The sequence below is a fragment of the Kitasatospora sp. NRRL B-11411 genome (assembly GCF_000721345.1).
Classification (GTDB): Bacteria; Actinomycetota; Actinomycetes; order Streptomycetales; family Streptomycetaceae; genus Kitasatospora; species Kitasatospora cineracea.
In genome coordinates this window covers 1-54270 of sequence record NZ_JOGH01000054.1, presented here as the reverse complement: position 1 = coordinate 54270, position 54270 = coordinate 1, and the positions used below count along the sequence as shown (strand labels likewise).

56 protein-coding genes and 1 pseudogene (1 of these 57 only partly in view) are annotated in these 54270 nt (G+C 75.3%); 27 read left to right on the top strand and 30 right to left on the bottom strand.

The genetic code is table 11. The annotated features are described in order from the left end of the window. A protein-coding gene (locus IH44_RS0123035; RefSeq protein ID WP_030461591.1) for an MFS transporter crosses the window boundary here: on the bottom strand, positions 1–664 show its 5' end (the start). The gene continues 788 nt to the left of window position 1, outside the view; only the first 664 of its 1452 coding nucleotides appear in the window; the start codon lies at positions 662–664; the stop codon falls past the left edge of the window. A gap of 441 nt (positions 665–1105) precedes the next feature. On the opposite strand from IH44_RS0123035, the gene IH44_RS0123030 reads away from it, so the two are divergent. Beyond that, positions 1106–1684, top strand: coding sequence for a TetR/AcrR family transcriptional regulator (locus IH44_RS0123030; protein ID WP_030461590.1), 579 nt, complete (start codon positions 1106–1108; stop codon positions 1682–1684). 11 nt (positions 1685–1695) lie between these two features. Here IH44_RS0123030 and IH44_RS0123025 read toward each other — a convergent pair whose 3' ends face one another. Both IH44_RS0123025 and IH44_RS0123020 read right to left on the bottom strand, forming a co-directional pair. Continuing rightward, entirely contained in the window at positions 1696–2295 is a 600-nt protein-coding gene (locus IH44_RS0123025) for a TIGR03086 family metal-binding protein (protein WP_030461589.1), read from the bottom strand. A gap of 53 nt (positions 2296–2348) precedes the next feature. Beyond that, entirely contained in the window at positions 2349–2915 is a 567-nt protein-coding gene (locus IH44_RS0123020) for a DJ-1/PfpI family protein (protein WP_030461588.1), read from the bottom strand. Positions 2916–3168: 253 nt separating this feature from the next. Here IH44_RS0123020 and IH44_RS0123015 point away from each other — a divergent pair, with 253 nt between their 5' ends. Further along, a complete protein-coding gene (locus IH44_RS0123015; protein ID WP_030461587.1) occupies positions 3169–3969 on the top strand; it encodes a tyrosine-protein phosphatase in 801 nt (266 codons plus the stop codon). Between the two features lie 7 nt (positions 3970–3976). On the opposite strand, the gene IH44_RS0123010 is transcribed toward IH44_RS0123015, so the two are convergent. Both IH44_RS0123010 and IH44_RS0123005 read right to left on the bottom strand, forming a co-directional pair. Beyond that, entirely contained in the window at positions 3977–4651 is a 675-nt protein-coding gene (locus tag IH44_RS0123010) for a VOC family protein (protein ID WP_030461586.1), read from the bottom strand. A gap of 33 nt (positions 4652–4684) precedes the next feature. Further along, complete coding sequence (locus IH44_RS0123005) at positions 4685–5689, bottom strand: PHP domain-containing protein (RefSeq protein ID WP_030461585.1); 1005 nt, start codon at positions 5687–5689, stop codon at positions 4685–4687. A gap of 144 nt (positions 5690–5833) precedes the next feature. Between IH44_RS0123005 and IH44_RS0123000 the strand changes: the two genes are divergently transcribed. Together IH44_RS0123000 and IH44_RS0122995 are read left to right on the top strand one after the other, a co-directional pair. Continuing rightward, positions 5834–6778 carry a diiron oxygenase gene (locus tag IH44_RS0123000; protein ID WP_081967057.1) on the top strand — a complete coding sequence of 315 codons (945 nt, stop codon included), beginning with the start codon at positions 5834–5836 and terminating at the stop codon, positions 6776–6778. 78 nt (positions 6779–6856) lie between these two features. Next, positions 6857–8344, top strand: a complete 1488-nt coding sequence (locus IH44_RS0122995; protein WP_051817205.1) for an MFS transporter — start codon at positions 6857–6859, stop codon at positions 8342–8344. Positions 8345–8414: 70 nt separating this feature from the next. Here the strand turns inward: IH44_RS0122995 and IH44_RS0122990 are convergent, their stop codons facing one another. Together IH44_RS0122990 and purB are read right to left on the bottom strand one after the other, a co-directional pair. Further along, entirely contained in the window at positions 8415–8708 is a 294-nt protein-coding gene (locus tag IH44_RS0122990) for a hypothetical protein (RefSeq protein WP_030461582.1), read from the bottom strand. A 220-nt stretch (positions 8709–8928) separates the two neighbouring features. Further along, entirely contained in the window at positions 8929–10359 is a 1431-nt protein-coding gene (gene purB, locus IH44_RS0122985) for an adenylosuccinate lyase (RefSeq protein ID WP_030461581.1), read from the bottom strand. 130 nt (positions 10360–10489) lie between these two features. Between purB and IH44_RS0122980 the strand changes: the two genes are divergently transcribed. Together IH44_RS0122980 and IH44_RS0122975 are read left to right on the top strand one after the other, a co-directional pair. Beyond that, positions 10490–12712: an ATP-binding domain-containing protein gene (locus IH44_RS0122980; RefSeq protein WP_051817204.1), complete on the top strand. Its 2223-nt coding sequence runs from the start codon at positions 10490–10492 to the stop codon at positions 12710–12712. Positions 12713–12721: 9 nt separating this feature from the next. After that, entirely contained in the window at positions 12722–13078 is a 357-nt protein-coding gene (locus tag IH44_RS0122975) for a DUF6204 family protein (protein WP_030461579.1), read from the top strand. Positions 13079–13103: 25 nt separating this feature from the next. Here IH44_RS0122975 and IH44_RS0122970 read toward each other — a convergent pair whose 3' ends face one another. From IH44_RS0122970 to IH44_RS0122955, 4 genes are all read right to left on the bottom strand, one after another. After that, positions 13104–14027: a DUF2797 domain-containing protein gene (locus IH44_RS0122970; RefSeq protein WP_051817203.1), complete on the bottom strand. Its 924-nt coding sequence runs from the start codon at positions 14025–14027 to the stop codon at positions 13104–13106. A 29-nt stretch (positions 14028–14056) separates the two neighbouring features. Next, the gene (locus tag IH44_RS0122965) at positions 14057–14527 is read right to left on the bottom strand and encodes a MarR family winged helix-turn-helix transcriptional regulator (RefSeq protein WP_030461577.1); all 471 of its coding nucleotides are present in this window, start codon (positions 14525–14527) and stop codon (positions 14057–14059) included. Positions 14528–14625: 98 nt separating this feature from the next. Beyond that, positions 14626–15015 carry a DUF3037 domain-containing protein gene (locus tag IH44_RS0122960; protein ID WP_030461576.1) on the bottom strand — a complete coding sequence of 130 codons (390 nt, stop codon included), beginning with the start codon at positions 15013–15015 and terminating at the stop codon, positions 14626–14628. Continuing rightward, on the bottom strand, positions 15015–15770 hold the full coding sequence (locus IH44_RS0122955; RefSeq protein ID WP_030461575.1) for a HipA family kinase: 756 nt from the start codon (positions 15768–15770) through the stop codon (positions 15015–15017). The genes IH44_RS0122960 and IH44_RS0122955 overlap by 1 nt, the downstream gene beginning before the upstream one ends. A 153-nt stretch (positions 15771–15923) precedes the next feature. Between IH44_RS0122955 and IH44_RS0122950 the strand changes: the two genes are divergently transcribed. Continuing rightward, complete coding sequence (locus tag IH44_RS0122950) at positions 15924–17282, top strand: NAD(P)/FAD-dependent oxidoreductase (RefSeq protein ID WP_030461574.1); 1359 nt, start codon at positions 15924–15926, stop codon at positions 17280–17282. Positions 17283–17330: 48 nt separating this feature from the next. Here IH44_RS0122950 and IH44_RS0122945 read toward each other — a convergent pair whose 3' ends face one another. Together IH44_RS0122945 and IH44_RS0122940 are read right to left on the bottom strand one after the other, a co-directional pair. Continuing rightward, entirely contained in the window at positions 17331–17681 is a 351-nt protein-coding gene (locus IH44_RS0122945; protein WP_030461573.1) for a hypothetical protein, read from the bottom strand. Positions 17682–17686: 5 nt separating this feature from the next. Then, complete coding sequence (locus tag IH44_RS0122940; protein ID WP_035956114.1) at positions 17687–19006, bottom strand: aminotransferase class I/II-fold pyridoxal phosphate-dependent enzyme; 1320 nt, start codon at positions 19004–19006, stop codon at positions 17687–17689. 34 nt (positions 19007–19040) lie between these two features. On the opposite strand from IH44_RS0122940, the gene IH44_RS0122935 reads away from it, so the two are divergent. The 6 genes and pseudogenes from IH44_RS0122935 to IH44_RS0122915 all read left to right on the top strand — a co-directional run bounded on the left by IH44_RS0122935 (position 19041) and on the right by IH44_RS0122915 (position 24597). Beyond that, complete coding sequence (locus tag IH44_RS0122935) at positions 19041–19706, top strand: pyridoxamine 5'-phosphate oxidase family protein (protein ID WP_030461571.1); 666 nt, start codon at positions 19041–19043, stop codon at positions 19704–19706. Further along, a complete protein-coding gene (locus tag IH44_RS0122930) occupies positions 19700–20347 on the top strand; it encodes an FMN-binding negative transcriptional regulator (protein ID WP_030461570.1) in 648 nt (215 codons plus the stop codon). The genes IH44_RS0122935 and IH44_RS0122930 overlap by 7 nt, the downstream gene beginning before the upstream one ends. Before the next feature lie 111 nt (positions 20348–20458). Continuing rightward, positions 20459–21715 (top strand): annotated as a pseudogene (locus tag IH44_RS47355) (sugar porter family MFS transporter); the annotation flags it as partial. Positions 21716–21907: 192 nt separating this feature from the next. Further along, the gene (locus IH44_RS47350) at positions 21908–22597 is read left to right on the top strand and encodes a dienelactone hydrolase family protein (RefSeq protein ID WP_198545026.1); all 690 of its coding nucleotides are present in this window, start codon (positions 21908–21910) and stop codon (positions 22595–22597) included. Positions 22598–22737: 140 nt separating this feature from the next. Next, complete coding sequence (locus tag IH44_RS0122920) at positions 22738–24000, top strand: MFS transporter (protein WP_030461568.1); 1263 nt, start codon at positions 22738–22740, stop codon at positions 23998–24000. A gap of 78 nt (positions 24001–24078) precedes the next feature. Next, positions 24079–24597, top strand: coding sequence for an HAD domain-containing protein (locus IH44_RS0122915; RefSeq protein WP_030461567.1), 519 nt, complete (start codon positions 24079–24081; stop codon positions 24595–24597). Positions 24598–24611: 14 nt separating this feature from the next. Here IH44_RS0122915 and IH44_RS0122910 read toward each other — a convergent pair whose 3' ends face one another. The 3 genes from IH44_RS0122910 to IH44_RS0122900 all read right to left on the bottom strand — a co-directional run bounded on the left by IH44_RS0122910 (position 24612) and on the right by IH44_RS0122900 (position 27626). Continuing rightward, positions 24612–24881 (bottom strand): hypothetical protein, encoded by a 270-nt coding sequence (locus IH44_RS0122910; protein ID WP_030461566.1) that lies wholly within the window; start codon positions 24879–24881, stop codon positions 24612–24614. Positions 24882–24984: 103 nt separating this feature from the next. Next, positions 24985–25773, bottom strand: a complete 789-nt coding sequence (locus tag IH44_RS0122905) for a CPBP family intramembrane glutamic endopeptidase (protein WP_030461565.1) — start codon at positions 25771–25773, stop codon at positions 24985–24987. A gap of 353 nt (positions 25774–26126) precedes the next feature. Then, positions 26127–27626 (bottom strand): hypothetical protein, encoded by a 1500-nt coding sequence (locus IH44_RS0122900; RefSeq protein ID WP_030461564.1) that lies wholly within the window; start codon positions 27624–27626, stop codon positions 26127–26129. A gap of 366 nt (positions 27627–27992) precedes the next feature. Here IH44_RS0122900 and IH44_RS42995 point away from each other — a divergent pair, with 366 nt between their 5' ends. Together IH44_RS42995 and IH44_RS0122885 are read left to right on the top strand one after the other, a co-directional pair. Further along, positions 27993–28691 carry a hypothetical protein gene (locus IH44_RS42995; protein WP_051817202.1) on the top strand — a complete coding sequence of 233 codons (699 nt, stop codon included), beginning with the start codon at positions 27993–27995 and terminating at the stop codon, positions 28689–28691. Positions 28692–28978: 287 nt separating this feature from the next. Then, positions 28979–29170 (top strand): DUF5999 family protein, encoded by a 192-nt coding sequence (locus tag IH44_RS0122885; protein WP_030461562.1) that lies wholly within the window; start codon positions 28979–28981, stop codon positions 29168–29170. Between the two features lie 81 nt (positions 29171–29251). Here IH44_RS0122885 and IH44_RS0122880 read toward each other — a convergent pair whose 3' ends face one another. The 7 genes from IH44_RS0122880 to IH44_RS47345 all read right to left on the bottom strand — a co-directional run bounded on the left by IH44_RS0122880 (position 29252) and on the right by IH44_RS47345 (position 36603). Next, entirely contained in the window at positions 29252–29959 is a 708-nt protein-coding gene (locus tag IH44_RS0122880; protein ID WP_030461561.1) for a GNAT family N-acetyltransferase, read from the bottom strand. A 103-nt stretch (positions 29960–30062) separates the two neighbouring features. After that, a complete protein-coding gene (locus tag IH44_RS0122875; protein ID WP_030461560.1) occupies positions 30063–31415 on the bottom strand; it encodes a glutamate-cysteine ligase family protein in 1353 nt (450 codons plus the stop codon). Positions 31416–31628: 213 nt separating this feature from the next. After that, the gene (locus IH44_RS0122865) at positions 31629–31952 is read right to left on the bottom strand and encodes a hypothetical protein (protein ID WP_030461559.1); all 324 of its coding nucleotides are present in this window, start codon (positions 31950–31952) and stop codon (positions 31629–31631) included. Beyond that, the gene (locus IH44_RS0122860) at positions 31949–33085 is read right to left on the bottom strand and encodes a tryptophan 7-halogenase (protein ID WP_051817201.1); all 1137 of its coding nucleotides are present in this window, start codon (positions 33083–33085) and stop codon (positions 31949–31951) included. The genes IH44_RS0122865 and IH44_RS0122860 overlap by 4 nt, the downstream gene beginning before the upstream one ends. Then, positions 33082–35085, bottom strand: a complete 2004-nt coding sequence (locus IH44_RS0122855; RefSeq protein ID WP_030461557.1) for a LodA/GoxA family CTQ-dependent oxidase — start codon at positions 35083–35085, stop codon at positions 33082–33084. Before IH44_RS0122855 ends, IH44_RS0122860 begins: the two co-directional genes overlap by 4 nt. Positions 35086–35570: 485 nt before the next feature. Then, positions 35571–36221 (bottom strand): GTP cyclohydrolase I FolE, encoded by a 651-nt coding sequence (folE, locus tag IH44_RS0122850; protein ID WP_081967053.1) that lies wholly within the window; start codon positions 36219–36221, stop codon positions 35571–35573. 1 nt (position 36222) lies between these two features. Beyond that, positions 36223–36603, bottom strand: coding sequence for a DUF2231 domain-containing protein (locus IH44_RS47345; protein ID WP_051817200.1), 381 nt, complete (start codon positions 36601–36603; stop codon positions 36223–36225). Positions 36604–36703: 100 nt separating this feature from the next. On the opposite strand from IH44_RS47345, the gene IH44_RS0122840 reads away from it, so the two are divergent. Continuing rightward, a complete protein-coding gene (locus IH44_RS0122840; protein ID WP_232795051.1) occupies positions 36704–37453 on the top strand; it encodes a metalloregulator ArsR/SmtB family transcription factor in 750 nt (249 codons plus the stop codon). A 129-nt stretch (positions 37454–37582) separates the two neighbouring features. Here IH44_RS0122840 and IH44_RS0122835 read toward each other — a convergent pair whose 3' ends face one another. Continuing rightward, positions 37583–38344 (bottom strand): SDR family oxidoreductase, encoded by a 762-nt coding sequence (locus IH44_RS0122835; RefSeq protein WP_030461553.1) that lies wholly within the window; start codon positions 38342–38344, stop codon positions 37583–37585. A gap of 206 nt (positions 38345–38550) precedes the next feature. Here IH44_RS0122835 and IH44_RS0122830 point away from each other — a divergent pair, with 206 nt between their 5' ends. Beyond that, positions 38551–39402 carry a helix-turn-helix transcriptional regulator gene (locus tag IH44_RS0122830; protein ID WP_030461552.1) on the top strand — a complete coding sequence of 284 codons (852 nt, stop codon included), beginning with the start codon at positions 38551–38553 and terminating at the stop codon, positions 39400–39402. 56 nt (positions 39403–39458) lie between these two features. Here the strand turns inward: IH44_RS0122830 and IH44_RS0122825 are convergent, their stop codons facing one another. Together IH44_RS0122825 and IH44_RS0122820 are read right to left on the bottom strand one after the other, a co-directional pair. Beyond that, a complete protein-coding gene (locus tag IH44_RS0122825; RefSeq protein WP_030461551.1) occupies positions 39459–39812 on the bottom strand; it encodes a beta/gamma crystallin domain-containing protein in 354 nt (117 codons plus the stop codon). 122 nt (positions 39813–39934) lie between these two features. Beyond that, a complete protein-coding gene (locus IH44_RS0122820) occupies positions 39935–40687 on the bottom strand; it encodes an SseB family protein (protein WP_030461550.1) in 753 nt (250 codons plus the stop codon). A 167-nt stretch (positions 40688–40854) separates the two neighbouring features. Here IH44_RS0122820 and IH44_RS0122815 point away from each other — a divergent pair, with 167 nt between their 5' ends. Both IH44_RS0122815 and IH44_RS0122810 read left to right on the top strand, forming a co-directional pair. Next, positions 40855–42075: an amino acid deaminase/aldolase gene (locus IH44_RS0122815; RefSeq protein WP_030461549.1), complete on the top strand. Its 1221-nt coding sequence runs from the start codon at positions 40855–40857 to the stop codon at positions 42073–42075. A gap of 167 nt (positions 42076–42242) precedes the next feature. Next, positions 42243–42560: a hypothetical protein gene (locus tag IH44_RS0122810; protein WP_030461548.1), complete on the top strand. Its 318-nt coding sequence runs from the start codon at positions 42243–42245 to the stop codon at positions 42558–42560. Between the two features lie 40 nt (positions 42561–42600). Here the strand turns inward: IH44_RS0122810 and IH44_RS0122805 are convergent, their stop codons facing one another. Further along, positions 42601–43359, bottom strand: a complete 759-nt coding sequence (locus IH44_RS0122805; RefSeq protein WP_030461547.1) for a class I SAM-dependent methyltransferase — start codon at positions 43357–43359, stop codon at positions 42601–42603. 223 nt (positions 43360–43582) lie between these two features. On the opposite strand from IH44_RS0122805, the gene IH44_RS41300 reads away from it, so the two are divergent. The 3 genes from IH44_RS41300 to IH44_RS0122790 all read left to right on the top strand — a co-directional run bounded on the left by IH44_RS41300 (position 43583) and on the right by IH44_RS0122790 (position 45642). Continuing rightward, positions 43583–43933 (top strand): hypothetical protein, encoded by a 351-nt coding sequence (locus tag IH44_RS41300; protein ID WP_051817199.1) that lies wholly within the window; start codon positions 43583–43585, stop codon positions 43931–43933. A 129-nt stretch (positions 43934–44062) separates the two neighbouring features. Beyond that, a complete protein-coding gene (locus tag IH44_RS0122795; RefSeq protein ID WP_030461545.1) occupies positions 44063–44470 on the top strand; it encodes a YciI family protein in 408 nt (135 codons plus the stop codon). 20 nt (positions 44471–44490) lie between these two features. Further along, a complete protein-coding gene (locus IH44_RS0122790) occupies positions 44491–45642 on the top strand; it encodes an RNA polymerase sigma factor (protein ID WP_030461544.1) in 1152 nt (383 codons plus the stop codon). Positions 45643–45766: 124 nt separating this feature from the next. Here the strand turns inward: IH44_RS0122790 and IH44_RS48290 are convergent, their stop codons facing one another. After that, complete coding sequence (locus IH44_RS48290) at positions 45767–46945, bottom strand: DUF2510 domain-containing protein (RefSeq protein WP_051817198.1); 1179 nt, start codon at positions 46943–46945, stop codon at positions 45767–45769. Positions 46946–47218: 273 nt separating this feature from the next. Here IH44_RS48290 and IH44_RS0122770 point away from each other — a divergent pair, with 273 nt between their 5' ends. From IH44_RS0122770 to IH44_RS0122760, 3 genes are all read left to right on the top strand, one after another. Then, complete coding sequence (locus IH44_RS0122770) at positions 47219–47974, top strand: gamma-glutamyl-gamma-aminobutyrate hydrolase family protein (protein ID WP_030461541.1); 756 nt, start codon at positions 47219–47221, stop codon at positions 47972–47974. Positions 47975–48171: 197 nt separating this feature from the next. Next, positions 48172–49221: a cation diffusion facilitator family transporter gene (locus IH44_RS0122765; protein WP_030461540.1), complete on the top strand. Its 1050-nt coding sequence runs from the start codon at positions 48172–48174 to the stop codon at positions 49219–49221. Positions 49222–49313: 92 nt separating this feature from the next. Next, positions 49314–50219: a 5'-3' exonuclease gene (locus IH44_RS0122760; RefSeq protein ID WP_030461539.1), complete on the top strand. Its 906-nt coding sequence runs from the start codon at positions 49314–49316 to the stop codon at positions 50217–50219. A 113-nt stretch (positions 50220–50332) separates the two neighbouring features. On the opposite strand, the gene IH44_RS0122755 is transcribed toward IH44_RS0122760, so the two are convergent. Together IH44_RS0122755 and IH44_RS0122750 are read right to left on the bottom strand one after the other, a co-directional pair. Further along, positions 50333–51301 (bottom strand): amidohydrolase family protein, encoded by a 969-nt coding sequence (locus IH44_RS0122755; RefSeq protein WP_051817197.1) that lies wholly within the window; start codon positions 51299–51301, stop codon positions 50333–50335. Continuing rightward, entirely contained in the window at positions 51298–51918 is a 621-nt protein-coding gene (locus IH44_RS0122750) for an NAD(P)-dependent oxidoreductase (protein WP_030461537.1), read from the bottom strand. The genes IH44_RS0122755 and IH44_RS0122750 overlap by 4 nt, the downstream gene beginning before the upstream one ends. 179 nt (positions 51919–52097) lie before the next feature. Here IH44_RS0122750 and IH44_RS0122745 point away from each other — a divergent pair, with 179 nt between their 5' ends. Together IH44_RS0122745 and IH44_RS0122740 are read left to right on the top strand one after the other, a co-directional pair. After that, positions 52098–52754 (top strand): TetR/AcrR family transcriptional regulator, encoded by a 657-nt coding sequence (locus IH44_RS0122745; protein ID WP_051817196.1) that lies wholly within the window; start codon positions 52098–52100, stop codon positions 52752–52754. A 227-nt stretch (positions 52755–52981) separates the two neighbouring features. Then, positions 52982–54175 carry an alpha/beta hydrolase gene (locus IH44_RS0122740; protein ID WP_232795050.1) on the top strand — a complete coding sequence of 398 codons (1194 nt, stop codon included), beginning with the start codon at positions 52982–52984 and terminating at the stop codon, positions 54173–54175. The last annotated feature ends 95 nt before the right edge of the window (positions 54176–54270 follow it).

Sequence of the window (54270 nt, the reverse complement as noted above, 5' to 3'; positions counted from 1 at the left end):
AGCCCCAGCCCCACTGGGAGGCCTGGCTGACCGGCAGCAGCAGGGCGACCAGCCAGCCGGAGAGCAGCACGGAGGAGAACCAGTCGACGCTGCCCTCGCTGCGGTGCGGCGACTCGGGGACGTAGCGGTGGGCGAGCGCGATGGTGCCGACCAGCACGATGACGGGCAGCCAGAACAGCCAGCGGTAGTCGAGGGCGCCGACGATCGGCCCGGCCAGGACCATGCCGAGGCCGCTGCCGACGGCGATCACCGCGGACATGTTGCTGATGCCGCCGGAGACCCGTCCGGGCGGGAACTCGTCGCGGATGATGCCGAAGGAGAGCGGGAACAGCGCGCCGGCGATGCCCTGGATCACCCGGGCGACGATCAGCACGGTGATGTTGGGCGCGAGGGCGGCGACCAGGCAGCCGACCAGCAGCGCGACCAGGGCGGCGACCAGGGTGCGCTTCTTGCCGACCAGGTCGCCGACCCGGCCGAGGATCGGGGTGAAGACGGAGGCGGAGAGCAGGTAGGCCGTCATGATCCAGGTGACGGTGGACTGCGTGGTGTGCATCTCCTCCTGGACGATCGGGAGGGCGGGCGTGATCAGCGACTGGAGCAGGGCGTACACGCCGGCGCCGACGGCGAGCACGCCGAAGGTCAGGCGGGGGGATTGGCGGTTCATCGAACCCTCTCGGGACTCGGGGCGGGCACGCGGGGAGCGGGGTGCGTGCCACGGCAGAAGAGCAGGCAGCGGTCGAACGCGGCTCGAACGGCGCGTCGGCGCCGCCGGGCCGGGCGGCCGGGCGTGGACGGGGCGGGCAGGGGGACGGGCGTGGTGCGCGTGCGGTGGCCGGACGGTCGCCCTGCGTCGTGGCGCGGGCGGCGGGTACGGCGAAGCGGCCGGTCCGCCGGTGTGCGGCGGGTCGAAGTTCGGGCCCCGGTGCTAAAGTCGAGGCATGCCTCCAGATTAGCGGAGGCATGCCTCCGGTTCAATCCGGTTCCGCGATTCCCCCCGAACAACCCCCGGGCGCCACCCGAACACCACCCGAACGACCCCCGTTCGTCCGGCCGCCCGCACCCCCACCGCCCCGCCCGTCCGGATGCGCCGAGAACGAGGTCCCCCGTGCCGGATCAGATCGTGGTGAGCGAGTTCCTCGCCGCCCAGCGCCCGCGCCGCGCGGACGCCGCCCGCAACTTCGACGCGCTGCTCGCCGCCGCCCGCGAGGCCTTCGCCGAACACGGCGCCGAGGCCTCCCTGGAGGACATCGCCCGGCGGGCCGGCGTCGGCATCGGCACCCTCTACCGCAACTTCCCCACCCGCCGGCACCTGTTCGAGGCGGTGTACGCCGCCGAGGTCGACGACCTCGTCCGGGTCGCCGAGCAGGTCTCCGACCTGCCGCCGTGGGAGGCGCTGACCACCTGGCTGCGCCGCTTCGTCGACTACGCGACCACCAAGCGCGCGATCCGCGAGGCCATGGCGGGCGAGGAGTCGGACATCTTCCTGGCCTGCCTGCAGTCCATGTACTCCGGCGGCACCCCGCTGCTGGAGCGCGCCCAGCGGGCCGGGGAGGCCCGCACCGACATGAGCATCGAGGACCTGCTGCGGATGGTCTCCGGCATCACCTCGGTGGCCTTCCCGGAGGAGGGCCAGCGCGACCGGGTCCTCGCCATCGCGCTGGACGGGGTGCGCACCCGCCGCTGACCCGGCCCGGCTCAGCCCAGCGGGCGCGCCGGGTCGCGGCCGACCAGGCCCAGCAGCCGGGTCGCGGCGTCCGCGCCGGCCGGTACCGGCACCGGGTCGGCGAACAGCCCGGAGGCGGCCAACGAGTCCGCCTGCGGGGCGAGTTCGGCCAGTGCGAACTCGGCGGCGGCCGGGTCGATCCGGTCGTCGGCGCCGATCCCCCGGGCCAGGTCCCAGCCGTGCACGATCGCGTCCACCGTCATCTCCCGGGCGTACCCGGCGGCCCGCCGCGCGCCGTACGAGAGCTGCACGGTGCGCTTCAGCGCGCCCGGCTCGGCGAACGCGGCCCGGGCCGCCCCGGCGGCGGCCGTCCAGGCGGCGAGCGGGTCGTCGCCGAGCACGTCGCCGTCGTGGCGGTCGCCGATCTCGGCGACGGTGGCCCCGGCCAGCAGGTCGGGCACCCACAGCTGTTCGGCCGTCAGGTGGCCGACCAGCTGCCGCACCGTCCAGTCGGTGCACGGGGTGGGCCCCCGCCAGCCGTCGGCGGGGACGGCGCGGACCAGTGCGCCGAAGTGGTCCAGGGCCCGGCCGTGCAGTGCGAGCAGGTCCGGTCCGTCGAGGTGAGCTGCCATGGGGTCCACGCTTGCCCGCCCCGGGCGGGCGGGCAAGCCGACACCCCGGGCGGCTACTCGACCGGGGCCTTCTCGCGCAGCAGCTCGACGAACGCCCGCATCCAGGTCGGGTGGTCCGGCCAGGCCCGGGCGGAGACCACGGTGCCGTCGACCACCGCGCCGCCGTCCACGAAGTCCGCGCCGCCCGCCGCCACGTCCGGCTCCAGCGCCGGGTACGCGGCGGTGCGGCGCCCGGCCAGCGCGCCGGTCCGCAGCGGGATCAGCGGGCCGTGGCAGATCTGCGCCAGCGGCTTGTCCGCCTCGAAGAACGCGGCGACGATCCGCTGCACCTCCGGGTCGTTGCGCAGGTACTCGGGCGCCCGGCCGCCGGGCAGCACCAGCGCCGCGTACTGCGCCGGGTCGACGTCCGCGAACGCCAGGTCCGCGGGCCAGGTGTAGCCGGGCTTCTCGGTGTACGTGTCGTAGCCCGGGACGAAGTCGTGCACCACGAACTGCAGGGTCTTCCTGGTCGGCGCGGCGATGTCGACCTGGTAGCCCTCCTCCAGCAGCCGCTGGTAGGGGTAGAACACCTCCAGCGACTCCGCCGCGTCACCGGTGATGATCAGGATCCTCGCTGCCATCCGGGGGTTCCGTCCCTTCCTCGCGCCTGCCGCCGTCCGGCCCCGGCGGGGCCGGGCGCTGCCCACACCCTGCCCGCTGACGGCGCGTCAATCAACGGGGCGCGCGCGGCACGGCGCGCCGGTCGTGCGCTCCCCCGGGCGCCGCAGCCGTCCGCCCGGGCGGGGGTACTCCGGGGGCGACCCGCCCGGGGCGCGCCTAGCGTGCTGGCAAGGTCCGCCCGTTTCCCCCGGGACCGTCGGCAGGGAGGCCGTCATGCAGCACTCGCACCTCGTGGACTCCGCCACCGTCGCCAACCTGCGCGACCTCGGCGGCATCGATCTGCCCGGCGGCGCCCGGGTCCGGCCCGGACTGGCGCTGCGCTCGGGCCAGTTGGACCGGCTCGACCCGGCCGCCGACCCGATGTTCGACGCGCTGGGCGTGCGCACCGTCATCGACCTGCGCACCGCCGCCGAACGCGCCGCCTTCCCCGACCGCGTCCCCGGCGGCGCGCACCTGCTGGTCGCGGACGTGCTCGCCGACGGGGCGGGCAGCGGCGCGGCGGCGGCCCTGGCGGCGGCGCTGGCCGACCCGTCCGGCGCGAACCGGATGCTCGGCGGCGGCCGGGCGGCGGACGCGCTGCGCGAGGACTACCGGGCGTTCGTCACCTCGGCCTCCGCCCGGCAGGCGTACAAGCAGCTGATCACCGCGCTGGCCCACCGGGGCGGCGGCCCGGTGCTGTTCCACTGCACCGCGGGCAAGGACCGCACCGGTTGGGGCGCCACCCTGGTCCTGCTGCTGCTCGGCGCGGACGAGGAGACCGTCCGCACCGAGTACCTGTCCGTCGACCCGGCGGTGCGGGCGCACTACGCCCCGCTGGTGGAGCGCTTCCTCGCGGCGGGCGGCGACCCGGAGGTCGCGGACGCCGTGTTCTCCGTCCGGGCCGAGTACCTGGCGGCCGCGCTGGACGCCCTGGCCGAGTACTGGGGCGACGCCGAGAGCTACGCCCGGGCCGGCCTCGGCCTGAAGGACGACACCCTGGCCGGGCTGCGCGAGCGCCTGGTCGAGGCCGCCTGAGCGTCCGTCAGCCGGCCGCGCCCGCGGCCCCGACGCACGCCTCGTTGCCCTCCGGGTCGGCCAGCACCCAGTGGTTCGGCGCGTGCTCGTCGGTCACCAGGCGGCCGCCGGCCGCGATCGCGGCGGCGATCCGGGCCTCGGCGAGGTCGTGCGGCACCCAGACGTCCACGTGCACCCGGTTGCGCTGCGGGCGGGGCCCGTCCATCTGCTGGAAGTAGAACGGCGCGCCGCGGCGGGCCGGGTCGAGCAGGTCCTCCGGGCTGCCGGAGCGGTCCCGGTAGCCGAGCAGCGCCCGCCAGAACGCGACCACGGCGGGCAGCTCCAGCGCGTCGACCGTGACCTGGACGGTCTGCACGGCCGCCGGCTCGGCGACCGCGCCGAGCTCCCGGGCGACGCCGGACACCAGGCGGGCCAGCTCGACGTGGCGTTCCGTCAGGCCGTAGTACTCCTCGCCCGCCTCGATCAGCCGGACCGTCACGCCCTCCGGCCGCAGGTCGACGTCCGCCTCGCCGACGCCCGCGAGGGCCGCCCCGATCGCGCCGACCAGCTGCGCGCCGGCCCCGAACGACCCGGTCCGGAAGAACGCGCACGCCCCCTCCCCCAGCACCCGCCAGTCCCCGGTCCCGCCCGCCGCGTGGAACGCCGCCGGCCTGATCCTCACCGCACCCTGAACGTCAGTCATCCGGGCAGGGTACCGATCGGCGCTGACACCCCCTCAGCGCGCCCCCGCCCAGGCCAGCAGGTGGTCCACCGACCACGCCGTGATCACCCGCTCCGCGTCCAGGCCGAGTTCCGCGGCCCGTTCGCAGCCGTCGATCTGCCGGTCCAGCTGGCCGGGCGCGTGCGCGTCAGTGTCGACGGCGAACAGGCAGCCCAGGTCGGCGGCGAGGGCGAGCAGGTCGTCGGGCGGGTCCTGGCGGTCGGGGCGGCAGTTGATCTCGACCGCGGTGTCGTGCTCGCGGCAGGCGGTGAAGACGGCCTCGGCGTCGAACGCGGACGGCGGGCGGGGCTCGTCGCCGAGCCGCCGGCCGGTGCAGTGGCCCAGGACGTCGACCAGCGGGTTGCGGACGGCGGCGAGCAGGCGGTGGGTCATCGCGTCGGGTTCCATCCGCAGCTCGGAGTGGACCGAGGCGACCACCACGTCGAGGCGGCCGAGCAGGTCCTCGTCCTGGTCGAGCCCGCCGTCGGGGAGGACGTCGCACTCGATGCCGGTGAGCAGCCGGAACGGGGCGAGCCGGCCGTTGAGCTCCTCGACCAGGTCGAGCTGTTCGCGCAGGCGCTCCGCGCTGAGACCGTGGGCGACGGTGAGGCGGGGCGAGTGGTCGGTGAGGACGGCCCAGTGGTGGCCGAGGGAGCGGGCGGTGCGGGCCATCCGTTCGACCGGGACGGTGCCGTCGGACCAGTCGGAGTGCAGGTGGCAGTCGCCCTGGAGCTTCTCGCGCAGCCGGAGCGCGGCGGCGGAGGGGGCCGGTCCGGCGGCGGCGCGGGCCTCGGTCTCCAGCAGGTACTGGGGGGTGCGGCCGGCGGTGGCGTCGGCGATCACCCGGGCGGTGACGGGGCCGACGCCGGGGAGGCGTTCGGCCTGGGCGGCGGAGACCGGTCCGGGGGGCAGCGCGGCGGCGGCCTCGGCGGCGGCGCGGAACGCCTTGGTCCGGTGGGGGGAGGCCAGTTCGCGCTCCAGCAGGAAGGCGATGCGCTCCAGGGCGGTGACCGGGTCCATGCGGCCAGTCTGCGCGGGGCCGGACGGGGTCGCACGCGGACGGGTCCGTCGCCGCTGATCTGCCCCGACCCCTTGTTGACACTCTGTCTCATTGGTTTACTCGTCCCGGAGCCCCCGCCGCACCCCACCCTCCGGAGCCCGCCCGTGTCCGACACCGCCGTCCCGCCGCAGAGCCCCGCCGCCCCCCTGACCCTCGCCCGGCAGCGCAACGCCGACCGCGAGCTCAACGCCGCCCGCCTGCTGCGGGCCTCCGCCAAGCACTCCCACGACCCGCTCACCGAGATCGACTGGTCCGCCCCCGTCGACCCGGACCACTACGCGCTGCCCGCCCACCGCGTCGCGCTCTACGGCACCCCGCTGTGGGAGCGGCTGGACGAGCGGCAGCGGGCGCAGCTGAGCGTGCACCAGTTCGCCTCCACCACGGCCGCCGGGATCTGGTTCGAACTGGTGCTGATGGAGGGCCTGATCCGGCACGTCTACGCGGGCGACCTGACCACCGGGCACGCGCAGTACGCGCTGACCGAGGTCGCCGACGAGTGCCGGCACTCCACCATGTTCGCCCGCTACATCACCGCCACCGGCTACCCGTCGGCCCGGCCGACCCGGCGCGCGGACCGCCTCGGCAAGCTGCACTTCCTGCTCAACGACACCACCATGACCTTCGCCGGGGCGATCTTCGTCGAGGAGTTCACCGACGCGATGCAGCGCGAGATGATCCGCGACGAGTCGCTGCAGCCGCTGGCCCGCTCGGTGGCCCGGATCCACGTGGTCGAGGAGGCCCGGCACATCGGCTACGCCAAGCCGGAGCTGGAGCGGCGCTGGGCGGCGATGACCCCGGCCCGGCGGGCGGTGTTCCGGCGGGCGCTGGCGCTGCTGGCCCGGCAGTCGGTGGCCGAGATCGTGCACCCGCGGGTGTACGCGCTGGCCGGGCTCGACCCGGCCGAGGCCCGCCGGGCCGCCGCGGCCAACCCGCACTGGCGACAGGCCCGGATCGACTGGGCCCGCAAGGCGATGGAGTTCTTCACCGACCTGGGCGTCGTCACCCCGGCCACCGCCCGCCCCTGGCAGCGCGGCGCGCTGCTGCCCTGACCGGGCCGACTGCCCCGGCCGGCCGCCGACTGCGCGCCGCTCCCCCGGCGGCCGCCCCTCCTGCCGGAGACTCGGAGCGTGGACGACAACGGGATCCGCCTCGGCACCGGCCGCGGCCGGTGGGTGGTGGCGGCGACGGCGCTGGGCTCCGGCATGGCGATGCTGGACGGCACGGTGGTGAACGTGGCGCTGCCGCGGATCGGCGAGGACCTGGGCGCGGGCCTGTCGGCGCTGCAGTGGACGGTCAACGCGTACATGCTGACGCTGGCGGCGCTGATCCTGCTCGGCGGGTCGCTGGGCGACCGGTACGGGCGGCGGCGGGTGTTCCTGCTGGGGGTGTGCTGGTTCGCGCTCGCCTCGGCCGGGTGCGCGGCCGCGCCGAACGTCGAACTGCTGGTGCTGGCACGGGCGTTGCAGGGTGTGGGGGGCGCGCTGCTGACGCCCGGTTCGCTGGCGATGCTGCAGGCGGTGTTCGCCGAGGAGGACCGGGCGGGCGCGGTGGGGGCCTGGTCGGGCCTGGGCGGGGTGGCGGCGGCGGTCGGCCCGTTCCTGGGCGGCTGGCTGGTGGACGGCCCCGGCTGGCGGTGGATCTTCCTGCTGAACCTGCCGCTGGCCGCGGTGGTGGTCGCGGTGACGGCCCGGCACGTGCCGGAGAGCCGGGACGCGGACGCCTCGGGGCGCTTCGACGTGCTGGGCGCACTGCTCGCGGCGCTGGCGCTGGCCGGGATCACCTACGCGCTGACCGAGGCCGGTGCGGGGCTGACCCCGGGCGCGCTGGCGGCGGGGCTGGCGGGCCTGGCGCTGGCGGGGGCGTTCGTGCTGGTCGAGCACCGCTCGGCGAACCCGATGCTGCCGCTGTCGCTGTTCCGCTCCCGGCTGTTCACCTCGGTCAACCTGGTCACGCTGTGCGTGTACGGGGCGTTCAGCGCGGTGTTCCTGCTGCTGACGGTGCAGTTGCAGATCGTCGCCGGGTTCACGCCGCTGCTGTCGGGGGTCGCCCTGGTGCCGATCACCGTGCTGATGCTGCTGTTCTCCGGCCGGGCCGGACGGCTGGGCCGGGCAGTGGGGCCGCGGCTGCCGCTGACGGTGGGGCCGCTGGTGGTGGCCGTCGGGGTGCTGCTGATGCTGCGGATCGGGCCGGACGCGAACTACTGGCTGGACGTGCTGCCCGCGGTCACCGTGCAGGGCGCGGGGATGACGCTGCTGGTCGCCCCGCTGACCGCGACCGTGCTGGCGGCCGTGGACGTCCGCCGGGCCGGCATCGCCTCGGGCGTCAACAACGCGGCCGCCCGCGCGGCCGGCCTGTTCGCGGTCGCCGCGATCCCCCCGCTGGCCGGCCTGACCGGCGACGCCTACCGCGTCCCCGCCGAGGTGGACTCCGCCTTCCGCACCGCGATGCTGATCTGCGCCGCCCTGCTGGCCGCCGGCGCCGCGCTGGCCCTCGCCACCGTCCGCTCCGACGCGCTGGCCCCGCCGCACCCGGTCGCCGAACCCGACTGCGACTGGTACTGCGCCCCGACCACGCCCCCGATCCACCCGGACGATCCCGGACGCAGGGCGGGTTAGGCCCTGTCCGGCCGATCTTGCCGGGCGCCCACCGCCGCGCGCTGATCCGGCAAGATCGACCGGACCGGGCCTAGTCGGCGGGCGGGCCGTCCGGGTCGGGGTGGCCGGCGCGGGCGAGCAGGCGGGTGGCGGCGCGGTCGGCCGGTGGGGCGCCGAGCAGGGCGAGGGCGCCGAGGGGGAGGAAGAAGGCCAGGAAGAGCAGCAGCGGGAGGAGGCCGGCGGCGGTGCCGGCCAGGAGTCTGGCCAGGGCGCCGGAGAGCAGCAGGTCGGCCGCCCCGCACAGGCCGACGTAGGCGACGCTGATCCCGGCCCTGGGGGCGGCGGCGCCGGTGGGGGCGCCGGCCGACTGTTTGGTGGCTCGCATGGCTGGCTCTCCGGTTGTGCTGGGCACCATCGCCGTCGGCGTCCTCACCGTCCCCGCGGGGACGGACACTTCCGGTGTACCCCGCCCGGCCGCCGCCCGACCCCGACTTCGGGCCGATTCCCTCCCCCGGGCGGCGCGGCGGCCCCCGCCTCCCGCGGAAACCGGGCGCGGCCCGCCCCGGAGGTGTTCCGGGACGGGCCGCGCAAAGGCTGACGGAGCGTCAGAGGATGTCGCCGGGGGCGTACTTGGCGGCCTCCGGGCGGTCCGCGGCGACCTGCTCGATCCGGCGGACGAGCTCGCCGACCTGGGCGGCGGCGGCGCCGGTGAAGGAGAGGCGGTCGGCCAGCAGGGCGTCGAGGGCGGCGCGGTCCAGCGGGATGCGCTCGTCGGCGGCCAGCGCGGGCACCAGGGTGTTCTCGCGGGCGCCCTCGCGCATGGCGAGCGCGGCGGCCACCGCGTGCTCCTTGATGACCTCGTGCGCGGTCTCCCGGCCGACACCGGCCCGCACCGCGCCCATCAGGACCTTGGTGGTGGCCAGGAACGGCAGGTAGCGGTCCAGTTCGGCCTCGATGACGGCGGGGAACGCGCCGAACTCGTCGAGGACGGTCAGGAAGGTCTCCAGCAGGCCGTCGAAGGCGAAGAAGGCGTCCGGCAGGGCGACCCGGCGCACCACGGAGCAGGAGACGTCGCCCTCGTTCCACTGGTCGCCGCCGAGCTCGGCGGTCATCGAGGCGTAGCCGCGCAGGATGACGGCCAGGCCGTTGACGCGCTCGCAGGAGCGGGTGTTCATCTTGTGCGGCATCGCCGAGGAGCCGACCTGGCCGGCCTTGAAGCCCTCGGTGACCAGCTCGTGGCCGGCCATCAGGCGGATGGTCTTGGCCAGGCTGGACGGGCCGGCGGCGAGCTGGACGAGCGCGGAGACCACGTCGTAGTCGAGCGAGCGCGGGTAGACCTGGCCGACCGAGGTGAACACGTTCTCGAAGCCGAGGTGCCCGGCGACCCGGCGCTCCAGCTCGGCGAGCTTCTCGGCGTCGCCGCCCAGCAGGTCCAGCATGTCCTGGGCGGTGCCGACCGGGCCCTTGATGCCGCGCAGCGGGTAGCGGGCGATCAGCTCTTCCAGGCGGACGTAGGCGACCAGCACCTCGTCGGCGGCGGTGGCGAAGCGCTTGCCGAGGGTGGTGGCCTGGGCGGCGACGTTGTGCGAGCGGCCGGCCATGACGAGTTCGCCGTACTGGGCGGCGAGGCGGCCCAGGCGGACCAGGACGGCCACCGTGCGGTCGCGGACGTGCTCCAGCGACTGGCGGATCTGCAGCTGCTCGACGTTCTCGGTGAGGTCGCGCGAGGTCATGCCCTTGTGGATCTGCTCGTGCCCGGCGAGCTCGGAGAACTCCTCGATCCGGGCCTTCACGTCGTGCCGGGTGACCTTCTCGCGCTCGGCGATGGACGCCAGGTCGACCTGGTCGATCACCCGCTCGTAGTCGGCGATCGCGGTGGGCGGCACCTCGATGCCGAGGTCCTGCTGCGCCTTGAGGACGGCCAGCCACAGGTGGCGCTCCAGGACCACCTTGTGCTCGGGGGACCACAGCTGGGCCAGGGTCGCCGAGGCGTACCGGGAGGCCAGGACATTGGGGATCTTGGGCTTCGCGCTCACGTTTCGCAAGCCTAACAGTCCAGCTCGGGCGAGGACGAAGCGCGTCCGCCGGGCGGACGGGTACCATGACCGGTTGAGTTCGCCTGCAATGCCGCGAATAAAAACTTCTCACCGCAAGGATACCACACTCATGAACGAGATCGCCGCCGACCCACTGCTCACCGCCCAACTCGGCCTCGAACAGCAGCGGTTGACCGAGCTCTACGCCCACCTGGACGCCGCCCGCACCGAGGCCCGCGCCGCACTCGAACGGACCGTCCGCGCCCCCCGCGACGGCACCCGGCAGGCCCGGCTGGAGCGCGAGGTGGCGCACGCCGAGCGGGCCGGCCGGCTCGCCCGGCTGACCGCCGTCGAACGCGGCCTGTGCTTCGGCCGGATCGACGGCGGCGACGGCGGCAGCCGCTACATCGGCCGGACCGGGCTGCTGGACGGGGAGTTCGAGCCGCTGCTGCTGGACTGGCGGGCCCCCGCCGCCCGCCCCTTCTACACGGCGGGCCCGGCCGACCCGCAGGGCCTGGTGCGCCGCCGGCACCTGCGCACCGAGGGCCGCCGGGTGGTCGGCCTGGACGACGAGGCGTTCGACCTGGACGCGCTGGACGCGGCCGGCGCCCGCGCCACCCTGGTCGGCGAGGCCGCCCTGCTGGCCGAACTGCGCCGGGCCGGGACGGGACGGATGCGCGAGGTGGTGGCCACCATCCAGGGCGAGCAGGACCGGGTGATCCGCTCCGGACTGGCCGGTGCGCTGGTGGTGCACGGCGGCCCGGGCACCGGCAAGACCGTCGCCGCGCTGCACCGCGCCGCGTACCTGCTCTACACCCACCGGGAGGTGCTGGAGCGGCGCGGGGTGCTGGTGATCGGCCCGAACCCGGCCTTCCTGCGCCACATCGAACGGGTGCTGCCCTCGCTCGGCGAGACCGGGGTGCTGCTGCGCACCGTCGGCGAACTGTTCCCCGGCGTCCGGGCCACCGCCGCCGACCGGCCGGAGGCCGCCGTGCTGAAGGGCTCGCTGCGGATGGCGGACGTGCTGGCCGGGGCGGTGCGCCTGCACCAGCGCCTGCCCGCCGGGGACGGGCGGATCGCCGCGCTCGACCTGCCGCTGCCCCGGCGGGTGCTGCACGCCGCCCGGGAGCGCGCCCGCGGCCTGCGGCTGCCGCACAACGCCGCCCGGCCCGTCTTCCTGGCGGCCGCCCTGGAGGGCCTGGCCCGCGTCCGGGCCGAGGAGCTCGGCCGCCCCTGGGACGAGGAGGAGGCCCGGTACGCCCCCGGCGAGCTGGGGGCCGAACCGGCCGTCCGGGCCGCGCTGGACGCGCTGTGGCCGCTGCTCACCCCGCACCGGCTGGTCGAGGCCCTGCTCGCCGACCCGGACGCGCTGGCCCCCGGCCTCTCCCCCGCCGAACGGGCCGCGCTGCGCCGCGCCCCGGGCGCGCCGTGGACGGTGGAGGACGTCCCGCTGCTGGACGAGGCCGCCGAACTGCTCGGCTCGGACGGCGCGGCCGAGCGCGCGGCCGAGGCGGCCGGCGAGCGCGCGCGGGCCGCCGCCGAGGCGTACGCGCACGGGGTGCTGGAGGTGACCGGGCAGGCCGGCGAGCTGGACCCGGCGGAGCTGGCCGCCCGGCACGCGGAGGCGGACCCGTACCGGGCGGCGGCCGAGCGGGCGGCGGACGACCGGGAGTGGACGTTCGGGCACGTGGTGGTGGACGAGGCGCAGGAGCTGTCGGAGCTGGCCTGGCGGACGGTGATGCGGCGGATCCCGACCCGTTCGCTGACCGTGGTGGGCGACCTGGCGCAGACCTCCTCGGCGGCGGGCGCCCGCGACTGGCAGCAGGTGCTGGGCCGTTACCTGGGCACCCGCTGGCGCGAGGAGCGGCTGGAGATCGGCTACCGCACCCCGGCGCCGGTGATGGCGGTGGCGGCCGCGGTGCTGGCGGACGTGGACCCGGCGGCGCGCGCCCCGGTGCCGGTGCGCACGGATGGGGAGCCGCCGCGGGCGGTGCGGGTCGCCGACTACGCGGCCGAACTGCCCGCGCTGCTGGCCCCGGACGGCCCCGGCGCGGGCGTGACGGGCCTGGTGGTGCCGGACGCCCGGCTCGCCGAGCTGGCGCACCTGGGCGCGCTGAGCGCGGCGCGGTGCAAGGGCCTGGAGTTCGACGCGGTGGTGGTGGCGGACCCGGCGGCGATCCGGGCGCAGTCCCCGCGCGGCGGCAACGACCTGTACGTGGCGCTGACCCGGGCCACCCGCCGGCTGACGGTGGCCCACCACGGGCCGCTGCCGGAGCCGCTGCGGGCCGCGTTCGAGCAGGTGGCGGGTGGCGGCGGGGAAATCGGGGTGAGCGGCGGGGAGCGGACGGGTTAGGGTCCGGGCATGACCAAGCGCACCTTCCGGATCATGGTCCGCGGCTCCTTCGACGCCCTGACGGACGAGCAGCGGGCCGAGTTGCAGGCCGCGGCCGCCGAACACGACGTACTGCGGGCGGAGTTCACCGAGGAGGGGCACCTGACGTACGACCTGTCGGCGCGCCCGTTCTTCACCTTCCGCTTCCTGGAGTACGGGGAGGCGGAGGAGGACGTGGTGGCGGCGTCGGTGCGGGCCGAGACGGCGGCGGAGCTGTGGCTGACCGACCGCGGGTACGGCTACAAGAACCTGAAGTCGCAGGCGCAGGACATGGCGCTGGCGGCGGTCGGGGCGCGGCAGAAGCAGGAGGCCCGGAAGAAGGGCTGACCTGCGGGGGCGGCGGGCGTCCGGCTCAGAACAGGGCGTCCTGTTCGGCGGCCGGGCGGGCCCTGGGGAGCAGGGCCAGGCCCTCGCAGCCGTCGGCGTCGGGTGCGGCGTGCAGCGTCCAGCCGGTGAGCAGGCGGGTGTCGAGCAGCAGCGGGGGGCCGTCGGGCCGGTCGAGGAAGAGGTGGCCGCCGATCGGGCGGCGCAGCCGGCCGGCCAGCCGGGCGCCGTCGGTGAGGGCCTTGACCTGCTGGTAGTGGTCGGGGGCGCCGTCGCCGAGGCCGTAGAGCTCGACCTGGTCGACCACGGGGTGGTCGGCGAGCAGTTCCAGCCGTTCGGGCCCGCGGCCGGGCTCGGCGAGCAGCCGGTGGACGCGGGTGCGGGCGGCGGTGAGCGCGTCGTGCCGCTGGGCGGGGGCGGGCAGGCTCCACCAGGCCGGGTACTTGGCGGCGGCGGGGATCCGCTCGCGGGCCAGTTTGGCGTGCGCGACGGCGAGTTCGGCCCGGCGGACGGCCGGGAGCGGGCCGCGGGCGACGAACGTCCAGGTGAGGGCGGCCTGTTCGAGCAGGCGGACGGTGCCGCGCTCCTCGGCGGTGAGGCCGACCTTGAGCAGGCCGGGGGCGAACCAGGCGAGGTAGAGGCGGTAGTCGCGGCCGTCGTCGAGGATGCGGTCCCGGGCGAGCTGGAGGCCGCGGTCGGCGTTCTGGCAGCTCGGGCACTGGCTGGTGGTGCCCTCGGGGGCGACCTCGGCGCGGTGCGGGCAGGGCCGGTGGCCGCGCTCGGTGTGCGCGCCGGTGCAGCGGCGGGGGCCGGCGATCCGCCAGGCGACGGCCAGGCCGTCGGTGAGCGGCCGGTCGTGGCGCTCGCGGCCGTCGGTGGCGGTGAGGCGGGGCGCGCCGTCCCGCCAGTGCAGCCCGGTGGCGGTCCATCCGTTGCCCTGGTCCTGGTGCATCCGGTGAGCGTACGGCACGCCACCGACAGTCACTGCGGGGGCGGGGTGCAGGGGCGCAGCAGCAGCGGCAGGACCTGGTCGCAGAGGCCGGCCAGGGCGGTGCGCTGCTCGGGGTCGAGGCTGTCGAAGGCGGCGCGGGCGCGGGTCATGTCGTCGCGGATCCGGCCGAGCACCTCGCGGCCCTGGTCGGTGATGGTGACGATCTTGACCCGGCGGTCGGCGGCGGCGGCCTCGCGGCGGGCGTAGCCGAGCGCTTCGAGGCGGTCGACGATGCCGGTGACGTTGGAGGCGTCGCAGCCGAGGCGGCCGGCCAGGGCGCGCATCGGGACGGGTTCGAGGACCGCCTTGAGCGCCTTGGCCTGCGAGGAGTTGAGGCCGTGGCGGGCCGCGGCGACGGCGTAGTCCTGGAAGTAGGCGGTGCCGACGGCCGCGATCTGTTCCATCAGCTCGGTGGTGGAGGGTGCGGTGCCGGCGGTGCCGGTGCCTGTGGTGCTGCCCATGGCGGTCAGGGTACGCCCATTCGTTTCAGTGACTCCAGTATTGAGTCTGGCAAGTAGTTTGCGGATCCCGTGGACGGCCGGTGGACGCCGCGCCGCCCTCAGAGCACCAGACGGTCGAACAGGTGGTGCAGTTCCGCGGCCGGGTCGGCGGTCAGCCCGGTGTGCACGGGGCCGGGCTGGACGACGGCGCTGCGCGGGGCGGTCAGCCAGCGGAAGCGCTGCCCGGCGGTGTCCCGGGCGGCCGGCCCGGCGGCCTCGCCGCCCGCGCAGACCGCCTCGATGCCGCGCAGCGCCCGCCGCACCCCGGCGACGTCGGCCAGCGCGTCCAGGGCGAGCAGCCGGCCCTGGTCGAGGTGGGTGCGGGCGCCCAGGTACTCGGCGCCCCGGCAGTACAGCAGCACCCCGATGTTGACGCACTCGCCGCGCTCGACCCGGGGCACCGCCCGGATCAGCGCGTACTCGTAGTCGTGGGCGGGCCGGTCCTCCATCAGGACGCCACCTCCGGGAGCCAGTCGCGGGGCCCGGCGAGGCGGGCGGTGAGTTGTTCGGTGTACGCGGCGCGGACGTCCTCGGGGCCGGCGAAGCCGGGTTCGTCGGCCAGCCAGACGTCGGGGACGGCGGCGACCGCGGCGGGCAGCGCCCGCTCGGCGAGCGCGGCGAGTTCGGCGTCGACGGCCGGCAGGTGGGCGGCGGCGTGCCGCAGCGCGTGGTCGGAGGCGTCGTAGGGCTTGCGGCGCCACTTCTCAGCGCCCGGCCAGCTGTGGTGGAAGATCAGGCTGGCGCCGTGGTCGATCAGCCGCAGGCCGCCGGCCGCGACCAGCAGGTTGGGGTTGCGCCAGGAGCGGTCGACGTTGCCGATCAGGGCGTCGAACCAGAGCACCCGGGCGGCGAAGTCGTCCTCGACCTCGAAGCAGAGCGGGTCGAAGTTCAGTGCCCCGGAGACGTAGGCCATGCCGAGGTTGGTGCCGCCGCTGGCCCGCATCTGGTCCTGGATCTGCACCTCGGGCTCGCTGCGGGCGAGCACCGGGTCCAGGTCGACCAGGGCGAGTTCGGGCACCGGCAGGCCGAGCCGGCGGCCGAGTTCGCCGGCCAGCACCTCGGCCACCAGCGCCTTGCGGCCCTGGGCCGCGCCGACCCACTTCAGGACGTACAGGCGGCGGTCGTCGGCCTCGATGAGGCCGGGCATCGAACCGCCTTCGCGCAGCGGCGTCGCGTAGCGGACGGCCGTCACCTCGGAGAGCATCCGGACAGCCTAGCGGCCCCGGCGGGGGCATGGCCGCGCGCCCGCCGGGCAGGCGCCCGGCAGCCGTTGGAGATGCACCCGCCGTTACCCCGTGCGAGTGTGGCCAACAGTCGTCCTTGCCACTCACGGACCTGCACACAGTAGGGGATGAAGATGGAACGACCTCGGATCCTGATCGTCGGCGGCGGCTTCGCCGGACTCGAGTGCGCGCGCCGCCTGGAGCGCAAGCTCGCCCCCTCCGAGGCGGAGATCTCCCTGGTCACGCCGTTCTCGTACCAGCTCTACCTGCCGCTGCTGCCGCACGTCGCGGCCGGGGTGCTGACCCCGCAGTCGGTGGCGATCTCGCTGCGGCGCTCGCTGCGGCGCACCCACATCGTGCCGGGCGGGGCGATCGGCATCGATCCGCGGTCGAAGGTCGCCGTGGTCCGCAAGATCACCGACGAGGTGGTGGCGGAGAAGTACGACTACCTGGTGCTCGCGCCGGGCAGCGTCACCCGGACCTTCGACATCCCCGGCCTGCCGGACTACGCGCGCGGCATGAAGACGCTCGCCGAGGCCACCTACATCCGCGACCACGTGATCGCCCAACTCGACCTGGCGTCCGCGTCGATGGACGAGAACGAGCGGGCCTCCCGGCTGCAGTTCGTGGTGGTCGGCGGCGGGTACGCGGGCACCGAGACGGCGGCCTGCCTGCAGCGGCTGACCACGGCGGCGATCAGGCGCTACCCGCGGCTGGACCCGCACCTGATCAAGTGGCACCTGATCGACATCGCCCCGAAGCTGATGCCCGAACTCGGCGACAAGCTGGGCGTCACCGCCATGGAGATCCTGCGCCGGCGCGGCGTGGACGTGTCGCTGGGCGTGTCGATCGCCGAAGTCGGCCCGGAGACGGTCAAGTTCACCGACGGGCGCACCCTGCCCTGCCGGACCCTGATCTGGACGGCCGGCGTGGCCGCCTCCCCGCTGGTCGGCACGCTGGACGCGGAGACGGTGCGCGGGCGGCTCGCGGTGACCGCGGAGATGCGGGTCCCGCAGTTCGAGGGCGTGTTCGCGCTCGGCGACGCGGCGGCGGTGCCGGACCTGGCCAAGGGCGACGGGGCGGTGTGCCCGCCCACCGCGCAGCACTCGGCCCGGCAGGGCAAGCGGGTCGCCGAGAACCTGGTCGCGGCGCTGCGCAACCAGCCGCTGCAGCCGTACTTCCACAAGGACCTCGGGCTGGTCGTCGACCTCGGCGGCAAGGACGCGGTGTCCAAGCCGATGGGCGTCGAACTGCACGGCGCGCCCGCCCAGGCGGTGGCCCGCGGCTACCACGTGATGGCGATGCGCACCAACACCGCGAAGTACCGCACGGCGGCGAACTGGCTGCTGAACGCCACCGCGGGCGACGACTTCGTCCGCACCGGCTTCCTGGCCCGCCAGCCCGCCCGGCTGCGGGACTTCGAGTACACCGACGCGTACCTGTCGCGCGACGAGGTGCGCGAGCACGCGCAGGCGCTGCTGGCCAAGGGCTGAGGCCCGCCGGCGCGCGAAGGCCCCGCCCGGGGACGGGCGGGGCCTTCGTCACGTCGAGTACGGGTACAGCTCGGCGTGGACGCACGGGACGGCGACCTCGATCCGGCCGGGCGGGGCGGGGAGGTCGAGCAGGACGAGGCTGTCGCCGGTGCGCAGCACGCCGGTGCCGTCGAACTCGCCGGTCAGCAGCAGGAGTCCGCCCTCGGTGCGGACGGCCGGGGCCGGGCCGGGGGCGGGGCGGACGGTGGCGCGGGCCTCGTCGAGGGTCCACTCGACGCGGTAGGGGCCGGGCGGGGCGGCCGGGTCGCCGCGCCAGGCGGCGACGGCCGGGCCGTACGGGGTGCGGACCTCGGCGAGCGGGGGGCGGCCGGGTCGGAGGCGGGTGAGGTGGATCAGCACGCGGGTCAGGTGAGGCGGGAGTCGGTGGTGGGGGTGGTGGAGAGGGCGGCGGCGAGGTCGGCGGCGAGGGTGGTGGCCTCGGTGGGGGTGAGGGTGGAGACGGTGATCCGCAGGCCGGGCGGGGAGGCGAGGCGGAAGCGGGAGCCGGGGGCGGTGACCCAGCCGCGTTGGAGGAGGGCGGCGGTGGTGGCGGTCTCGTCGGGGACGGGGACCCAGACGTTGAGGCCGCTGACGCCGTGGGCGCGGATGCCGTGGGCGGCGAGGGCGGCGAGCAGGGCCTCGCGGCGGGCCCGGTAGACGGGGGCGGGGTCGGGCGGGTCGCGGCGCAGGGCGAGGACGGCGCGTTGCAGCAGGTGGCTGACCCAGCCGGCGTCCAGGCGCTGGCGGCCCAGGACGCGGGCGACGGTGTCGGCGTCGCCGATGCTGACGGCGACCCGCAGGTCGGGGGCGAGCGCCTTGGAGGCGGAGCGGACCAGCGTCCAGTGCGTGACGGTGCCGGCGGCCAGCGAGTGGAAGGGCTGGTCGATCAGGTCGTGGCCGTGGTCGTCCTCGATCAGGACGGTGGTGGGGCGCTCGGCCAGGACGGCGCGCAGTTCGGCGGCGCGGGCGGGGGTGAGGGCGGCGCCGGTGGGGTTCTGGGCGCGGCTGGTGACGATCAGGGCGCGGGCGCCGTGGTCGAGGGCGGCGGCGACCGGGCCGGGCAGCGGGCCCTGGTCGTCGACCGGGACGGGGGCGGTGCGCAGGCCGAGGGCGGGCAGCAGGTCGAGCAGGCTGCCCCAGCCCGGGTCCTCGACGGCGACGGTGTCGCCGGGGCGCAGGTGGGCCGAGAGCACCCGGGCGATGGTGTCCAACGCGCCTGAGCAGACGGCGAGTTCGCCGTCGGGGACGCCGTCGGCGCGGAACTCGGCGCGGCACCGGGCGAGCAGTTCGGGCTCGGCGACCGGGTCTCCGTACAGGACGGTGGGCCCGGCGGCCGCGGCGGCCAGGGCGGGGCCGAGCGGGGGCAGCAGGGCCGGGTCGGGGTTGCCGTCCGACAGGTCGCGGGCGCCGGGCGGGACGGGCAGCCGGGCCTGGTCGCGGGGGGTGGTGGCGGGACGGGGGCGGATCCGGCTGCCGCGCCGACCGGCGGTCTCGATGACGCCGCGTTCGCGCAGCAGGCGGTAGGCGGCGGCGACGGTGTTGGGGTTCACGCCGAGCTCGCCGGCCAGCTCGCGCAGCGGGGGCAGCGCGCCGCCCGGGGCCAACTGACCTGCGGAGACGGCGCGTTCGACGTCGGCGGCAATCTCGTTGGCCCGCCGCCCGGTGATCCGATACTCTCCTAGCACAAAGAAGATTATGCACTAGTACAGAGGAGTTGTCATGCCGGACAGCCCCGGCGGGTCGTACACCCGCGACGACCTCACCACCCCGACCCGTTCCAAGGAGCGCGCCGCCTGGGACGAGGAGGCGGTGCACGCGGTCCTGGACGCCGGGTACCTGTGCCACCTCGGCTTCGTCCGGGACGGCGCGCCGGTGGTGCTGCCCACCCTGTACGCCCGGGTCGGCCGCCGGCTGTACCTGCACGGCTCCACCGGCAGCCGGCCGCTGCACGGGGCGCGGGACGAGCGGGGGCTGCCGGTGTGCGTGACGGTGACGCACCTGGACGGGCTGGTGCTGGCCAAGTCCGCCTTCCACCACTCCGTCAACTACCGCTCGGTGGTGGCGCACGGCACCGCCCACCAGGTCACCGACCCCGCGGAGCTGCGGCTGGCGCTGGACGCGATCGTCGACCAGGTGGTGCCGGGCCGCTCCGCCGAGTGCCGGCCGGGCAACGCCAAGGAGCTGGCGGCCACCGCGGTGATCCGGCTGGAGCTGGACCAGGTGTCGGCCAAGACCCGCACCGGCGGCGTCAACGACGAGCCGGAGGACCTCGGCCTGCCGTACTGGGCGGGCGTGCTGCCGGTCGCCCCGGCCTACGGCGCGCCGCTGCCCTCCCCGCACACCGACGTCGAACCGCCGCGCAACGTCCGGGAGTTGGCGTGCTGATCCGGGGCTGGGACCGCGGCACCGAGCCGGAGTGGCGCCAGTGGCTGGCGGCCGGGCGGGACTTCGGGACGCTGGCCGCCAACGGGCCCGAGGGCCCCGTCCTGGTGCCCACGCACTTCCTGCTGGACGCCGACGCGGGCGAGGTGCTGCTGCACCTGGCCGCCCCCAACCCGCTGTTCGCGGCGGTGCGCGCCGATCCGCGCGTGACGCTGGCCGTCACCGACGACTACGCCTTCGCCCCCGGCCGCTGGCGCGGCGCGCCGTACACGCCGACCAGCTACTACGCGTCCGTGCAGTTCTCCTGCACCGCCGAACCGGTCGACGACCCGGCGGGCAAGGCGGCGATCCTCAACCGGCAGCTGGCGCACTTCCAGCCCGAGTGCCCCGCCGACCGGGTCGAGCCGGGGAACGCGTACTGGGCGCAGCTGACCGGCGTGCGCGGGCTGCGGCTGACGGTGCGCAAGGTGCGGGCCAAGTTCAAGTACGACGACAAGAAGCCGGTCGAGCTGCAGGGCGAGGTCGCCGAGCGGCTGGCCGAACGGCACGCGGCCACCGGGAACCCGCAGGACGCCGGGGCGCGGGCCCAGTTGCTGCGGCGGATGGCGGCGCGGACGGACCGCCCCGGCCGATCGTCCGACTGACGGTTCATCGGTTCTGGCGTGTCGGACGCGCGCGGCGGGGTAGCCGCTGATCGAATTACCTCCGGATATTTCCGCCCGCAACCGGACGGATCGTCACGTAGGGAGAGACCGCTGGCTACCCAATCCGCCGCCGGGGACGAGCACCTCGGCCATGTGGTGTTCATCTCCGCCGCCGCCGCGATGGGCGGGTTCCTGTTCGGCTACGACAGTGCGGTGATCAACGGCGCGGTCACCGGCATCCAGAAGCACTTCGGGGTGGGCAACGGCGAGACCGCGTTCGTGGTCGCCATCGCCCTGCTCGGCTCGGCGGCCGGCGCGGTGGTGGCCGGCTGGCTCGCCGACCACTACGGGCGGGTGCGCACCATGCTGCTCGCCGCGACGCTGTTCGCCATCAGCGGCGTCGGATCGATGTTCCCGCCCAGCATCGAGGTGCTCGGGGTGTGGCGCGTGCTCGGCGGCATCGCCATCGGCATCGCCTCGGTGATCGCCCCCACCTACATCGCCGAGGTCGCGCCGACCGCGTACCGGGGCCGGCTGGCCTCCTTCCAGCAGATGGCGATCGTGCTCGGCATCACCGTCTCGCAGCTCGCCAACTGGGCGCTCAACCAGGCCGCCGGCGGCGAGTCCACCAACCACCTGGCGGGCGTCCAGGCCTGGCAGTGGATGCTCGGCGTGGAGACCGTGCCCGCCCTCGTCTACGGGCTGATGGCGCTGTCCATCCCCGAGTCGCCGCGCTACCTGATCAGCGACGGGCGCGAGGCGCAGGCCCGCAAGGTGCTCGCCGAGGTCGAGGGCTCGGACGTCGACCTGGACGCCCGGATCGCCGAGATCCGGCGGGTGCTGCACACCGAGCACAAGCCGCGGCTCAAGGACCTGCTCGGCGGGCGGTTCGGACTGCTGCCGATCGTCTGGATCGGCATCGGCGCCTCGGTGTTCCAGCAGTTCGTCGGCATCAACGTGATCTTCTACTACTCGTCGTTCCTGTGGCAGTCGGTCGGCATCGACGAGTCCAACTCGCTGCTGATCTCGCTCTCCACCTCGATCGTCAACGTGGTCGGCACCGTGGTCGCCATGCTGCTGGTCGACCGGATCGGCCGCAAGCCGCTGGCGCTGGCCGGCTCCGCGGGCATGGCCGTCGCGCTCGGGCTGGCCGCCTGGGCGTTCTCCTTCCGGCACGGCACCGGCGACAGCGCGACCCTGGCCGACTCGTACGCCACCGTGGCGCTGGTCGCCGCGCACGTCTTCGTGTTCTGCTTCGCCTTCTCCTGGGGCGTGGTGGTCTGGGTGCTGCTCGGCGAGATGTTCCCCAACCGGATCCGGGCGCTCGCCCTGTCGGTGGCCGCCTCCGCGCAGTGGATCGCCAAGTTCGACTGGTACTCCGGGCGCGGCGGGGGGGGGGGGCCCCGGGGGCCCCCCCCCCCCGGGGGGGGCCGGGGCGGGGGGGGCGGGGGGGGGGCGGCCCCCCCCCCCCCCCCCCCCCCCCCCCGCGCCCGGAGTACCAGTCGAACCCCCCGCTGCCCGCCGCGAGCTGCCGCACGCGGCCGTCCCGACGGAGAGGCCATGGGCGCCGCCCGCCAGAACACCAGCTTCCCCGGCCCCGGAAGCACCCTGCACGGCTACCTCGCCCTCCCGCCCGCCGGCACCGGCCCCGGCGTCCTGGTCGTCCAGGAGTGGTGGGGCCTCACCCGGCACGTCGCCGACCTCACCGACCGCTTCGCCGCGGCCGGCTTCGTCGCCCTCGCCCCCGACCTGTACGGCGGCACCGTCACCCACGACCGGGCCGAGGCCGCGAAGATGAAACGGGCCCTGCCGGTGGACCGCGCCGCCGCCCAACTCTCCGCCGCCGTCGACCACCTGCTCGACCACCCGGCGACGGTCGGCGACGCGATCGGCGCCGTCGGCCTCTGCATGGGCGGCGCCCTCGCCCTGCACCTCGCCACCCGGGAAGGCGACCGGATCGCCGCGGTCGTCCCCTTCTACGGGCTGCCGGACCAGGACCACTCCTACACCGGCCTGACCGCCCACGTCCTCGGCCACTACGGCGAACAGGACGCGTCGCTGCCGGTCGAGACCGTCGACGAGGCCGCGATCCGGATCGGCGAGGCGACCGGGCGCCGACCCGAGATCCACTTCTACCCGGCCGGGCACGCCTTCCTCAACGACGAGAAGACGCCCAGTACGTACGACCCGCTGCAGGCCGAGATCGCCTGGCGGCGCACGGTGAGCTTTCTGTGGGGGCACTTGGGGTGAGAGGCGCCTCCGGCGGGGGGGTAGGGGGTGGGAGCCGCCTCCGGCGAGGAGGGAGAGGGAACCGCCTGGTGGCGTGGCAGCCTACGGCGGGGGAAAAGTGCTGGACAGTGGGGGTGGGGTGGGGTCATGGTCGGGCGGTGATGTTCCTTGATTCGGCCTGGGCTGGGCGTAATTACCGTATTCAGACTGCGGCGACGGTGGTGAGTGGGCTGGGCAATGCGGCTGCGCCGATTGCCACGGCGTTCGCGGTGTTGCACTCGGGGGCCGGGTGGGGCAGTGCCGAGGTGGGGTACGTGACGGCGGCTCGGACGGTGCCGTTGGTGGTGCTGTTGCTGGTGGGCGGGGCGGTGGCGGACCGGTTGCCTCGGCACTGGGTGATGGTCGGGGCGAACGTGTTCAACGCCGTCTCGCAGGCGGTGCTGGCGGCGTTGGTGCTGCTGGGGCAGCCGAGTCTGTGGGCGTTGATGGTGCTGTCGGCGGCGGGTGGGGCCGGGCAGGCGTTCTACGCGCCGGCCGCGGAGGGGGTGATCCTGCAGGCGGTGCCGGTCGAGCACGCGGCGAAGGCGTTCTCGGTGTTCAAGATGGCGATGAACGGCGCGTCGATCGCGGGCGCCGCGCTCGGCGGGGTGCTGGTCGCGGTGATCGGGCCCGGGTGGGTGCTGGCGGTGGACGCGGCGTGTTTCGCCGTGGCGGCGGCGCTGCGGGTCGGGCTGGAGCAGGTGGCCGTCGCGCGGGAGGCCGGCGGGCCGGGGCTGGTGCACGAACTGCGGGTCGGCTGGCGGGAGTTCCGGGCCCGGCGGTGGCTGTGGGCGATCGTGGTGCAGTTCGGGATGATGAACGCCTGCGTGCTCGCGGTGGAGGCGGTGTACGGGCCGGTGGTCGCCGAGGACCGGATGGGCGGTGCCGGGGCGTGGGGTGCGGCGATGGCCGCGCTGAGCGTCGGCATGGTCGCGGCGGGCCCGTTGATGACGCGCTGGCAGCCGCGCCGGCTGCTGCTGGTGGGCAACGGCGGGGTGTGCCTGTTCGGGCTGCCGCCGCTGGCGCTGGCGCTGGGCCTGCCGCTGGTGCCGGTGGCGCTGGCGATGTTCCTGGCGGGCGTGGGGACGACGGTGTTCGTGGTGGGCTGGATGGTGACGCTCCAGCAGGAGATCCCGGAGGAGCTGCTGTCGCGGATGTCGGCGTACGACTCGTTCGGCTCGTTCGCGCTGCTGCCGCTGGGCACCGCGCTGGCCGGTCCGGCGGCGTCGGCGTTCGGGCTGTCGGGGGCGCTGTGGGGGTGCGCGCTGATCTGTGCGGTGCTGGCCGGGCTGGTGCTGCTGGTGCCGGAGGTGCGGCGGTTGGAGCGTGCGGTTCCCGCGGCGGCCAGCGGGGCGCCCGAACCGGAACCCGTCACTTCCGGGTGACAGTCGCTGACAGCTTGCAACCTCCCGGGGTCCCGGCTCGTCCGATCAGGTAACCGGCCGCGACCCTGGGAGGCCCGGATGGGCAAGCCACTGCTGTACCTCGACGTCGACGGGGTGCTGAACCCGGTGTTCCCGCACCCCGACGGCGACTTCGACACCCACACCCTGCTCGGCTACTCCGTCCTGCTGTCACCGCGCCACGGCGACTGGCTGCGCGAACTGGCCGACCACTACGAGCTGGTGTGGGCCACGACCTGGGAGGAGCGGGCCAACGAGCACATCGCGCCGCTGCTCGGGCTGCCCGAGCTGCCGGTGGTGGTGTTCAGCGGGTACGTGCCGCAGCCGGGCGACCCGCGGGTGCCGCTGATGGAGCTGTTCTCGGCCGCCAAGTGGGCGCCGATCCTGCGGCACGCGCAGGGCCGCCCGTTCGCCTGGGTGGACGACTGCATCCCGCCGCGGCTGGTGCGGCGCAGCGTGCTGCGGGCGGACCGGCTGCTGCTGCCGGTCGACCCGGCGCAGGGGCTGCAGCGCGAGCACGTGGACCGGCTGCTGCGGCGGCCCCCGTCGCGGGCCTGGCCGAACCCGTGGGCCTGCTGAGGAGCGGGGCGCGGTCAGTTCCGGAGCGGGTCGGGGCGGTCGGCGATCTCGACCCAGACGTGCGGCCAGCGGGCGTTGTCGCTGTGGCCGAAGCGGTCGCCGAGGCCGAGGACGCGCAGCACCGCCAGGGTCTGGGTGCGGTCGGGCTGTTCGACCACCCGGACGGAGAGCCGGGTGGCCCCGGTGCGGGTGCGGTCGACGACCGGCGGGCGGCCGGTGAGCTTGTGCAGGGCGTCCGAGATCCGGCGCACCCGTTCGCTGCTGCTGGCCGGTTCCCCGTCCATCCGCCGCTCCCCCGTTCCGCGTAGCCGTCCTCGTCCGGGACACCCTACCGCCGGGCGGTGACGGGGTGTCAGGTCGTAGGCGGCGGGGCGGGGCGGGGGCGGGTCAGGGCAGCCAGCTGACGTGGCCGGCCAGCAGGGCGTAGCCGACGAAGGCGGTGGTGTCGATCAGGGCGTGCGCGGCGACCAGCGGGCCGACCCGCTGCCAGCGGCGGTAGAGCAGGCAGAAGACCACGCCCATCACCATGTTGCCGACCAGGCCGCCGACGCCCTGGTAGAGGTGGTACGAGCCGCGCAGCACCGAGCTGGCGACGATCGTCGCGGGCCAGCTCCAGCCGAGTTGGTGCAGGCGGCGCAGCAGGTAGCCGACCACCACGACCTCCTCCAGGACGGCGTTCTGCCAGGCGGAGGCGACCAGGACGGGGATCCGCCACCAGACGTCGGGCAGGCCGGAGGGGGCGACGGTGAGGTTGAAGCCGGCCGCCTGGGCGCCGAGGTAGAGGGCGAGGCCGGAACCGCCGATGCAGGCGGCGACCACGGCGCCGCGGCCGAGGTCGGAGAGCTTGTGGCGCAGGTCGAAGCCGAGGACGCGCAGCGCGGCGCCCTCGCGGACCAGCAGGTAGCCGACCAGGACGACGGGCATCAGGCCGCGGGCGACGTAGTAGAGCTGCCAGGCGAGGTCGAGCCAGGGGCGGCCGGGCGCGCGGGAGGCGTTGAGGGTGGCGACCTGGCTGCCGAGCGCGGCGGGTTCGGTGAGCGAGCCGACGAAGCTGATCAGTGAGCTGATGCCGCTGGCGCCGAGGGAGAGGCCGAGGACGATCAGCAGTTCGGCGGCGAGCAGCCGGCGCGAGGGGGTCTGGGGCGTGGTGGCGGGCTCGGCCGAGGCGGTGGTCACGGGTCTCCCGGGGGCGGACGATCGGCCCGGGGCGTGCTGCTGCCCCGGGCCGATCATCCTTTCACAGGAAGATGAGGCTCCCGTGAAACGCCGCAAGTGGGGGGAGGGAGAGGGCCGGGCAGCCCGCAGCGCGGGGGCCGGAGAGAAGAAGGGGCAGGAAGAAGAGGAACGGGGAGGAGGCCGGAAGACGAGGCTCCCGTGAAACGCCGCAAGTGGGAGGGAGGGAGAGGACCGGGCAGCCCGCGGCGCGGGGGCCGGAGAGAAGAAAGGACAGGAAGAAGAGGAACGGGGAGGAGGCCGGAAGACGAGGCTCCCGTCAAACGCCGCAAGTGGGAGGGAGGGAGTGCTGGGGGTCAGTCGAGGGGCCAGGTGTGGACGGGTTCGCCGGTGCGCATGCAGTCGATGTAGCGGCGGGTCATGGCGGCGATGGCCTCGTTGGGGTCGAGGTTGTGGTGTTCGCGCAGGCGGTGGACGGTGGCGGCCTGCCAGGCGGCGCCGTTGGTGCGGCGGAGGCAGCGTTGTTCGATGATGCCGAGGTAGCGGTCGCGGTCGCGGGGTTCGATGCCCCACTCGTCCAGGCCCTGGTGGGCGAGCGGGAGCAGTTCGTTCAGGACCAGGTCGGTGGCCGGGAGTTCGACCAGGCCGCGGGCGCCGCGGCCGCTGCGGGGCCACCACTGGACGGCGTCGATGCCGTGGCGGGCGCCGTTCTGGAAGTTCTGGTCGGCCCGCTCGAAGGGGAGCCTGGTCCAGATCGGGCGGGGCTGTTCGGCGAGCACCCGGACCAGGCCGTAGTAGAAGGCGGCGTTGGCGAGGGTGTCGACGACGGTGGGGCCGGCGGGCAGGCAGCGGTTCTCCACCCGCAGGTGGGCGACGCCGTCGGCGACGTCGTACACGGGGCGGTTCCAGCGGTAGACGGTGCCGTTGTGCAGGCGCATCTCGCCGAGCCGGGGGACGCCGCCGGAGGCCAGCACCTTGACCGGGTCCTCGTCGTCGCAGATCGGGAGCAGGGCCGGGAAGTAGCGCAGGTTCTCGGCGAACAGGTCGAGCGCGGAGTCGACCCAGCGCTCCCCGAACCAGGTGATGGGGCGCACGCCCTGGGCCTTGAGCTCGGCCGAGCGGGTGTCGCAGGCCTGCTGGAAGAGGACCGGGCGGGTCTCGCGCCACAGCTCGCGGCCGAACAGGAACGGGGAGTTCGCGCCGAGCGCGAGCTGGGCGCCGCAGATCGACTGGGCCGCGTTCCAGACCGAGGCGAACCGGGCGGGGGTGACCTGGAGGTGCAGTTGCAGCGAGGTGGCGGCGGCTTCGGCGACCATCGACACCGAGTCGACGGCGAGGCGTTCCACGCCGTCGATGTCGAGGGCGATGTCCTCGCCGCGGGCGGCCAGGATCTGGTCGCTGAGCAGGGTGTAGCGGTTGTTGCGGCTCATCGCGTCCAGCCCGGCGTGTTCGAGGCCGAGGGTCGGCAGGATGCCGACCATCACGATCCGGGCGCCCGCGGCGGCGGCCCGGCGGTCGGCGTAGCGCAGGCCGGTGTCGAGTTCCTCGCGGAGGTCCTCGAAGACGTGGCCGCCGAGCCGGCGCGGGGCGATGTTGACCTCGATGTTGAACCGGCCGAGCTCGGTCTGGAAGTCGGCGGAGGAGATCGCGTCCAGGACCTGTTCGTTGCCGAGCACCGGGAGTCCGCGCTCGTCGGCCAGGTTGAGTTCGATCTCCAGGCCCATCATCGCTTTCGGGCGGTCGAACCGTTCCTCCCTGAGCATCCGCCCCAGCACGTCCTGGCAGGACTGGAGCTTGCGGCGGTACAGCTGCCGGTCGGCCAGTTCCGCCCGGGTCGCCACGACCTTCTCGCCCACGGGTGCCTTCCCTCCCCTCGGTCGACAGTGCCTGAGCATCATGCCCAGGTCGAAGATCGATAGCCCGCGATGCGAACACCCGGACGAGACAGGCTTTCTGACGGTGGATCAGGCCGGACTCGAGTTGTGCTGGACAACGGAACGTGATATGAAGGTCACCCTGCGCACCTGTTCGAATGAATTCGCACGCCGCTCAGGCCCGGTCCAGGCCGTCCGAGACGCCCACGATGTCGAGGGAACTCGTCGACGACCCGCCCACCCACTCGGCGCTCATGCACAACCGGACACGGCCAGACCTCCCTCATGTCGGCGCCATGCCGGTATGCCGCATCGCCCGCCGATCTCGCACGGAGAGGCGACTCAGCCATGACCTTGCACCTGTCCCAGCCCCCGGCCGGCGCACTGCGCGCCGCGCTGTCCGCCCTCGCCCCCGAGGCGGCGCTGTCGCCGCCCTCGGCCGCCGTCCTGCGGCGCGGCGCCGGGCGTCCGCGCCCGTTGCTCGCGCTACCCGTCCACGCCCTGCGCGGGCCCGCACCCCGGCTGGCCGGGGCCGACTGCACGGGCTGGCGCTTCCTGCTGGGCGGGGGCGGCGCCGAGGACGCCGCGCCCTCGCCCTGCGGGCACGACGGCTGCACCGGCGGCAGCCGGAGTGCCGACGGCGGGCCGGAGTACGGACCGGAGTACGGGCCGCTGACCGTCGGCGAGTTCACCGAGGACGGACTGGACGGGGTGGTGGCCTCCGCCGAGGTGGTCAACGGGCCGGACGGCCCGGTCTTCTCCCACCTGAGCGCCGGCCCGTTCCTCGACTCCACCGTGCGGGCGCTGCGCCAGGCCTGGCAGCTGACCCACGGCACGCCCGTCCGGTACGAGCCCCGGCTGCTGCCGCTGCCCGAGCACTACGCCTCGGCGCTGTGGCTGCACGGCGGCCAGCCCGGGGAGGACCTGCTGATCCCGTTGGCGCCCTCGCCGCTCGGGGTGGCGGCGCACCAGGCGCTGCCCGCCGCCGAGTTGCTGGCCCGGCTGGAGCGCTCGCCGGTGGCGCGGCCGACCGCGCTGATCGGCTGACGTCCGCCGCCGTCCGCCCGGAACCGACCCGCACCACCCGGACGGGCCATGCCGGGCTGATCCGATCGGATCAGCACGGCATGGCCCGTCTGTGCGTGGATCGGGGCGAATCCCGCCCGCTCGGGTGATCTCGCGCGTTCTTCTGTGGCGCATGTCACCAAATGGCTGCGCGAGCGCCCGTGGAGTCGGACACTGGTGTCGGTTGGGTGGAGGACCCATCGTCCTACCCGGCTGACGCCGTTTCACACCTGATCCGGTGCAAATTTTCAGCGAAGCGAGGTACAAGGATGTGCCAGCACCGAACCGAGTGTCCGTCCTCCGACTCGGCGGACCGTGAGGCGGCCGTCCCGGTCGCCCGCCACCCCGAGCAGGGCTGGAGCCTGCTGTGCAACGGGGTGCTGCTGTTCGACGACACCGGTGAGCTGCTGCCGGACGGCCGGGTGATCGCCCCGCGCCGGAGCCTGCTGATCGCCGCCTGATCCTCCGCTCCGCTTTTCTGGTGCCCGCCCGGAGTTGCGCCCTCCCGGCGGGCACCGGCGCGTCCGGGCGGAGGCCGCGGGTCAGGAGCCGCCGGGCGGGCGGCCGGTGGGGGTGGCGGGGTCGTACCAGAGGCTGGCCATCGGGGAGCGCAGCGTCCAGCCGAGGCTGGTGTAGAGGGCGCGGCCCTCGGTGGTGCCGACCAGCAGGGCGGTGCGCGCACCGGCCGCGTGCGCCTCGTGCTGCAGGGTGCGCATCAGGAGCGAGCCGAGGCCGCGGCGGCGGTGCCCGGGGTCGGTCTCGATCTGGTCGGCGACAGCGACCAGCGGGGCGTCGGTGCGGCCGCCGAGCGGGACGGCGGGGGCCAGGCCGAGCTGGCCGCGGGCGGCGAAGGCACCATCGGCGGTGCGGACCAGGGCGCGGACGGTGCCGCCGCGGTGCCAGGTGGTGATCCGGTAGCCGGCCGGGACGGCGGGGTGCTCGGGGCGCAGCGGGAGGGTCATCAGGTACCCGGGGACGTCCTGGTGCCAGCCGGGGCCGACCCAGGGCAGGACGCGCTCCTCCTCGGCGAACAGTTTGAGCCACGTCCAGGGGACGGTGGTGCCCTCGCTGAGCTTGCGGACGTCGGCCTCGGCGGGGGTGGGCAGCACGTGCCGCCACACGTGGCGCGGCTGGCCGACGTCGATGCTCCAGCCCCAGGGTTCGGGGGCGGGGTCGGCGGCGCCGCGGGAGACCGTCCAGCCGCCGATCCAGGCCCGGACGAGTTCGGGGACGGTCGCTTCGTCGGGCACGGGCACGCTCCAGGGCAGGTAAGGGACGCTGGTGGAGTTTGGAGCTTACCTGGTCGGATGCGGGCAGGTCACGGGGGTTTCCGCAGTGGCGGTGGCGGCGGGGTCAGATCCGGTGGGCGGCGACGTAGCGGGCCGGATCGGCGCGCAGGTCGCCGTGCCAGCGGGTCAGGCACTGGTGGGCGAAGGTCCGGCCGGTGGCGGCGATCTCGTCGAGCGGGTCGAGGTGGGCGGGGACGTGCGGGGGTTCCAGGCCGGCGGCGACCCGGGCCTCCAGGCCGACCCGGGCGAGGCGGAGCAGTTCGGCGGCCAGGGCGCGGACGGGGGTGTCGCCGAGGCGGGTGTCCGGGCCGCGGGCGGGCAGTTCGGCGCGGGCGGCGCGGTGCTCCTCGGCGGTGTGGTGCCGGGTCAACTCCCAGGCGGCGCGGCAGGATTCGGGGTGGTAGGTGAGGCCGGTCCACAGCGCGGGCAGCGCGGCGAGGTGCGGGGCGGGCGGGCCGTCGGCGCCGCGCAGTTCCAGGGTGCGGCGCACCCGGGTGTCGGTCCACAGCTGGGAGAGGTGGGCGGCCCAGTGCGCGGCGGTGGGCCCGGTGCCGTCGGGCAGGCCGTCGCGGAGCAGGTCGGCGAAGGTGCCGCCGGGGGCGCGGTGGTAGCGGCCGTCGGCGGTGCGGTAGTGGATCAGCGGGATGCCGAGCGCCCAGTCGACGAGGTCCCCGGCGCTCACGTCGGCGCGCAGGGCGGGCGGCAGCAGGCCGGTGCGGAGCGGGTCCGTCCGCAGCCAGGCCCAGCTGCGGTGGGACAGCAGGCCGCACGGACGGCCTTCCAGCAGTGGGGAGTTGACGAGCAGCGCGGAGACCGCGGGGGCGACGGCGGTCTGCATCCGCAGCTTGCGGGTGAGGTCCTCGGGGCCGAGGAAGTCGAGGGTGGCCTGGGTGGACAGCGAGAGCGCCATCACCTGCGGCGCCCGCTCCCCCGCCGGGCCGAGGCCGGCGAAGTAGCGGCGCATGGCCGCGCCGCGGGTCATCGGCACCCATTCGACGTCGGCGAGCCGGCCGAACGGCAGGTTGCCGCCCGGGACGAGGGCCAGGCCGAAGCCGGCCGCCAGGTCGGCGAGCCGCTCCAGTGCCGCCCGCACCTCGTCCACGGCGCCGCCGACGCCGGGCGCGGGCGTCGAGGAGTACTCGATCTGGCCGCCGTGCTCCAGGGTGAAGCTGCCGCCGCCGGGCAGCCGGACACCGGTCAACTGCCCGGTGTCGTACTCGGGTTCGCCGCCCCAGCGCTCCAGCACCGCGGCCAGCACGGCCCGCACGCCGTGCGGGCCCGAGTAGCGGGCCCCGACGCCGGTGACCGGGTCGAGCAGGGCACACTCGACCTCCACGCCGACCCGTTCCGAGGCGTCCGGCGCGGGGGTCAGCGCGGCGAGCAGGTCGGCGCGGCCGAGCGGCTGCGGCCGGCTCACCGGGCCCGCACCGGCCCGGCGGTGCCCGTGCCGATCACGGCGGCCCGGCCGCCCGGGCCGGCCGTCGGCCGCAGCAGGTCCTCGGGGAAGGCGAAGCTGGTGTCGGACATGGGTGGCGGCCCTTCGGTGGAGCATCGGGGGGATCGGCGGTGGGGGGCGGTGCGGGGTTTCGCGGAGCGGTGCGGCTGCGCGGGATCCCGGTGGTGGCGCGGGTCAGGCCTTCTTGTTGAGGGAGGTGTTGTTCCACCGGTCCTGGCGGCCGGCGGTGAAGGGGACCGGGCGGTCGCCGGTCTTTCCCTCGCAGCGGGTGCCGGGGGTCGGCGGGCTCTTCGGGGCGGCGCCGTGCGGGTCCTTGAGCGAGGGGACGGTGGGCGTCGCGGCGGGGGCCAGGTCGGCGGGCTGGAAGGCGCGGATCGGGACGTAGGACAGGCCGAGGTGGGAGCTGGAGACGGTCTTCTGGCCGATCAGCAGGAAGCGGTGGCCGTGCCGGTCGGCGGCGTCGGCGCTGACGGTGTCGGCGAGGGGTGCGGTGCTCATGCGCGGGCCTCCTGGGGGGCGGGGGTGTGGCGGCGCTGCCAGAACGGCCGGTCGGGCCAGCGCTGTTCGGCGGCGTAGTGGGTGCGGTGGTTGCGCAGGTAGGTGGCGCGGACCTGGTCGACGGTGCGCGCGTAGCCGGGCAGGGCGCCGGGGTCGCCGGCCAGGTGGGCGTGCACGGCCGTGCCCGCGCTCAGGCCGGTGAACAGCGCGGTGAGGATGCCCTGCGAGGACAGCGGGTCGAAGGCGAGGGCGGCGTCCCCGGCGGCGGTCCAGCCGTCGCCGTGGACGGTGTCGAGGCGGGCGGTGTGGGCGGGCGCGCGCCGGGGCGCGGCGGCCGGGGGCCACGGGTGGGCGGCCGCGAGGGGGCCGATGTGCCGGGTGGCCGCGAGGCCGGCCGGCAGGGCGGTCCGGTGGGCGGCGGGCAGGTCGGCGTCGGTGTACCGGGCGAGCAGGCGGCGGCCGGCGGGCAGCGGTGCGGTGTACCACCAGCCGTCGGGGGCCGCCTCGACCGTGGTGGTGGTGTCGGCGGGGTGCGCGGTGGGGCCGAGGGTGAGGTGGACGGCGAGCAGCCGGTCGCTCACCAGCCGGCGCGCCCCGTAGGCGGTGGCGACGGCGGCCCGGCGGCCGGTGGCGTCCACGATCCACCGGCAGCGGACCGGCTCCCGGCCGCCCAGGGCCACCGTCCACCCGCCGTCGGCGGTGCGCTCCAGCGGGCGGGCCGCCGTCCCGGTGGCGAGCGTGACGCCCTGCGCCCGGGCCCGGTCGCGCAGTCGGCGGTCGAACAGCGGGCGGTCGAGGTGCCAGCCGTGGCCGTGCGGGTCGAGGATGCTGTCCGTCGAGCCGAGGGCCGTTCCGCCCCACGCGGAGCGGTTGGCCAGGCACGGCAGGTGGCCGTGCGTCAGGACGCCGTCCGCGCCCAGGTCGCGCAGCAGCACCCGGGCGGCGGCGGGCAGTGCCTCGCCGACCGGGGCCGGGCCGCGTCCGGCGTCGGCCAGCAGCACCGTCCGGCCCGCCCGGGCCAGGGCGAGGGCGGCGGCCGCACCCGCCGGGCCGCCGCCCGCCACAACCACGTCGAAGAGCGGGACGCGGGAGGCCCGGGGGACGCGGGGCGCGGCGGGTGCGGCCGGGCTCACGCGCCGCCGTCCGCGGGGCGGGCGCCGCCGCCGTTGGCCGACTCCTCGCCGAACGGGTCGAGTTTGTCGATGTAGCCGACCGTGATCTCCTCGGCGCTGTAGCCGGTCCGTTCGGCGACGCCCCCGAGCACGCCGCTGTAGGCGGCGCTGTCGAGTGCGGTGGCCTCCGGGACGTGCACGGTCACCAGGTTGCGGTCCGGCGAGACGCCCTCCAGCGGGAAGCCGGGGACGGACTCGACCTGGACGGTGGCGGGGAACTTCCCGTCGCCGACCGTGTAGCGGCGGGTCTCCACGATGCCGAAGTGGTACCACTCCTTGGCCGCCTGGGCGAGCTGCTCCTTGTACTCGCCGCGCAGGCCGCGCAGCCAGGAGGCCCGGCGGGCGAACGCGTCCAGCCGCTCGTCCTCCGAACTGCCCTTCCCTCCTTCCTGGTTGACGATCCGGAAGTCCTCCTCGGTGAGGACGTGGTTGGGCACCCGGGCGGGCCAGAAGGTCGGCAGGTGCGGGTCGTAGCGGCCCTTGGGGAGGGCGTTGGACTCGTAGCCGGAGCGGCAGCTGGCGGTGTCGGTCTGCCAGGGGATCGCCATCCAGCGGGTCAGCCCGCCGGGCGGCTGGGCGTGCAGCGGGCCGTCGGCGCCCAGGGCCCGCTCGGCGCTCAACTGCGGGCCGTAGTCGGGCTCGGGGTCGTCCTCGGCGCGGTGCAGGATCCGGAACGGCTCCTGGTACAGGCCGGTGTGCCGGATCGGCCAGGTGACCTCGCAGCCGGGGTGGAAGGCGTCGGCCAGGCAGAAGTCCAGGGCGGCGCGGTCCAGCAGGCCGGGCTGCTCGGCGATCGGCGCGTCCTCGATCCGGCTCGGGAAACCGGGCACGGCGGCGGTGCTGAACTCCCCGTTCGCCCACTTCTCCAGCTGCGCGATCTGGGTGTCGGAGAGCGTCATGTACTGCAGCTGCGACTTGGGCTTGCCGGCCATGCCGTCGCCGTAGAACCACGGCCAGGGCAGCGGGGAGCGGCCGCCGTCGCGCTCGTAGTCGCGCATCGCGGTGAACACCTGGCGGCGCAGCTCGCGGTTGCGTTCGGCCTTGCTGGAGAGCCGGTCGTACAGCGCGGGGGCCATGAAGTCCTCGGGGCCGCCGAAGCCGTGGTGGGTGGCGTAGCCCTTGTTGACCCACTGGAGTTCGCAGAAGCGGTGCAGGATCGGCTTGATGTCCCGCTCGAACACCACCTCCTCGCCCGCCCCGACCGGCCGCTCGGGCCGGAAGACGTCGTGCAGCAGGTCCCACAGGGTGCGCGGGGTCTTCACGTCCGGGGCGAAGTTGGGCGGGCCGACCACCACCCAGGCGCCCTTGACCTCGACGTCCCTGCCGTCCAGCTTCAGGGTCGCGGTGACGGGGCCGTCGGAGGTGTCGTCGTACCAGCCGTCGTTGTTGCCGAAGGACACCAGCGGCTCGCCGCCGGGCGAGGCGGAGGTGCCGCTGCCGCCGAGGACGACCAGCCGGCCCTCCTCGTCGGTCCGCATCCCGCCCAGCGGGACGGGGACGCCGAAGCAGGTGCCGCCGGTGAACTCCACCTCCTGCTCGCCGCCGGGGACGAGGGTCTTGCGGCCGGGGTCGATGACCAGGTGCGAGCGGTCCGCGTCGCCGGTCTTGCCGTTGCGGCGCAGGGACGCCTTGCCCTGCATGTCGGGGATGTCGAGGGCGAGGTCGAAGTTGTACCAGGCGGCCTTCCGGTTGGCCACGTGCACGGCCCACTCGACCTCCACCCCGGCCTCGGCGGGCTTCAACTCCCGCACCACCCGGCCCTGGGCGTCGTAGCCGTAGAGCCGGAACCGGGCGGCCTGGCGCTTGACCGCGCCGGTGGCGTCCTTGTAGAAGCCGACCGGCGCCGGCTCGGGCGCGGGCGTCTCGGGGCCGTGGAACCAGCCGTCCGCGGCGGTGCTGTTGCCCACGCGGGCCACCCCGATCGCGGGGTGGATCTTCGCGTAGGCGATCTCGGCTGTCATCGGTTGCGCTGTCCTCTCGTGGACGGGCGGTGGATGGGCGGGAGGGAACCCGCGGGTCGCCGACGGGCCGTCCCGTCGTGGCGCGCTCTCCTCGCGCCCGGAAAGGCCGTGCGTAAACGATCAGTTGGGCGACACCCTGCCGCGACCACCCCTACGGCTATCAGGCGACACCCCCCGCCACCCGCCACCGACTACGCAATGTCATCCCAATGGGCGGCGCACCGGCGCGCGACCACCTCCGGCACCGCCCGGGCGCGCCCGGGCCGCACTCCCCCGCGAAAAGCGCCGATCCTCCCCGCGGGGAGGCCAGTTGCGGCGGCCGGGGCCAGAGTCCGCCGCCGCGCGGCTGCCAGCGCTTCGGCGCGGCTAATAGCGCTTCGGCGCGCTCAAGGGCGGCTACCTCTCCGACCCCGGCACCCCGTTCGCCCGGCGCTCGCCGACGCCCGACGTGTCCGGACGAGGGGCGGGGCCGGGCGCCCGGGGCGTCAGGTGTTGGTCGTGACGCCGGTGCAGGCGAGGAACTCGGCGCGGGTGCGGGGGTCGGTGCGCAGGATGCCGAGCAGGGTGGAGGTGAGGGTGCGGGTGCCGGTGGCCTGGACGCCGCGCAGGGTCATGCAGGTGTGCTCCGCGTTGATGACCACGCCGACGCCCTTGGGGTCCAGGTTGTCCTGGAGCCAGTCGGCGATCTGCTTGGTCAGGCGCTCCTGCACCTGCGGGCGGCAGGCGAAGTGCTCGACTATGCGGGCGAGTTTGGACAGGCCCAGGATGCGCGCGCCGGGCAGGTAGCCGACGTGGGCGGTGCCGACGAAGGGGAGCAGGTGGTGCTCGCAGACCGAGCGCAGCGGGATGGCGCGGGCGAGCACGAGTTCGTCGTAGCCCTCGTCGTTGGGGAACGTGGTGAGGTCGAACGGGCGCGGGGTGAACAGTTCGGCGTAGGCGCGGGCCATCCGGCCGGGGGTGCCGCGCAGGCTCTCGGAGTCGGTGGACACGCCCAGGGCTTCGAGGAACTGCGCGGCGGCCCGCTCGGCGGCGGCCAGGTCCCTGCCGCTGGTGTCGCGCACCACGTGCAGGGGCGGGAACGGGGTCGCGCCGTCGCCGGGGACCGGCTCGGTGGCGGGAGTGCTCCAGGGGGACATGTCAGCTGCCTCCGATGCTGAGCGCGGACAGTAGGACCAGGACGACGGTGACGACGGCGAGCAGTCCGTGGCCGAGGACGACGGCGACGGGGAAGCGGCGCTCCGCCGGGACGCCACCGGCCGGGGCGGGAGTCGCGGCCGGGGTCGCGCCGGTGGCGAGGTCGCCGACCGCTCCGACGGCGATCAGCCACATCGACCTGCGGGCCAGGAACCCGGGATCGCCCACGGCGTGGGGGGCGATGTCGAGGACCAGGCTCCCCGCCCAGGCGCCGATCGGCACGGTGACCAGGATCGGGTGGAACGGGTGCCCGTACGGCCCGGTCAGGGCCGCACTGACCGGCTGCTTCGCCTCCTGGCGCCACCGTTGCGCGCTGCTGCTCATGGCGCACCGCCTCCCTTTTCGCCAACAAGTCTTGTCGTTATTCCGGCCACCCGTCAAGCGCAGGACCCTCACCCGGTCGTGCGGGAGTTATCGTGGGAGCGTGACGGACCAGGACACGTCCCCCCAGCAGCCCGAACCGATCGACGGGATCGAGTCGGTGAGCGTGCTCGGCGAGGAGTCCCGCCGCCGGATGTTCGCCTTCATCCGGCGCGCCGGGCACCCGGTCACCCGGGACGAGGCCGCGGCCAGCGTCGGCATCTCCCGCAAGCTGGCCGCCTTCCACCTCGACAAGCTGGTCGCCGCGGGCCTGCTGCGCGCCCGCTACGGCGCCCCCGGCGCCCAGCGCCGGGTGGGCCGCCAGCCGAAGGTCTACGAGCCCACGGACGCGCAGATCGCGGTCACTATCCCCGAACGCCGCCACGAACTCCTCGCCGACCTGCTGCTGGCGGGCGTGCTGGGCGAGGGCGGGGGGCGCAGCGCCGCCGACGCGGCGACCGTCGCGGCCGCGGACCGCGGCCGGCGGCTGGGCGAGCAGGAGCGCGAGCGCAGCCGGCCCGGACGCCTGGGCGCCGAACGGGGCCTGACGCTCTGTGAGCGGATGCTCGACGCGTACGGCTACGAGCCGGTCCGCGAGGGCCCGACCGAGGTCCGGCTGCACAACTGCCCCTTCCACCCGCTCGCCGCCAAGGCCACCGACCTGGTGTGCGGACTCAACCGGGCCTTCCTGGACGGCTACCTGGCCGGCCTCGACACCACCGCCGTCCGGGCCGTGCTCGATCCGCGGCCGGGCGAGTGCTGCGTGGTCCTCACCGACACCGGCCCGGGGCCCGGCCAGGATGGGCCCCGGTAGTCGGCGGCGCGGGTATCGGACATCCTGTTTTCCGTTATCCGGACGATGGTGGCGGGCGGCGGGCGGGTCCGAGGGGACCGTAGGGTCAACGTGCCGGCGGGGCAGGAGAGTTGGCGCGCCGGGCGGGGGTCAGCCCTGGCGGCCGGGGAGCATCGACAGAGCACGGGCGCGCTGGGCGACCAGGTCGTCGTAGGTGCCGTCGCGCTCGGCCCAGCGGTGCATCCGGACGCCCTCGACCAGGATCTCGTGCGGGGTGGGGTCCTGGGCGAGCAGCTCCATCACCTCGGTGGCGAAGCCGTCGAGCGGCAGCGCGTGCGGGTTCACCCGCTCCTGCCCGGCGGTGGCGACGGCCGGGGGCACCAGCTCGACCACGTCGACGCCGGTGCCCGCCAGCTGCGCGCGCAGCGCCTCGGTGTAGGCGTGCACCCCGGCCTTCGAGGCGGCGTAGCTGGGCATCGGCGGGAACGGCAGGAAGGCGATGCCCGAGCTGACGGTGACGAGGGTGCCCGCGCCCCGCCGGACCAGGTGCGGGGTGAAGGCGTCGAGCACCCGGACGGTGCCGAGCAGGTTGGTGTCGACGGTGGTCCGGGCCGCCGCGAAGTGCGCGGGGTCGCGCAGGTCCTCCAGCAGCATGACGCCGGACATGGTCACCACGGTGTCCAGTTCCGGGTGGCGGGCGAGCACGGCGTCCCGGGCGGCGGTGACGGAGGCGTCGTCGGTGACGTCGACGGCGAAGGCGTCGAAGCCCTCCCCGGCGAGGTCGGCGAGCGCCTGCGGGTCGCGGCCGCCGACGGCCACGGTGCTGCCCGCGGCGGCGAACCGGCGGGCCAGTTCGCGGCCGATGCCCGAGGTGCCGCCGACGACGAGGACGGTGCGCTTGGAGAGGTCCACGGGGGTCTTCCCTTCGGTGGGGCGCCGGGGCCGGGCGGGCCCGCGGCGCGGGCGGCGGGGTGCCGCCCGGGGTGTCCGCCGCCCCTCGGCCGGGGCGGCTCCGCTCTCCAGCCTGGGCGTGTTCCGGCGGGCGCGGGGAGGCCCCCGTCCTCCCTGGTCCTGACAGGGCCCCCGCTGGACGGCGGGCGCCGCACTACGGTGGCGGTATGAAGGACGAGGAATCCGGCAACCGGCTCGGCCGCTACCTGCGGGCCCGGCGCGAGCTGGTCTCCCCCGCGCAGGCGGGGCTGCCGCCGGGCGGGAACCGCCGGGTGCCGGGCCTGCGCCGGGAGGAGGTGGCGCTGCTCGCCGGGATCAGCCCCGACTACTACCTGCGCCTGGAGCGGGGGCGCGACCGGAACCCCTCGCCGCAGGTCCTCGACGCGCTCGCCCGGGTGCTGCGGCTCGACGACGTCGAGCGGACGTACCTGCTCGGCCTGGTCGCGGCCCGTCCGCGCGCACCGCGGCGCCGGCGGCCCGAGCAGGTGCCGGCCCGGGTGCACCAGTTGCTCGCGCACCTGCCGGTGCCCGCGTTCGTCGAGGGGCGCGCGTTCGACGTGCTGGCCGCCAACCCGATGGCGCTGGCGCTCTCCCCGCGCCTGCGGCCCGGCGAGAACCGGCTCCGCTCCCTGCTGCTCGACCCGGCGGAGCAGTCCTTCCACCAGGACTGGGCGAAGGCCACCGCCGACTTCGTCGCCGCCCTGCGCACCTCGATCGGGGACGACACCGACAACCCCCGGTTCGTCGAGCTGGTCGGGGAACTCGCGCTGTCCAGCCAGCGGTTCCGCACCCTGTGGGCCCGCCACGACGTCCGCGACCTCGGCGGCGGCACCACCACGCTGCACCACCCGGTGGTCGGCGAGCTGCGGCTGCACCGCGACAAGCTGCCCGTGGACGACGTCATCCTGGTCGTCTACTACCCCGACCGGGGCAGCGACAGCGACGGGAAACTGCGGCGGCTGGCCGAGCTGGCCGAGGCTTCCGAGGCGGCCGAGCCCGCCGGGGAGGGGGAGGGCTGACGGCCCGTGCCGGGTCGGGGTGGAGGTGGCACGGGCCGCCGGGCGGCGTGCTGCGGTCAGAGGATCTGGATGGACTTCACCCGGGGCGGGTGGTTGGGGAAGGTGATGTCGTGCCAGCGCTCGATCTTCACCGAGTCGCCGTTGACGTCGTAGTAGACGAGGTCGTTGTTGCCGGTGGAGATCCGGTCGATCCACCAGCCGCCGAAGTCGGTGCGGCCGGCGTTGGCGTAGCAGTCGACGCTCTGCTGACCGTCGAGGTGGGACCAGATCTTGAGGTAGTTCTCGCCGCCCTTGCACTCGATGTGGTCGATGGCGTAGGCGTTGCCGCCGGGCACGGCGACGGTGAAGGCGGCGGCAGCGGCAAAGGCGAGCGTTGCCGAGCAGGCGGCCCGCTTGGTCCTCGAGAACACGGAGTCTCCTTGGGTGCGAGGCCCGCTGACACACCGTCAGCGGGCCTGGGAGACCTCAACGTACCGAGGGGCGGCGACCGTCCGGGCACACCACTCCGAACACGAACCAGGGTTGCGCCACTTCACCCGTTCGTGTTCGCAGCGTAGAACGGCGACTGGTCGAGGGGGCGGGCCAGGAAGGCGAGTTGGAGGCCCTGGTCGAGGCGCAGGCGCAGGGCCTGGTCGGTGGCGAGGGCCTGGCCGAGGCGGTTGGCGAGGGCCTGGACGGCGGCCGGGTCGGTGGCGGGGTCGGCCAGGACCAGGGCCAGGGTGGCGTCGGCGTCCGCGGCCGGGGCGAGGTGGGCGGCGGTGACGGCCGGTTCGGCGGCGAGCAGGGCGCGCAGGGCCCGGTGCACCTCGGGGTCGCGGTGCGGAGGGAGGTAGCGGCGGTTCTCCGCGACGGCGCGCAGCCGGGCGCCGGAGAGCTGGTAGGTGACCGGGCCGGCCGGGTCGATCAGCAGGGTGTCGGCGCGCTCGGCGAAGGCCACCATCGCGGCCTGCGGGGCGACCACCGGGGCCGGGCGGGCGTCCGCGCGCCAACTGGCCATCGCGGCCAGCGAGGTGAACGCGGGCAGGGCGCGCCGGCCGTCCGGGGCCTCGACGAGGGGGACCGCCATGTCGCTGGTCTTCTCGTGCTTGTGCCCGTCGGCGCCCACCTCGACCTCGCCGAGCAGCGCCACGATGGGCACCATCAGCCGGCTCGGGGTGAGGGCGGCGAGCAGGTCGGGCTCGGTGGCCGGGTCCTGCTGCCAGGCGGTGAGGGCCGCGACGAGGGCGGGGTCGGCGGTGCCGTCGTCCTCGGCGAACCCGGGATTGGGGATGTTCTTGCGCTCCACCCCGAGAGCGTATGCCACGTTTACCCCGGGGCCGGTCGGAGTCGCGGTGCGGTGCGAGGCGGTGCGAGGCGAGGCGGTAGCGGTGCGGGGTGGGGTGGGGCGGGGTGGCCGGGATTGGGGGTCCGATGGATCTACCGTCCAGTAGGGGGATGTGGCAGTCTGCGCCCATGGCACTCGTTGAAGCCGCCGCGACCGGTGGCACCGTCTCCGACCGGGCCCGTTACGACCGGGCGACGGCGCACCTGGACACGCCGCTGGCCGTCGTCGACCTGGCCGCGTTCGACGCCAACGCGGCGGACCTGGTGCGGCGGGCGGGCGGGAAGCCGATCCGGGTGGCGTCGAAGTCGGTGCGGTGCCGGGCGCTGCTGGAGCGGGTGCTCGGGATGGACGGCTTCGCGGGGGTGATGAGCTTCACGCTGGCGGAGACGCTGTGGCTGGTGGAGTCCGGGTTCACCGACGTGCTGCTGGCGTACCCCTCGGCGGACCGGGCCTCGTTCGGGCGGCTGACCGCGGACCCGGAACTGGCCCGCCAGGTCAGCGTGGTGGTCGACGACGTGGCGCAACTGGACCTGATCGACGCGGCCCGGGAGGGTTCGGCGACGGTGCGGGTCTGCCTGGAGCTGGACACCTCGCTGCAACTGCTGGGCGGCCGGATCCGGGTGGGGGCGCGGCGCTCGCCGCTGCGGACGCCCGAGCAGCTCGGCCGGTTCGCCGAACTGGTGGGCCGCCGCCGGGGGTTCGAGGTGGTCGGGCTGATGGCGTACGAGGGCCACGTGGCGGGCGTCGGGGACGCGGTGGCGGGGCGGCCGCTGCGGTCGGCGGCGGTGCGGCTGATGCAGGCGAAGGCCCGCGCGGAGCTGGCGGTGCGGCGTGCCGAGGTGGTGCAACGGGTGCGCCAGGTGGCCGAGTTGGAGTTCGTGAACGGCGGCGGCACGGGCAGCGTGGAGTCGACGGTCGCGGAGCGCGCGGTGACCGAGGTGGCGGCCGGGTCGGGGCTGTTCGTGCCCCGGCTGTTCGACAACTACCGCGCGTTCCGGGGCCGTCCGGCGGCGCTGTTCGCCCAGCCGGTGGTGCGGCGGCCCGGGGTGGGCGTGGTGACGGTGCTGGGCGGCGGCTACCCGGCGTCCGGCCCGGCGGGGGCGGACCGCTCCCCCGTCCCGTACCTGCCGGCCGGGCTGCGGTACGACCCGCAGGAGGGCGCGGGCGAGGTGCAGACGCCGCTGCTGGGGTCGGCCGCGGACGACCTGCTGATCGGCGACCGGGTCTGGTTCCGGCACGCGAAGGCCGGTGAACTCTGCGAGCGCTTCGAGCGGTTGCACCTGGTCGAGGGCGACACGGTCACCGAGACCGTGCCGACCTACCGGGGCGAGGGGCACACCTTCCTGTGACGGGCCCCGGGGTGAAGTGACCGGGAGGAATCGGGGTGCGCCCTCGGCCCTCCGGCTGGGAGGGTGGGCCCGTGGACGTTCCGGAAGCGGCGCCCCTCCCGCCCGGGCGCCTGGAGGTGGCTGCGCGGTGGCGTGCGTTGGCCGGCGGTGAGGTGAGCCGTGGCGCGGTGCACGCGTGGGCGGTTCCGTGGGTGGAGGGCCCGGGCGCGAGTGCCGACTTCGAGGACCCGCTGGTGGTGACGGCCCTGCAGTACCTGCACGGTTTCGACCTCTGCCGGGATCCGGACCGTCCCGGCGTCCACTGGCACGGGCGCCCCGGTGCGGGCGAGTGGCTCCGCTCGCTCGACGAGATCGCCGACGGGCTCGGCCGGTGGCTGGAGGAGTGCGCGCGCCACGACGCGGATCCGCGGGGCTGGATCCGCTCGGCGCGGGAACGGGCGAGGGCGTACGTCCGGGCCGAGGAAGCGAAACGCGGCCCCTCCTGACCGTTCCCCACGGGCGGAGCCGGCCGGGTGGCCCGGCCGGCTACCACGCGGCGTCCCGGCGGAACAGCGCCGTCCACAGGAACGGGACGCCGAACAGCTCGGAGTCGTCCGGCTGTCCGCGCATCCGGCGCAGTTCGACCTCGGTGAGGTCGGCGAAGATCCGGCGCAGCCCGTCGGGCGTGAAGGCGAGGCCGCCCTCCAGGCTGCGGGCGCGGTAGAGCTCGGCGTCGGAGAGTTCGCTGCCCGTGCCGTCGGGGCCGGCCGCGAAGGCGGTGAGCGCGAGGTGGCCGCCGGGGGCCAGGACGCGGTCGAGCAGCGCCAGGTAGCCGATCCGGCGGTGCGGGGGCAGGTGGTGCAGGCAGCCCGAGTCGACGACCAGGTCGTACGGGCCGGGCAGTTCGTCCGCGCTCAGGGCGAAGGCGTCGCCGCAGTGGAAGCGGACGTCCGCGCCCGCCGCGCGGGCCCGCTCCTCGCCCCAGGCGACGGCGACGGGCGAGAGGTCGACGGCGTCCACCCGGAAACCGCGGGCCGCCAGGTGGAGGGCGTTGCGGCCGTGGCCGCAACCCAGGTCGAGGGCGCGGCCGGGGACGAGCAGGCCGCGGTCGAGGTGGGCGGCGAGGTTCTCGTCGGGCTTCTCCGCGAAGAACGGGACCGGCCGGGAGCGGTCGGTGTAGAAGCGGTCCCAGTAGTCCCGGCCGTCCCCGGTGGCGAGCCGGCCTCCGTCGGCCCCGGGTGCGGTGCTGAACAGGCTGTCGAGAAGTGCGAAGACGTCCTCGACGGTGCGTACGGTCCGGTCCATCCGGCCCCCCTTCCGGTCTGCCCGGACTCTACCGAGGGGAAGGGCTAAAGGCCAGGTCAGAGCGGGTGCGGCGAGGTCGCGGGCGGGCCGCTGCCGGGCCTTCGGGAGCAGCCCGGACGAGGAGGTCGGGGGGCTGCTCCGCGGCCGGTCAGGTGGCCGCCGGGGGCCGGGAAGGGGTGTTCGGAGAGCCGGGCGGCGGAACTTTTTCGGGGGATTTCCGGCCGTGCCGGTGCCGGGCGTCCGGGCGTCCCTGGTGCTCGCGGCCGCCGAACTGGCCCGCTCCCACTCCGATCCGCACACCACCGCCGCCTGGTGCGACGCGCTGTGGTCCGACCCAGTGCGGCCGGCGGACGTCCGGGTGCCCGCCGCGATGGCCCGGCTCTGCCTGGACGACGGCCCCGTCCCGGACGAGCTGCGCACCGTCCTCGACGCGCTCGTCGACGACGGCCTGGCCCGCGTCCTGGACGGCCTGTCGTGGTTCAGGCACGTGAACGACGAGCACGGCTTGGCCGAAACCCTGCGCCAACTGCTGGGCGGTACTGCACCCGCCGCGTTCCTCGAGCCGCCGTTCTGACAGGGCTGGCCCCGTCCGGAAAAACTCCGGAAGTTTTTCTCCGCGTCCGTGTCGAGAACCCGCGAGCGGCTCCGTCCCAGGGGTGGAGGCGGCCACAATGGGCCGCACGAGGACCGAGGAGTGAGAACCATGGCGAAGTACCTGCTGCTCAAGCACTACCGCGGCGCGCCGGAGCCCGAGGGGTTCGTGCCGATGGACAAGTGGACGCCGGAGGAGGTCACCGCGCACATCCAGTACATGCGGGACTTCGCGGCGAAGCTGGAGGGGACCGGCGAGTTCGTGGACGCGCAGGCGCTCGCGCCCGAGGGGACGTGGGTGCAGTACGGCGGGGAGGGGAAGCCGCCGGTGACCGACGGGCCGTTCGCGGAGACCAAGGACCTGATCGCCGGCTGGATGATCATCGACGTGGACAGCCACCAGCGGGCGCTGGAGCTGGCCGCCGAGCTGTCGGCGGCGCCGGGCGCGGGCGGGGAGCCGATCCGCGAGTGGCTGGAGCTGCGCCCGGTGATGTCCGAGCCGCCGACCGTCACGGAGTGAACGGGATGGCGTCCTCGGCCGTGGACGAGTCGCTGCTGCGCGTCCTCACCCCGGAGGTGCTGTCCGTCCTGGTCCGCCGCGGGGCCGACTTCGCGGCGGCCGAGGACGCCGTCCAGGAAGCCCTGGTGGAGGCCGTCCGGCGCTGGCCGGACGAGCCCCCGCGGGACCCGAAGGGCTGGCTGGTGACCGTCGCGTGGCGGCGCTTCCTGGACGCGGCCCGGGCCGACACCGCGCGCCGCCGCCGCGAGGACGCGGTGGAGGAGGAGCCGGGGCCAGGGCCGGTGCCGGACCGCGACGACTCGCTGCGGCTGTACTTCCTGTGCGCGCACCCGTCGCTGACGCCGTCCTCGGCGGTGGCGCTGACGCTGCGCGCGGTCGGCGGGCTCACCACCCGGCAGATCGCCGCCGCGTACCTGGTGCCGGAGGCCACCGTGGCGCAGCGGATCTCCCGGGCCAAGCGCACCGTCTCGGGCGTGCGGCTGGACCGGCCCGGGGACGTGGCGACGGTGCTGCGGGTGCTGTACCTGGTCTTCAACGAGGGCTACTCGGGGGACGTCGACCTGGCCGCGGAGGCGATCCGGCTGACCAGGCAGCTGGCGGCCCGGATCGACCACCCGGAGGTGTCCGGCCTGCTGGCGCTGATGCTGCTGCACCACGCCCGCCGGGCCGGGCGGATTGCGCCGGACGGCAGCCTGGTGCCGCTGGCCGAGCAGGACCGGACCCGCTGGGACACCGCCGCGATCACCGAGGGCGTCGCCGTCCTGCAGGCGGCGCTGGCCCGCGACCGGCTCGGCGAGTTCCAGGCCCAGGCCGCGATCGCCGCGCTGCACGCGGACGCGCCGACCGCCGCCGAGACCGACTGGGTGCAGATCGTCGAGTGGTACGACGAACTGGCCGCGCTGACCGACAACCCCGTGGTGCGCCTGAACCGGGCGGTCGCCGTCGGCGAGGCGGACGGCCCCCGCGCGGGCCTGGCCGCGCTCGCCGCGCTGGACGGGTCGCTGCCCCGGCACACCGCCGCCCGCGCGTACCTGCACGAGCGGGCCGGCGACCTGCCGACCGCCGCCGAGCTGTACGCCCGGGCCGCCGGGGCGGCCGGGACGGAGGCCGAGCGGAACCACCTGATCCGGCAGGCCGCCCGGCTCAACACCCTGCTGCGCGACGGGGGTTGAGCGTCCGGACGGCAAGGCTGCGGCCCGGCGCGGTGCCCCCTCCGGGTGGTGGGGGCGGTGCGCCGGGCCGTGGTGCGGACAGCGTGGTGCGGACAGGGGACCGGTCAGGTCGTGGTGCCGCCGGTCAGGTGGTGGTGCCGCCCGAGCCGCCCGCGAAGGAGCCGGCGTCGACCTTGGTGATGCTCTTCAGGATGCTGTCCATCTGGTCCGGGCCGGGGGCCTTGTCGGCGATGTCGAAGCCGAAGTGGACGGCGGTCAGCGCCTTGCCGTCGGCGGTCGGGAAGACCACCGTCTCCACGTAGCCCGGGTTGCCCTTCGCCGCGTCGACCTGCCAGCGCACCAGGTAGCCGGAGCGGCCGGCCACCGTGACCGCCTCGTTCTTCAGCTCCTTGTGGCCCTTCAGGTCGCCGTAGGAGTCCTTCGCGGCGGCGGCGATGTCGTCCTGCGCGGCCTGCTTGGCGTCGGTGCCGCTGATCTTGCCGGTGGTGACCCCGCCCAGCGAGCAGTTGTCCGCGCCGTCGACGCAGGTGTAGCTGCCGGTGTAGATGCCGGCGTAGCCGTCCTGGGTGGTGCCGCCGGTCCAGCCGCTCGGGATCGGCAGCGAGATGCCGTTGACCATGTCGATCGCGGTCTTGGCGTTCGTCCCGCTGCCGCCGCCGTTCCCGCCCGGACCGCCGCCCAGTCCACCGCCGCTGCCTCCGGTGCCGCCCTTGCCGTTCCCGCTGCCGCCGCCGAAGTCGAACGGGTTGCTGGGGTTGCCGTTCTCGCTGCCGTTCCCGTTCCCGTTCCCGTTGCCGTTGCCGTTCCGGCTGCCGCCGCCCTGGCCGCCGCCGAAGCCGTTGCCGCCGTAGTGGCGCCCGTCCGAGCTCGGGGCGGCGGACTTGGTGCCGTCCCGGTGGCCGTCCATCGCCAGGTAGGTGACGCCGGAGCCGACCGCGAGGCCGAGCACGGCGGCGACCGAGGCGGCCACCAGTACCGGCTTGGACGGCTTGGACGACTTGCGGGGGGCCGGCTCGGCCGCGAACTGCCCGGCGTACGGGGGCAGCGGCGGGTAGTGCACGGTCTGCCCGGAGGCGTCCAGCACGGTGCCCTCCAGGACGGCGGTGTCCTCGGGGCCGGGAGCGCCCGTGCCCGCGGCGGGGCCCGGGGCCGGTGCGGCGTCCGCGGGCTCCGGCTGCGCTGCGGGGGCCGGGCGGGTCTCGGCGGTCCAACCCTTGCCGTCCCACCAGCGCTGGGGGCGGGGGTCGCTGTCGGTGTCGACTGGGTCCGGGTACCACCCGGCCGGAATCTGCTGCTCGCTCACGGTAGAGACCCTAGGGGGCTGCGGATAAGCGGGAAATCAGCGCGGGGCCGCAAACGGGTGTCCGGCGATGAGATTCCGGTGAGAATCGCCCGCTCGCCCCCGCCGGGCCCCGCCGGGCCGTTCCCGGACCGCTCCCGGGGCGGTCCCGAGACGGCCCCTTGTGCCGTCCCGGCTCCAGTGGGGGGCGTGTGCTGTGCTCCACGCGCCTGATGGGGCGCGTGCGGGTGGTGGGTCGCGCGGCAGGGGGCGCGCACGGGCGGCAGAATGCGCGCCATGACTTCTCGCCCCGTGATCGGCATCAGCACCTTCCTCATCGACGCCGGCTGGGGGCGGTGGGACAGCATGCGCTCCGTCCTGCTCCCCGCGCGCTACCCCGAGCTGGTGCGCGAGGCCGGCGGGATCGCCCTGATGCTGCCGCCGGACGCCCCGGAGCACGCCGCGGCCGTGGTGGCCCGGCTGGACGGCCTGGTGATCGCGGGCGGCGAGGACGTCGACCCGGCCCTGTACGGCGAGCGCCCCCACCCGGCGACGGTGGCCTGCGCCCCCGAGCGCGACCTGTGGGAGGCCGCGCTGATCCGCGCCGCGCTCGCCGCCGGCACCCCGCTGCTGGGCATCTGCCGGGGCATGCAGCTGCTGAACGTGGTCTGCGGCGGCTCGCTGTTCCAGCACCTGCCGGACGTGGTCGGCGAGGAGCTCAGCCACCTCGGCGAGCCCGGCGAGTACGGGCGGCACGCGGTCCGCCCGGTCCCCGGCACGCTGCTCGCGGACCTGCTGCCGGAGGAGTCGGTCTCCGTCCCGACCTTCCACCACCAGGCGGTGGCCCGCCTCGGCGAGGGCCTGACCGTCAGCGCGTACGCCGAGGACGGCACCGTCGAGGCGGTCGAGGGCGCGGGCTTCACCGTCGGCGTCCAGTGGCACCCCGAGCAGGGCGAGGACCTGCGGGTGGCCCGCGCCCTGGTGCACGCGACCCGGCTGGCCCCGCTCACCGCCCCGGCCGCCCCGGTCGTCCCGGTCGCTCCCGTGCGCTGAGGCCCCGCCCGCCGGGGCCCCGCGTCCGGTCGGCCCAGTGCGGTGTCCCCCGTTGGGCTGGTTCCCGCCGGGGTGCGGTGCGGGCTGCGCCGATGCGGGGCGCGCGGGAGAACGACAACGGTCACCACTGCAGCCTTTGGATCTTCCTCCGATCTGGGGTTCACTTCCGGTGCGGACACCAGAACGGAGGGATCCCGATGGCCGGGCAGGACCACGACCACGAGCACGAACACGGCGGGCACGGCGGGCACGGCGGGCACAGCCACGCGGTCTCGGCGGACGCGGACCGCAAGTGGCTGTGGAGCGCCCTGGTCCTGCTGGTGGTGTTCATGGCGGGCGAGGTGGTGGTCGGTTTCGCGGCCCGCTCGCTGGCGCTGATCTCGGACGCGGCGCACATGCTGACCGACGCCGCGTCGATCGCGCTGGCCCTGGTGGCGATGCGGCTGGCGGCGCGTCCGGCGCGCGGCGGCTACACGTACGGGTTGAAGCGGGCCGAGATCCTCTCCGCGCAGGCGAACGGGGTGACGCTGCTGGTGCTGTCGGCCTGGCTGGGCTACGAGGCGGTGACCCGGCTGGTCTCGCCGCCCGCGGTGCAGGGCTCGCTGGTGCTGGTGACGGCGCTGGTGGGCGTGGTGGTGAACGTCGCGGCGACCTGGTGCCTGTCGAAGGCGAACCGGTCCTCGCTGAACGTGGAGGGCGCGTTCCAGCACGTGCTGACCGACCTGTACGCGTTCGTGGCGACGGCGGTGGCGGGCGCGGTGGTGCTGTTCACCGGCTTCGTCCGGGCCGACGCGATCGCCTCGCTGGTGGTGGTGGCGCTGATGCTGCGGGCCGGGATCGGGCTGGTCCGGGACTCCGCGCGGATCTTCCTGGAGGCCGCGCCGGCCGGCATCGACCCGGACGCGGTGGCGGACCGGCTGGTGGCCGTCCCGCAGGTGGAGGAGATCCACGACTTGCACATCTGGGAGATCACCTCCAACCAGCCCGCGCTGTCGGCGCACGTCCTGGTCACCCCGGGCGGCGACTGCCACGCGGTGCAGCACGAGCTGCAGCGCCGGCTGCGCGAGGAGTACCGGATCACCCACGCCACCCTCCAGGTCGACCACGTCGGCGAGGACGGCCCGGACGGGCTGCTGCAGATCTCCCCGAACAGCGCGGCCGCCGCGGCCTCGGCCGGGGAGCAGGGCCGCGACCACTGCGGGGACACCCACGGACCGGTGCACCGCTCGGGCCCGCACCCGCACTGACGGCGCACCGCCCCGGGGCTGTCGGCGGGATGCGGCATGATCGGGGGGTGACCGCACCGACCGCTCCGAGCGTCCCGACCGCGCCCCGCCTGATGCTGCTGGACACCGCCAGCCTCTACTTCCGCGCCTACTTCGGCGTCCCGGACTCGCTGCGCTCCCCGCAGGGCGAGCCGGTGAACGCGGTGCGCGGCCTGCTCGACTTCATCTCCCGCCTGGTCCACGACCACGGCCCGGACCAGCTGGTCGCCTGCACGGACGCCGACTGGCGCCCGCAGTGGCGGGTCGACCTGATCCCCACCTACAAGACCCACCGGGTCGCCGAGGCCGCGCAGGACGGCGAGGAGGAGGTCCCGGACACCCTGGCCCCGCAGGTCCCGGTGATCGAGCAGGTGCTGGACGCCCTGGGCATCGCCCGGGTCGGCGTCCCCGACTACGAGGCCGACGACGTGATCGGCACCCTGGCCACCCGCGCCACCGGCCCGGTCCGGATCGTCACCGGCGACCGGGACCTCTTCCAGCTGGTCGACGACGCCCGCGGCGTGCAGGTCGTCTACCCGGTCAAGGGCGTCGGCGCCGCCCAGCTCGTCGACGAGGCCGCCCTGTTGGAGAAGTACGGCGTCACCGGCGCCGAGTACGCCGACATGGCCGCCCTGCGCGGCGACCCGAGCGACGGCCTGCCGGGCGTGAAGGGCATCGGCGAGAAGACCGCGGCCCAGCTCATCCGCGAGTACGGCGACCTGGCCGCCATCCGCGCCGCGGCGGCGGACTCCGCCTCCAAGCTCACCCCGGCCCGCCGCAGGAACCTCATCGAGGGCGCCGCCTACCTCGACGTCGCCCCCACCGTCGTCCGCGTCGCCACCGACGTCCCGCTCCCGGAGTTCGACCCCGTCCTCCCCCGCGAGCCCCGCGACCCCGTGGCCCTCGAAGCCCTCACCGCCCGCTGGGGACTCGGCAGTTCGGTGACCCGCCTGCTCGAAACCCTCGCGGCCGCCCGCTGACGACGCGGTCGGGCAGCGCTCTCCGCGCGCCCGGGAGCACCCGCCCGGATTGCGGCCCGGCGCCGACCTGACGGACGCCCCGCCCGGTCGGCGCCCGGGCGACTGATGATGCGTCAGAGGCGCAGCAGGTTGCGGGCGTTGGTCGAGCCGATGCGGTGTTTGACCTCCTCCGGGAGGCCGGTCCGTTCCAGGGCGGCGACCGCGGCGGCGGTCTTCTCGTAGGGGTAGTCCACGGCGAAGAGCACCGCCTCGGGGCCGAGCACGTGCACCAGCGCCTCGACCGCGGCCGGGGACAGCACCCCGCTGGTGGTGGCCAGGACGTTGCTGCCGAAGTACTGCGAGGGGCGGCGCAGCAGCGGGGCCGGGGGGCTGAGGGTGGCGTACCGCGAGTCGAAGCGGGAGAGCTGGAAGGGCAGGAACTCCCCCGCGTGGCCGAGGATCATCCGGGCCGCCGGGTGGCGGTCGAAGACGCCGGAGAGGACGATCCGCATGGCGTGCCCGCCCGTGGTGGCCTGCCAGCTCCACAGTGCGCCGTCCATCTCCGGGTGGCCGGACAGCACGTGCCAGGAGTCCGCGGGCGGCATGCCCGGGTGCAGGTAGAGCGGCACGTCGAGTTCGGCCAGGGCGGCCCAGAGCGCGTCGAAGGCGGGGTCGTCGAGGTACCTGCCCTGGACGTGGTCGTTGACCAGGGCGCCCTTGAAGCCCAGTTCCCGCACCGCGCGCCGGAGTTCGGCGACGGCGGCGGCCGGGTCCTGGAGCGGCAGCGCGGCGAAGGCGGCGAACCGGTCGGGGTGCGCGGTGACGATCGCGGCCAGCGCGTCGTTGGCGTAACCGGCGTTCGCCACCGCGCGGGCCGGGTCCGGGTCCGCCTCGATGCCGGGGACGGTCAGCGAGAGCACCTGGACGGCGATGCCGTTGGCGTCCATGTCCGGCAGCCGCAGCCCGGTGACGTCGGGCAGCCGCCGGACCACGTCGGCGACGAAGGCGGGGTCCAGGCCGGCCGGCACCGGGAACGGGGGGCGGCGCTCGGCGAGGCCGGGGATCGCGACGGCCTCCTCGATCGCGACGTAGCCCGCCCTCACGCCGCACCCGCCGTCGGGACGAGGATCCCGGCACCGGCCGTCGGCGCCTCGGCCTCGTCCAGCATCAGCGCCGCGACGGTGGCGCGGGAGGCGTGCGGCGGCAGCAGCGGCCTGGGGTACTGCGCCAGCGGGACGTTGCGCCGGGCCGCGCCGACCTCGCCGACCCGCAGGTCGGGCGCGTGGAAGACGGTGGCGCCCCCGGCCAGCACGATCGTGTCGGCCGCGCCCTTCTCCGCCAGCTCCTTGCCGACGAACAGCTTCAGCACCCCGTGGTAGATCCCGCCGCCGGCGCCGGTCGAGGCTCCCGAGCCGAGCGCTCCGAGCCAGAGGGTGCGGACCGGCAGCCCCGCCACCAGCCGGGCGCCGGCCAGCAGGGTGCCCGGGCCGTCGCCCTTGCCGATGCCGAGCGCGGAGACGAGGACGTCCACGTCGGCCAGCTCCGGGAACTCCTGCGGCCTGGTCACGTCCGCCTGCCGGACCTCGACCCCGCCCCGCGCGGGCGGGGCGTACCGCTGCGGGCTGCGAACCAGGGCGACCACCTCGTGGCCCCGGTCGAGCGCCTGTTCCGCGACCAGGCGGCCGACCCGCCCGGTCGCGCCGAGGACTGCGATGCGCATGGCGACTCCATAACTGAACAGGTGTTGGTTAAAGTGAGTGAACACGTGTTGGTGATGGGTGTCAAGGCGGGTCCGGACGGGTTGGGGCAAGGTCAGAACGGGTTGGGGCAAGGTCAGGACGGGTCGGCGGCACCGAAAGGTAAGGTGATCTCCCGTCGCCGACAGGGAGGATCCGGGACATGGGCGGTGAGGAGGCGCCGCGCCGCCGGCGCAACCCCCGCGGGCAGGGACAGGTGCTCAGGGCCGAGCTGATCGAGGCCGCGGCCCACCTGCTGGCCACCCTCGACCAGCCCGAGACGCTGACCCTGCGACAGGTCGCCCGCGAGGTCGGGGTCGCGCCCGCCAGCATCTACAGCCACTTCCCCGACCTCGGGTCACTGGTCCGGCACGTGCTGCGCCTGCGCTACGCGGAGCTGGCCCGCCTGATGGACGAGGCCGCGGCCGCAGCCGCCGACCCCCTCGACGACCTGGTCGGCCGCTGCGCCGCCTACGTGCGCTGGGGCGTCGAGCACCCCGGCGAGTACCGCACGCTCTTCGGCGGCCGGATGCCCGCCGACCTCGCGCTGCTCCAGGACCACGGCGCCGGCGAGGCGCTCCTGGGCTCCGTGATCGCCTCGCTCGCGGCCGTCCGGGAGCGCGGCGGCGAGCAGTCCGCCCCCGCCCGGCAGTGGCAGGACGGGCTGCTGCTCTGGACCGGGCTGCACGGCCTGGTCGTGCTCTACAACGACCACGGCGAGCTGCCCTGGCCGCCGCTGGACGCGCTGGTCGCCGACCTGCTCGGCCTGCACGCCGGACGGCCCGCGGAGGAGGTCGCGGCGCGCCTCGCGGCGGGCTGAACCCCGGCGGTGAGGAACCGTCATCCCCTGGGGCGCCACCGGCGGCCGGGACCTCGGCGGAGGGCTGCGGCGAGCAGGGCGGGAAGGGCGGTCGCCCGCCCTGCGGAACCTCCGCCGGTCCGCCGGCGGACTCGCGTTGCCGGGGTCTCGGGGTGTATCCAGCACCACCTTCAAGACGGATGCCTGCATGATCGACCGTCAGAACGCGGCCGGGCAGGATCGGATCCGTGAACACCACCTCGAACCGCAGGCGCCGGATCAGCGCCGTCGCCGCCCTGGCCCTCGCCGCCTCGGTGGCCGCGACCGGCACCGCACTCGCCGCCACGACCCCGCCGCCGACCCCGCCGCCGACCGCGCAGGCGACCGCCGCCGCGGCTGCCGCCGCGCCCGCACCGACCTTCCGGGGCGCGCTCCCCGCGCCGACCGGCCCCTACGCCGCCGGCGAGGACGTCATCCACCTCACCGACACCAGCCGCCCCGACCCGTGGGTGCCCTCGTCCGGCCCCCGCCAACTGACCGTCACGATGCTCTACCCGGCCGTCCCCGGGACCGGAACCCCGGCCCCCTACACGACCCTCGGCGAGGCGGCCGGCGTCCTCCAGCGCCAGAAGGCGCTGGCGAGCGCCGGCGTCACCCCGCAGAACCTCTCCGGCATCACCACGCACGCCTTCGACGGCGCGCGGCCGCAGAACGGCAAGCATCCGCTGGTGGTCCTCTCCCCCGCGTACGAGGACCCGCGCTGGACGCTCACCGCGCTCGCCACCGACCTGGCCAGCCACGGCTACGTCGTCGCGCTCGTCGGCCACACCTACGAGGACAGCGGCGAGACGCTGGCGGACGGCCGGACGTCGTCGTGCGTGATCTGCGACGGCCCGGCGGGGCTCGACTTCGACGCCGTCGCCGCCGGCCGCGCACTGGACGCGTCCTTCGTCATCGACCGGCTCACGCACGGCAACACCGCGTGGCCCCTGGCGCACCTCGTCGACAAGCACGAGATCGGCATGGCCGGCCACTCCCTCGGCGGCGCGGCGGCCGCCGCCACGATGATCGCCGACCCGTGGGTGCGGGCCGGGGTGAACATGGACGGCTCCTTCCACCCGGACCCGGCGCCCGGGCAGCTCGACCGGCCGTTCCTCATGCTGGGCACGACCACCAACACCGACTGGGAGCACTCCTGGGCCGCCCTCGGCGGCTACAAGAAGTGGCTGACGGTCGCCGGCGCGAACCACTTCAGCTTCAGCGACCTGGACCTGCTGCTCCAGGAGGCCGGGTTCCCGGCGCCGCCCCTCTCCCCGGAACGCGGGATCGCGATCACCCGCGCGTACGTGACCGCGTTCTTCGACCGGACGCTGGAGGGGATCGACAGCCCGCTGCTGGACGGCCCCTCGCCGGACAACCCGGAGGTGCTCTTCCACCACTAGATGGTTGATGCCAAGGGCACCTGAAGCGCATGAGATGAAGCGAGGGAGTCCAAAGGTCGGTTGTGACGCCTGACCTGGACTCCCTCGCGACCGCA

Excerpts from the sequence above, each read along its gene's own strand:
- IH44_RS0123025 (WP_030461589.1), bottom strand. The coding sequence starts at position 2,295 with ATGGCAGCTCACCTCGACGGACCGGACCTGCTCGCACTGCACGGCCGG.
- IH44_RS0123020 (WP_030461588.1), bottom strand. The coding sequence starts at position 2,915 with ATGGCAGCGAGGATCCTGATCATCACCGGTGACGCGGCGGAGTCGCTG.
- IH44_RS0123015 (WP_030461587.1), top strand. The coding sequence starts at position 3,169 with ATGCAGCACTCGCACCTCGTGGACTCCGCCACCGTCGCCAACCTGCGC.
- IH44_RS0123010 (WP_030461586.1), bottom strand. The coding sequence starts at position 4,651 with ATGACTGACGTTCAGGGTGCGGTGAGGATCAGGCCGGCGGCGTTCCAC.
- IH44_RS0123005 (WP_030461585.1), bottom strand. The coding sequence starts at position 5,689 with ATGGACCCGGTCACCGCCCTGGAGCGCATCGCCTTCCTGCTGGAGCGC.
- IH44_RS0122990 (WP_030461582.1), bottom strand. The coding sequence starts at position 8,708 with ATGCGAGCCACCAAACAGTCGGCCGGCGCCCCCACCGGCGCCGCCGCC.
- IH44_RS0122980 (WP_051817204.1), top strand. The coding sequence starts at position 10,490 with ATGAACGAGATCGCCGCCGACCCACTGCTCACCGCCCAACTCGGCCTC.
- IH44_RS0122975 (WP_030461579.1), top strand. The coding sequence starts at position 12,722 with ATGACCAAGCGCACCTTCCGGATCATGGTCCGCGGCTCCTTCGACGCC.
- IH44_RS0122970 (WP_051817203.1), bottom strand. The coding sequence starts at position 14,027 with ATGCACCAGGACCAGGGCAACGGATGGACCGCCACCGGGCTGCACTGG.
- IH44_RS0122965 (WP_030461577.1), bottom strand. The coding sequence starts at position 14,527 with ATGGGCAGCACCACAGGCACCGGCACCGCCGGCACCGCACCCTCCACC.
- IH44_RS0122960 (WP_030461576.1), bottom strand. The coding sequence starts at position 15,015 with ATGGAGGACCGGCCCGCCCACGACTACGAGTACGCGCTGATCCGGGCG.
- IH44_RS0122955 (WP_030461575.1), bottom strand. The coding sequence starts at position 15,770 with ATGCTCTCCGAGGTGACGGCCGTCCGCTACGCGACGCCGCTGCGCGAA.
- IH44_RS0122950 (WP_030461574.1), top strand. The coding sequence starts at position 15,924 with ATGGAACGACCTCGGATCCTGATCGTCGGCGGCGGCTTCGCCGGACTC.
- IH44_RS0122935 (WP_030461571.1), top strand. The coding sequence starts at position 19,041 with ATGCCGGACAGCCCCGGCGGGTCGTACACCCGCGACGACCTCACCACC.
- IH44_RS47350 (WP_198545026.1), top strand. The coding sequence starts at position 21,908 with ATGGGCGCCGCCCGCCAGAACACCAGCTTCCCCGGCCCCGGAAGCACC.
- IH44_RS0122920 (WP_030461568.1), top strand. The coding sequence starts at position 22,738 with ATGTTCCTTGATTCGGCCTGGGCTGGGCGTAATTACCGTATTCAGACT.
- IH44_RS0122915 (WP_030461567.1), top strand. The coding sequence starts at position 24,079 with ATGGGCAAGCCACTGCTGTACCTCGACGTCGACGGGGTGCTGAACCCG.
- IH44_RS0122910 (WP_030461566.1), bottom strand. The coding sequence starts at position 24,881 with ATGGACGGGGAACCGGCCAGCAGCAGCGAACGGGTGCGCCGGATCTCG.
- IH44_RS42995 (WP_051817202.1), top strand. The coding sequence starts at position 27,993 with ATGACCTTGCACCTGTCCCAGCCCCCGGCCGGCGCACTGCGCGCCGCG.
- IH44_RS0122885 (WP_030461562.1), top strand. The coding sequence starts at position 28,979 with ATGTGCCAGCACCGAACCGAGTGTCCGTCCTCCGACTCGGCGGACCGT.
- IH44_RS0122865 (WP_030461559.1), bottom strand. The coding sequence starts at position 31,952 with ATGAGCACCGCACCCCTCGCCGACACCGTCAGCGCCGACGCCGCCGAC.
- IH44_RS0122855 (WP_030461557.1), bottom strand. The coding sequence starts at position 35,085 with ATGACAGCCGAGATCGCCTACGCGAAGATCCACCCCGCGATCGGGGTG.
- folE (WP_081967053.1), bottom strand. The coding sequence starts at position 36,221 with ATGTCCCCCTGGAGCACTCCCGCCACCGAGCCGGTCCCCGGCGACGGC.
- IH44_RS47345 (WP_051817200.1), bottom strand. The coding sequence starts at position 36,603 with ATGAGCAGCAGCGCGCAACGGTGGCGCCAGGAGGCGAAGCAGCCGGTC.
- IH44_RS0122830 (WP_030461552.1), top strand. The coding sequence starts at position 38,551 with ATGAAGGACGAGGAATCCGGCAACCGGCTCGGCCGCTACCTGCGGGCC.
- IH44_RS0122815 (WP_030461549.1), top strand. The coding sequence starts at position 40,855 with ATGGCACTCGTTGAAGCCGCCGCGACCGGTGGCACCGTCTCCGACCGG.
- IH44_RS0122805 (WP_030461547.1), bottom strand. The coding sequence starts at position 43,359 with ATGGACCGGACCGTACGCACCGTCGAGGACGTCTTCGCACTTCTCGAC.
- IH44_RS0122795 (WP_030461545.1), top strand. The coding sequence starts at position 44,063 with ATGGCGAAGTACCTGCTGCTCAAGCACTACCGCGGCGCGCCGGAGCCC.
- IH44_RS0122770 (WP_030461541.1), top strand. The coding sequence starts at position 47,219 with ATGACTTCTCGCCCCGTGATCGGCATCAGCACCTTCCTCATCGACGCC.
- IH44_RS0122765 (WP_030461540.1), top strand. The coding sequence starts at position 48,172 with ATGGCCGGGCAGGACCACGACCACGAGCACGAACACGGCGGGCACGGC.
- IH44_RS0122760 (WP_030461539.1), top strand. The coding sequence starts at position 49,314 with ATGCTGCTGGACACCGCCAGCCTCTACTTCCGCGCCTACTTCGGCGTC.
- IH44_RS0122750 (WP_030461537.1), bottom strand. The coding sequence starts at position 51,918 with ATGCGCATCGCAGTCCTCGGCGCGACCGGGCGGGTCGGCCGCCTGGTC.
- IH44_RS0122745 (WP_051817196.1), top strand. The coding sequence starts at position 52,098 with ATGGGCGGTGAGGAGGCGCCGCGCCGCCGGCGCAACCCCCGCGGGCAG.